48 protein-coding genes and 1 riboswitch (2 of these 49 running past the window's edge) are annotated in these 57,671 nt (G+C 35.7%); of the genes, 28 read left to right on the top strand and 20 right to left on the bottom strand.

Translation table 11 applies throughout. From position 1 onward, the window contains the following. Together HMPREF2660_RS07585 and HMPREF2660_RS07580 are read right to left on the bottom strand one after the other, a co-directional pair. On the bottom strand, nucleotides 1–355 hold the 5' portion of the coding sequence (locus tag HMPREF2660_RS07585) for a DUF3037 domain-containing protein (RefSeq protein ID WP_013597131.1). 29 nt of this gene lie to the left of the window's left edge; 355 of the gene's 384 nt are visible here — the first part of the coding sequence; it begins with the start codon at nucleotides 353–355; its stop codon lies beyond the left edge, outside the window. Beyond that, nucleotides 333–1,127 carry a HipA family kinase gene (locus HMPREF2660_RS07580; RefSeq protein ID WP_013597130.1) on the bottom strand — a complete coding sequence of 265 codons (795 nt, stop codon included), beginning with the start codon at nucleotides 1,125–1,127 and terminating at the stop codon, nucleotides 333–335. The genes HMPREF2660_RS07585 and HMPREF2660_RS07580 overlap by 23 nt, the downstream gene beginning before the upstream one ends. An 87-nt stretch (nucleotides 1,128–1,214) precedes the next feature. Between HMPREF2660_RS07580 and HMPREF2660_RS07575 the strand changes: the two genes are divergently transcribed. Then, nucleotides 1,215–1,892, top strand: a complete 678-nt coding sequence (locus HMPREF2660_RS07575) for a SanA/YdcF family protein (protein ID WP_070486451.1) — start codon at nucleotides 1,215–1,217, stop codon at nucleotides 1,890–1,892. 80 nt (nucleotides 1,893–1,972) lie between these two features. Here HMPREF2660_RS07575 and HMPREF2660_RS07570 read toward each other — a convergent pair whose 3' ends face one another. The 3 genes from HMPREF2660_RS07570 to dnaA are packed head-to-tail and all read right to left on the bottom strand — an operon-like array spanning nucleotide 1,973 to nucleotide 4,580. Continuing rightward, nucleotides 1,973–2,680, bottom strand: a complete 708-nt coding sequence (locus tag HMPREF2660_RS07570) for an SAM-dependent methyltransferase (RefSeq protein WP_013597128.1) — start codon at nucleotides 2,678–2,680, stop codon at nucleotides 1,973–1,975. Between the two features lie 6 nt (nucleotides 2,681–2,686). Beyond that, complete coding sequence (locus HMPREF2660_RS07565) at nucleotides 2,687–3,133, bottom strand: low molecular weight protein-tyrosine-phosphatase (RefSeq protein WP_013597127.1); 447 nt, start codon at nucleotides 3,131–3,133, stop codon at nucleotides 2,687–2,689. A 19-nt stretch (nucleotides 3,134–3,152) separates the two neighbouring features. Further along, nucleotides 3,153–4,580, bottom strand: coding sequence for a chromosomal replication initiator protein DnaA (gene dnaA / locus HMPREF2660_RS07560; protein ID WP_013597126.1), 1,428 nt, complete (start codon nucleotides 4,578–4,580; stop codon nucleotides 3,153–3,155). A 493-nt stretch (nucleotides 4,581–5,073) separates the two neighbouring features. Here dnaA and HMPREF2660_RS07555 point away from each other — a divergent pair, with 493 nt between their 5' ends. Together HMPREF2660_RS07555 and HMPREF2660_RS07550 are read left to right on the top strand one after the other, a co-directional pair. After that, entirely contained in the window at nucleotides 5,074–5,604 is a 531-nt protein-coding gene (locus HMPREF2660_RS07555; protein WP_013599166.1) for an adenine phosphoribosyltransferase, read from the top strand. Nucleotides 5,605–5,989: 385 nt separating this feature from the next. Beyond that, complete coding sequence (locus tag HMPREF2660_RS07550) at nucleotides 5,990–7,084, top strand: redoxin domain-containing protein (RefSeq protein ID WP_013599165.1); 1,095 nt, start codon at nucleotides 5,990–5,992, stop codon at nucleotides 7,082–7,084. Nucleotides 7,085–7,164: 80 nt separating this feature from the next. On the opposite strand, the gene HMPREF2660_RS07545 is transcribed toward HMPREF2660_RS07550, so the two are convergent. Beyond that, complete coding sequence (locus HMPREF2660_RS07545; protein WP_070486447.1) at nucleotides 7,165–9,780, bottom strand: T9SS-dependent M36 family metallopeptidase; 2,616 nt, start codon at nucleotides 9,778–9,780, stop codon at nucleotides 7,165–7,167. A gap of 563 nt (nucleotides 9,781–10,343) precedes the next feature. On the opposite strand from HMPREF2660_RS07545, the gene HMPREF2660_RS07540 reads away from it, so the two are divergent. Further along, nucleotides 10,344–10,682, top strand: a complete 339-nt coding sequence (locus tag HMPREF2660_RS07540; RefSeq protein ID WP_070486446.1) for an FKBP-type peptidyl-prolyl cis-trans isomerase — start codon at nucleotides 10,344–10,346, stop codon at nucleotides 10,680–10,682. A 50-nt stretch (nucleotides 10,683–10,732) separates the two neighbouring features. Here the strand turns inward: HMPREF2660_RS07540 and glsA are convergent, their stop codons facing one another. The 3 genes from glsA to HMPREF2660_RS07525 form a co-directional block, all read right to left on the bottom strand. Then, complete coding sequence (glsA, locus tag HMPREF2660_RS07535) at nucleotides 10,733–11,728, bottom strand: glutaminase A (RefSeq protein WP_013599163.1); 996 nt, start codon at nucleotides 11,726–11,728, stop codon at nucleotides 10,733–10,735. Nucleotides 11,729–11,878: 150 nt separating this feature from the next. Continuing rightward, entirely contained in the window at nucleotides 11,879–12,853 is a 975-nt protein-coding gene (locus HMPREF2660_RS07530; RefSeq protein ID WP_070486444.1) for a deoxyhypusine synthase family protein, read from the bottom strand. Nucleotides 12,854–12,877: 24 nt separating this feature from the next. Next, nucleotides 12,878–14,272 (bottom strand): type III PLP-dependent enzyme domain-containing protein, encoded by a 1,395-nt coding sequence (locus HMPREF2660_RS07525; protein ID WP_013599161.1) that lies wholly within the window; start codon nucleotides 14,270–14,272, stop codon nucleotides 12,878–12,880. Nucleotides 14,273–14,658: 386 nt separating this feature from the next. On the opposite strand from HMPREF2660_RS07525, the gene HMPREF2660_RS07520 reads away from it, so the two are divergent. Genes HMPREF2660_RS07520 through HMPREF2660_RS07490 form a run of 7 tightly spaced genes read left to right on the top strand, consistent with a single transcriptional unit; the run spans nucleotide 14,659 to nucleotide 21,430 of the window. Beyond that, nucleotides 14,659–15,432 (top strand): ParA family protein, encoded by a 774-nt coding sequence (locus HMPREF2660_RS07520; protein ID WP_070486442.1) that lies wholly within the window; start codon nucleotides 14,659–14,661, stop codon nucleotides 15,430–15,432. 2 nt (nucleotides 15,433–15,434) lie between these two features. Next, nucleotides 15,435–16,331 (top strand): ParB/RepB/Spo0J family partition protein, encoded by an 897-nt coding sequence (locus tag HMPREF2660_RS07515; RefSeq protein WP_070486440.1) that lies wholly within the window; start codon nucleotides 15,435–15,437, stop codon nucleotides 16,329–16,331. After that, on the top strand, nucleotides 16,321–16,902 hold the full coding sequence (locus HMPREF2660_RS07510) for a DUF5683 domain-containing protein (RefSeq protein WP_070486438.1): 582 nt from the start codon (nucleotides 16,321–16,323) through the stop codon (nucleotides 16,900–16,902). The genes HMPREF2660_RS07515 and HMPREF2660_RS07510 overlap by 11 nt, the downstream gene beginning before the upstream one ends. A gap of 12 nt (nucleotides 16,903–16,914) precedes the next feature. Continuing rightward, nucleotides 16,915–17,616 carry a 4-hydroxy-tetrahydrodipicolinate reductase gene (gene dapB, locus HMPREF2660_RS07505; protein ID WP_070486436.1) on the top strand — a complete coding sequence of 234 codons (702 nt, stop codon included), beginning with the start codon at nucleotides 16,915–16,917 and terminating at the stop codon, nucleotides 17,614–17,616. Nucleotides 17,617–17,642: 26 nt separating this feature from the next. Beyond that, complete coding sequence (gene lepB / locus HMPREF2660_RS07500; protein ID WP_070486600.1) at nucleotides 17,643–19,208, top strand: signal peptidase I; 1,566 nt, start codon at nucleotides 17,643–17,645, stop codon at nucleotides 19,206–19,208. Beyond that, nucleotides 19,208–19,813: a WbqC family protein gene (locus tag HMPREF2660_RS07495; protein WP_070486434.1), complete on the top strand. Its 606-nt coding sequence runs from the start codon at nucleotides 19,208–19,210 to the stop codon at nucleotides 19,811–19,813. The genes lepB and HMPREF2660_RS07495 overlap by 1 nt, the downstream gene beginning before the upstream one ends. Before the next feature lie 6 nt (nucleotides 19,814–19,819). Continuing rightward, entirely contained in the window at nucleotides 19,820–21,430 is a 1,611-nt protein-coding gene (locus tag HMPREF2660_RS07490) for a S8 family serine peptidase (protein WP_070486432.1), read from the top strand. Between the two features lie 291 nt (nucleotides 21,431–21,721). Here the strand turns inward: HMPREF2660_RS07490 and HMPREF2660_RS07485 are convergent, their stop codons facing one another. The 3 genes from HMPREF2660_RS07485 to HMPREF2660_RS07475 all read right to left on the bottom strand — a co-directional run bounded on the left by HMPREF2660_RS07485 (nucleotide 21,722) and on the right by HMPREF2660_RS07475 (nucleotide 27,483). Beyond that, nucleotides 21,722–23,299 carry a GMC family oxidoreductase N-terminal domain-containing protein gene (locus HMPREF2660_RS07485; protein ID WP_013599153.1) on the bottom strand — a complete coding sequence of 526 codons (1,578 nt, stop codon included), beginning with the start codon at nucleotides 23,297–23,299 and terminating at the stop codon, nucleotides 21,722–21,724. Nucleotides 23,300–23,549: 250 nt separating this feature from the next. Continuing rightward, entirely contained in the window at nucleotides 23,550–25,037 is a 1,488-nt protein-coding gene (locus HMPREF2660_RS07480; RefSeq protein ID WP_070486431.1) for an alanine/glycine:cation symporter family protein, read from the bottom strand. 127 nt (nucleotides 25,038–25,164) lie between these two features. Then, the gene (locus HMPREF2660_RS07475) at nucleotides 25,165–27,483 is read right to left on the bottom strand and encodes an ATP-dependent helicase (RefSeq protein WP_070486428.1); all 2,319 of its coding nucleotides are present in this window, start codon (nucleotides 27,481–27,483) and stop codon (nucleotides 25,165–25,167) included. A 123-nt stretch (nucleotides 27,484–27,606) separates the two neighbouring features. On the opposite strand from HMPREF2660_RS07475, the gene HMPREF2660_RS07470 reads away from it, so the two are divergent. Genes HMPREF2660_RS07470 through HMPREF2660_RS07455 form a run of 4 tightly spaced genes read left to right on the top strand, consistent with a single transcriptional unit; the run spans nucleotide 27,607 to nucleotide 31,468 of the window. After that, nucleotides 27,607–28,056 carry a Fur family transcriptional regulator gene (locus tag HMPREF2660_RS07470; RefSeq protein WP_115042176.1) on the top strand — a complete coding sequence of 150 codons (450 nt, stop codon included), beginning with the start codon at nucleotides 27,607–27,609 and terminating at the stop codon, nucleotides 28,054–28,056. Between the two features lie 3 nt (nucleotides 28,057–28,059). After that, nucleotides 28,060–29,724: an OstA-like protein gene (locus HMPREF2660_RS07465; RefSeq protein WP_070486426.1), complete on the top strand. Its 1,665-nt coding sequence runs from the start codon at nucleotides 28,060–28,062 to the stop codon at nucleotides 29,722–29,724. Between the two features lie 8 nt (nucleotides 29,725–29,732). Further along, nucleotides 29,733–30,278: a hypothetical protein gene (locus tag HMPREF2660_RS07460; protein WP_141743566.1), complete on the top strand. Its 546-nt coding sequence runs from the start codon at nucleotides 29,733–29,735 to the stop codon at nucleotides 30,276–30,278. Continuing rightward, nucleotides 30,278–31,468 (top strand): aspartate aminotransferase family protein, encoded by a 1,191-nt coding sequence (locus HMPREF2660_RS07455; RefSeq protein WP_013599147.1) that lies wholly within the window; start codon nucleotides 30,278–30,280, stop codon nucleotides 31,466–31,468. The genes HMPREF2660_RS07460 and HMPREF2660_RS07455 overlap by 1 nt, the downstream gene beginning before the upstream one ends. A 138-nt stretch (nucleotides 31,469–31,606) precedes the next feature. Here HMPREF2660_RS07455 and HMPREF2660_RS07450 read toward each other — a convergent pair whose 3' ends face one another. Next, nucleotides 31,607–32,950 carry an NAD(P)/FAD-dependent oxidoreductase gene (locus HMPREF2660_RS07450; protein WP_013599146.1) on the bottom strand — a complete coding sequence of 448 codons (1,344 nt, stop codon included), beginning with the start codon at nucleotides 32,948–32,950 and terminating at the stop codon, nucleotides 31,607–31,609. A gap of 155 nt (nucleotides 32,951–33,105) precedes the next feature. Here HMPREF2660_RS07450 and HMPREF2660_RS07445 point away from each other — a divergent pair, with 155 nt between their 5' ends. The 3 genes from HMPREF2660_RS07445 to HMPREF2660_RS07435 all read left to right on the top strand — a co-directional run bounded on the left by HMPREF2660_RS07445 (nucleotide 33,106) and on the right by HMPREF2660_RS07435 (nucleotide 36,485). Continuing rightward, on the top strand, nucleotides 33,106–34,179 hold the full coding sequence (locus HMPREF2660_RS07445) for an NADH:flavin oxidoreductase/NADH oxidase (protein WP_070486422.1): 1,074 nt from the start codon (nucleotides 33,106–33,108) through the stop codon (nucleotides 34,177–34,179). 201 nt (nucleotides 34,180–34,380) lie between these two features. Further along, a complete protein-coding gene (locus HMPREF2660_RS07440) occupies nucleotides 34,381–35,532 on the top strand; it encodes an MFS transporter (protein WP_013599144.1) in 1,152 nt (383 codons plus the stop codon). Continuing rightward, entirely contained in the window at nucleotides 35,529–36,485 is a 957-nt protein-coding gene (locus HMPREF2660_RS07435; RefSeq protein WP_013599143.1) for an aldo/keto reductase, read from the top strand. Before HMPREF2660_RS07440 ends, HMPREF2660_RS07435 begins: the two co-directional genes overlap by 4 nt. 140 nt (nucleotides 36,486–36,625) lie before the next feature. Here HMPREF2660_RS07435 and HMPREF2660_RS07430 read toward each other — a convergent pair whose 3' ends face one another. The 4 genes from HMPREF2660_RS07430 to HMPREF2660_RS07415 are packed head-to-tail and all read right to left on the bottom strand — an operon-like array spanning nucleotide 36,626 to nucleotide 43,336. Next, the gene (locus tag HMPREF2660_RS07430; protein WP_013599142.1) at nucleotides 36,626–38,935 is read right to left on the bottom strand and encodes a T9SS type A sorting domain-containing protein; all 2,310 of its coding nucleotides are present in this window, start codon (nucleotides 38,933–38,935) and stop codon (nucleotides 36,626–36,628) included. 32 nt (nucleotides 38,936–38,967) lie between these two features. Further along, complete coding sequence (locus HMPREF2660_RS07425) at nucleotides 38,968–40,173, bottom strand: cell surface protein (protein ID WP_070486421.1); 1,206 nt, start codon at nucleotides 40,171–40,173, stop codon at nucleotides 38,968–38,970. Between the two features lie 5 nt (nucleotides 40,174–40,178). After that, a complete protein-coding gene (locus tag HMPREF2660_RS07420; RefSeq protein WP_013599140.1) occupies nucleotides 40,179–41,312 on the bottom strand; it encodes a YncE family protein in 1,134 nt (377 codons plus the stop codon). Then, on the bottom strand, nucleotides 41,309–43,336 hold the full coding sequence (locus tag HMPREF2660_RS07415) for a TonB-dependent receptor (RefSeq protein ID WP_070486419.1): 2,028 nt from the start codon (nucleotides 43,334–43,336) through the stop codon (nucleotides 41,309–41,311). The genes HMPREF2660_RS07420 and HMPREF2660_RS07415 overlap by 4 nt, the downstream gene beginning before the upstream one ends. A 104-nt stretch (nucleotides 43,337–43,440) precedes the next feature. Continuing rightward, nucleotides 43,441–43,632: riboswitch (cobalamin riboswitch) on the bottom strand. Between the two features lie 265 nt (nucleotides 43,633–43,897). Here HMPREF2660_RS07415 and lipB point away from each other — a divergent pair. Further along, nucleotides 43,898–44,611 carry a lipoyl(octanoyl) transferase LipB gene (gene lipB / locus HMPREF2660_RS07410; protein ID WP_013599138.1) on the top strand — a complete coding sequence of 238 codons (714 nt, stop codon included), beginning with the start codon at nucleotides 43,898–43,900 and terminating at the stop codon, nucleotides 44,609–44,611. Nucleotides 44,612–44,721: 110 nt separating this feature from the next. Continuing rightward, a complete protein-coding gene (locus HMPREF2660_RS07405) occupies nucleotides 44,722–46,143 on the top strand; it encodes an MFS transporter (protein ID WP_070486418.1) in 1,422 nt (473 codons plus the stop codon). A 235-nt stretch (nucleotides 46,144–46,378) separates the two neighbouring features. On the opposite strand, the gene kbl is transcribed toward HMPREF2660_RS07405, so the two are convergent. Further along, a complete protein-coding gene (gene kbl / locus HMPREF2660_RS07400) occupies nucleotides 46,379–47,578 on the bottom strand; it encodes a glycine C-acetyltransferase (RefSeq protein WP_070486416.1) in 1,200 nt (399 codons plus the stop codon). A 75-nt stretch (nucleotides 47,579–47,653) separates the two neighbouring features. On the opposite strand from kbl, the gene HMPREF2660_RS07395 reads away from it, so the two are divergent. Next, entirely contained in the window at nucleotides 47,654–48,493 is an 840-nt protein-coding gene (locus tag HMPREF2660_RS07395; RefSeq protein WP_255356436.1) for a GNAT family N-acetyltransferase, read from the top strand. Here the strand turns inward: HMPREF2660_RS07395 and HMPREF2660_RS07390 are convergent. Next, nucleotides 48,488–50,149, bottom strand: coding sequence for a B12-binding domain-containing radical SAM protein (locus HMPREF2660_RS07390; RefSeq protein ID WP_070486414.1), 1,662 nt, complete (start codon nucleotides 50,147–50,149; stop codon nucleotides 48,488–48,490). The two genes, HMPREF2660_RS07395 and HMPREF2660_RS07390, sit on opposite strands and share 6 nt — an antisense overlap. Before the next feature lie 59 nt (nucleotides 50,150–50,208). Next, a complete protein-coding gene (locus HMPREF2660_RS07385; protein WP_255356435.1) occupies nucleotides 50,209–50,913 on the bottom strand; it encodes a peptidylprolyl isomerase in 705 nt (234 codons plus the stop codon). 290 nt (nucleotides 50,914–51,203) lie between these two features. Here HMPREF2660_RS07385 and brnQ point away from each other — a divergent pair, with 290 nt between their 5' ends. The 7 genes from brnQ to HMPREF2660_RS07350 all read left to right on the top strand — a co-directional run. Further along, nucleotides 51,204–52,511: a branched-chain amino acid transport system II carrier protein gene (gene brnQ, locus HMPREF2660_RS07380; RefSeq protein WP_013599132.1), complete on the top strand. Its 1,308-nt coding sequence runs from the start codon at nucleotides 51,204–51,206 to the stop codon at nucleotides 52,509–52,511. 57 nt (nucleotides 52,512–52,568) lie between these two features. Continuing rightward, nucleotides 52,569–53,471 carry a DnaJ C-terminal domain-containing protein gene (locus HMPREF2660_RS07375; protein ID WP_013599131.1) on the top strand — a complete coding sequence of 301 codons (903 nt, stop codon included), beginning with the start codon at nucleotides 52,569–52,571 and terminating at the stop codon, nucleotides 53,469–53,471. Between the two features lie 4 nt (nucleotides 53,472–53,475). Then, nucleotides 53,476–53,763: a chaperone modulator CbpM gene (locus HMPREF2660_RS07370; RefSeq protein ID WP_013599130.1), complete on the top strand. Its 288-nt coding sequence runs from the start codon at nucleotides 53,476–53,478 to the stop codon at nucleotides 53,761–53,763. Nucleotides 53,764–53,883: 120 nt separating this feature from the next. Continuing rightward, nucleotides 53,884–55,008, top strand: coding sequence for a radical SAM family heme chaperone HemW (hemW, locus tag HMPREF2660_RS07365; RefSeq protein WP_070486410.1), 1,125 nt, complete (start codon nucleotides 53,884–53,886; stop codon nucleotides 55,006–55,008). Nucleotides 55,009–55,029: 21 nt separating this feature from the next. Beyond that, nucleotides 55,030–55,839 (top strand): glutamate racemase, encoded by an 810-nt coding sequence (murI, locus tag HMPREF2660_RS07360; protein ID WP_013599128.1) that lies wholly within the window; start codon nucleotides 55,030–55,032, stop codon nucleotides 55,837–55,839. Nucleotides 55,840–55,920: 81 nt separating this feature from the next. Then, entirely contained in the window at nucleotides 55,921–57,159 is a 1,239-nt protein-coding gene (gene rocD / locus HMPREF2660_RS07355; protein WP_013599127.1) for an ornithine--oxo-acid transaminase, read from the top strand. 80 nt (nucleotides 57,160–57,239) lie between these two features. After that, nucleotides 57,240–57,671 carry the beginning of a hypothetical protein gene (locus HMPREF2660_RS07350; RefSeq protein WP_070486408.1) on the top strand. It continues 525 nt past the right edge of the window, so only the first 432 of its 957 coding nucleotides appear in the window; the start codon lies at nucleotides 57,240–57,242; its stop codon lies beyond the right edge, outside the window.

Below are 57,671 nucleotides of genomic sequence, written 5' to 3'. Positions count from 1 at the left end.
TGAGTTGTTGGGCGAGATCTTTGGTTAATCCAACATGTGGGCGAGAGGTTTGCAAAGATGAGCTCCTAACGGCCGTTAGCCAACGAAAACGTTCGGGTTTTTCCATTTGGGCAATTGCACTTTCTTTGCATTCACCATGTCCGACTTTTCTGATTGCTTCTAGGTTTTTTTCTACTTCATCCAAGTCTAATTCATGTGAAAATGCATTGATTCTATCACGATTTAGCTGTATTCTAACTTCTAGAAAATCTGCTTTTTTACAGAAAACAATAACCCCAACATTTACAAATTCTTCTCTTTCTACCTTGGGAACTATTCGTAGGATTGCATACTCATATAAGTGATTGTCTGACATCGATAGCATGTTTTACAAAATTAGACGTATGGGCTAAACGGATCTTCAAGAAGTCTTTATAAACGGTTTTCATTTCTTCTTTGCTTTTTTCATCATCGCTTGTTTCTAACCATTCATAAGGCAATAAATCTACAATTTTGTCGATTACTTCTGGAGATAATTTACTCGAAAATTCATGGTCAATTCTTTCTAAATCAGATGCTTGTTTTAATAATACATGGTCCTTTATTTGTTCGAATTTGCTTAGTGCATGCTCTTCCCATCCGTACCATGAATGGTGAAAATAAAAAGAGGCACCATGGTCGATTAACCATAATTCTTTGTTCCACATCAATAAATTGGTGTTGCGGAAAGTGCGGTCAACATTCGTGATATAAGCGTCTAACCAAACAATTCTACTAGCCAAGTCTTCTTTTATTAGATTTACACTTGGATCATAGGTAATCGATCCTGATAAATAATGCAATCCTAAGTTTAGGCCTTGACTGAATTTTAGTAAATCTTGAATTTCTTCGTCAGCTTCTGTGCGGCCGAAGGCTTCGTCGAGTTCGGCAAAAACCAGCTCTGGAACTGGAAGCCCTAAATACCGAGCAATTTCGCCTCCCAACAATTCCGAAATCAACATTCGCGGTCCATGTCCTGCTCCTTTGAACTTCAACACATATTTGAACCCATCATCTGCATCGGCCAACGCAGGTAACGAGCCACCTTCTCGTAAAGGGGTAATATAGCGTTCTACATTTACCGTTCGTAATTCTATTGGTGTTTTCATTTCTTTTAGTTATTTTATGATAACTTTAATAAAGTAACTCTTATATAGGAATCATTTTTGAATAGCCAAAATTACCAAATTAAGAGAATGATTACTAAAATTACCCATAACATTCAAGAAATCTTATCCAATACATATCTCAAAACTGTTTTTATCTTATCAGTTGTGGGGATGTTTTTTCTGGTTGGGATAAATTATTTAATCGTGTTGTTTGCCAAGCCCTATGTCTCTTCTCAGGTCAATGAGTTGGGTGACGATGCCCGAGTGGCTGTTGTTTTAGGAACACGATTCAATAAAAATGGTGAACCGTCTGATTTATTAAAAGATCGTCTGGATGCAGGTATTCAATTGTTTAAGTCAAATAAAGTAGATTATCTTCTTTTGTCGGGTGAATCGTTAAGAAATAAGCTTTCTGAGGTCGATGTAATGGAAAAATATTGTGTAGAGAGAGGAGTGCCGGTAGAGAAAATTCTTGTCGATGGTGCAGCTTTGGATACCTATTCTACCGTTTATCGTACTAAATATATTTACGGCATCAAAAATCCGATATTTGTCACTCAAGAATATCATTTGAGTCGTACACTTTTTATTGGTCGAATGCTCAATATTTCTTGTACAGGTTACCCTGCAGATTTTCATACTTATACCGATTTACACAAAGATCGCGCACGAGAATTGGTTTCTAATGTTAAGGCAATTATGGATGTTTCTTTCAATAGGGTACCACCTTACGTTATCAAAGAAAGAAAACCTTTAGTGTTGTAGATCAAATTCTAGAGAGATAAATATTTTAGAGTTTGCATTTTATCTTCCTGTAGGATAAGTGAGATACAGAACTCAATTTATTATGCTTGTAGGATGAAAATAGCTGGACGTTTATGAAAATGTTCTTGATGATTTTTCCAATTTTTTACCAATCGAGTCGAAATATACTCTGAAGTTAAGGTAAGATCGCAAGCTACACAAAAAAGTGTATTACCATTTAAGAATTTTATCACATCGCTAATTAATTGTTGATTTCTATAAGGGGTTTCCATAAAAATCTGTGCCGTTCCGTGCAAGGCACTTTCTTTCTCTAAATGCTGTAATTTTTTCTTTCTTTCGTTCTTGTCTATTGGTAAATAGCCATGAAATGCAAACGATTGTCCATTCATACCAGATGCCATCAAAGCCAGTAGAATAGAGGATGGACCAACCAAGGGGACGACTGGGAAATTAACCTTATGTGCTTGTTTCACCAATAACGATCCAGGGTCGGCTACGGCGGGTAAACCAGCTTCGGAAATAATCCCAATGCTTTCTTTTCGATTAAGTAATCGATATATCGCCAATAAATCTTCGCCTTCGGTATGTTTATCGAGAATATGTATTTCTAGAGATGACTGTGATTTATTGGGGCAAATTTTTTTTATGAATTTTCGAGCAGATTTTTCATTTTCAACCACAAATAAATTTAACGCCTCTACAACTTCTGTGTTGTGCATCGGTAGTGATGCTTCGGGTGAAGCCTCGCCCAAAAGGTTAGGAATTAAATATAATTTGGGTTGATTCATGATTTCTTATCGGTTGATTATTTTTACTAATTCATCGGTTGCACGATCCAATAAATCATAAACTTCATCGAAATCTCTTTCAGTTCCGTAGTAAGGATCCGGAACATCTGTTTGTTCTTGAAAAGCTTCGGAAAGTATAAGTCTAATTTTGTCTTTTTCTTCTTGGGTTGTAGCTAGTTTTTGCAAATCAGCAAAATTATCTCTGTCCATTGCAAAAATCATATCAAAATCAGAAAACATAATGGGTACAAACTGTTGTGCTTGATGTTGAGATATGTCTATTCCATGTTTTTTAGCAACGGCAATGCTTCGTTGGTCAGGTTTTTTTCCTTCGTGCCATCGTGCCGTTCCAGAGGATTCTACTGTGTAGTTGTTGCCAAGTTTGTGTTGTAAAATACCTTCTGCCAAAGGCGAGCGACATATATTCCCAAGACAAACCATCATAATTTTCATAGTCAATTATTTTTTTGGTCTATACTGTTAACTTCTTATTGATTTCTTCGATGTATCCTTTGAAAATTTTATCGGTTTCTGATAAATTGGTTACCGTTTTGCAAGCATGTAAAACGGTAGCATGATCTCGATTACCGATTTTGTCACCAATGCTTTTTAGAGAAGCTTTGGTATGTATTTTTGCAAAATACATTGCCAAATGTCTAGCTTGTACCACATCTCTTTTGCGTGATCTTGATTGGATATCTTCGATCGGTATTTTGAAATAGTCGCAAACTGTTTTTTGGATATAATCGATCGAAATTTCCTTTTTGCTGTATTGGATGATGTTGGATAATGTGTCTTTCACCAAATCTAATGTAATCTCTTTTCGGTTGAAAGTCGATTGAGCAATGATCGAATTTAAGGTGCCTTCTAATTCTCGAACATTGGTTTCTACATTTTCTGCAATGTAATCTAATACAGTTTCTGGAATTTCTATTCCATCTTTTTCTACTTTTTGCTGGATGATATTTCTACGCGTTGATGCGTCTGGCATTTGCAGTTCTGCATTCAATCCCCACTTGAAACGCGAGATTAATCGAGGTTCCATTTCGGTTAGTGTAGCTGGTGATTTATCAGAGGTAAGGATAATTTGTTTACCTTTTTGTTGTAAATCATTGAAAATATGAAAGAAGGCTTCTTGAGTTTTTGCTTTTCCGGCCAAGAATTGGATGTCATCTATAATAAGCACATCAATCATTTGGTAGAAATGCACGAAGTCGTTCTGGCTTTTGTTGGCAACCGCGTTAATGAATTGCATGGTAAACTTTTCGGTCGAAACATATAGCACAGATTTGTCTGGATAAAGTTCTTTGATTTCTTGTCCGATTGCATGAACCAAGTGCGTTTTCCCTAAACCAACACCACCATAAATAAAGAACGGGTTGAAAGAAGTCCCGCCCGGACGCTTTGCAATGGCTTTACCTGCAGTTCTTGCTAAACGATTCGATTCACCTTCTATGAAATTATCAAAATTGTACCGATAATTTAGTTGAGAATCGATTTTTATTTTTTGCAAACCTGGTATCACAAAAGGGTTTAACACGTCGTTGCTCTCGATTTTTAGTGGAGCATCGATAAGGTTGGGTTTTACCTTTTCTTTGTTGATTGAAGGAATTTTTACCGTGTCTGGATTTTGTGGTTTATTACGCATATTGGTAACAATGCTGTAGACCAACTTTCCGTCAGGACCTAGAACTTTTAGCAAAGCACTTTTCAGCAAAGTGATATAGTTGTCTTCTAGCCATTCGTAGAAGAATTTACTTGGTACTTGAATAGTTAGGATATTTTCTACAAGCTTAACTGCTTTTGTAGGCAAAAACCATGTATCGAAAGCCTCTTTGTCGATATTGTCTTGAATATAAGAGAGACACTTTTCCCATACAATAATTGCATTATTATCCATTCTATTCGTTATAAAATTTTAGTTAAACAGTCTTAGTATTAGTATCTATTGATAATGAAGGGGTTGGTTTTTCATCATCTTTCGGAGCAAATATGTGGACAATTTTTTGATAAAAAAAATAGAGTCCAACTTGATAAAACAAAAAATATTTGGTATATAAAAAACAACAAAAACACCTTCTTATAGCCTCTAACTTCCTGTTGATAAGGCTTAACAAAAATAAGCAAAATATTTTACATTTACTTGACTGTTATTCTATATTGAATAATGCTTATAATTGATTGATAGACAAGTTTTAGAATGATTATTAAGCCTTTGTAAGGTTTTTGTAAAAATAATGTAAAGTAATGATTTGTAATTTGTAATGCGATTTAAGTGAAGTAAAGCTTTATGAAATGTTAAAATTTTTAACTTGTCATTATTACATAAATGAAAGTATTATTTATTCAAAAAAAATAATTTCATACCTTGCGCAAGAAAATAAACGATTATCATGAACTTGCTAAAAGAAAAAATAGATCAAACCATTGAAAACATACCCGACTTTCCGAGTGAAGGTATTCAGTACAAGGATATTTCTCCTTTGTTTTTAGATCCTGTTTTGTCGCGTGAAATTATTCAAGGGTTTACCGAAAAAGCCAAAGGAAAAGTAGATTTGGTTTGTGGTATAGAAAGCCGTGGTTTTTTATATGGTGTGCAAATTGCGCATGAGTTGAATATTCCTTTTGTAATGATACGTAAAGCAGGCAAATTACCTCCGCCTATTGTGGCACAAACCTATGAGCTAGAATACGGGTCAGCAACTATAGAACTAAAAGAGAATGTTATTCAACCCGGGATGCGAGTGATGATCCATGATGATGTTTTGGCAACAGGCGGGACCGCAGAAGCTGCAGCATGGTTGGTAGAAAAATGTGGAGGCGTAGTTACTCAATTTTCTTTTATCGCAGCATTGAATTATTTAGAAGGAGAGAAAAAACTAAAATCGTTTACAGAAGATATTGTTTGTCTTACATCGTATTGATTTTTTGTAATACAAATAATAACAGGTAGGGATATAAAAAAGTCTGAAATAATTCAGGCTTTTTTAGTTTTTCTTAGGTTATAGTAACCACAACAATGAACCAAAATCGTATACGCAAATATCTCTGAAAAAAATAACACAGAATTAGATTAAGTTTTTCTGATTAGATTGCATAAGTGATTACTAAGAATAGTCCTGACTTATTTATAAAAAGTCTTTGTTTAGAATACCTATCCACTACAATTGATAGCGCAATGAATTGATTTAATATAATGTACTATATGAGGTATATATCTTCTAAATAAAAAATTGTTAAAAACTGTATCATTCTAAAATTTACTGTATTTTAGGGAAGTGAATTTTGTTGTATATACATTCTATTGTTATGAAAAAATATATCCTAGGTATTTGCGTTTTAGTAAGTTGTGGTTTACAGGCTCAGAAAAAAGTAGGTGAATTGTTTCCTATTCAGTTAATAGAAAAATACAATCCACAATCCGATGCCACAATTGTGGTTCTCGCCCCATCATTGGCTTCGGATAATAGTTATGCTCCTATGTTGACCACTTCTCTTAAATATTACTTTACCGATGGTCTGGCTTTTCAGCAACAAGAAAACAAACCTAAAATAGAGGTTATTTATGTTGTAAATGCCCTTGCTCCCAACACTTCTCAACCTAGAAACTCTTGGGAAGCACCCTTTGTACAAGATAATAGAATGTACGACCCGACAGGGATGGTTTATCGAGCTTTGGGGGTGGATGTATTTCAGATGAAAACTTCCCATTTCGGTCAGCAATTAAGTTTATCATCACAGGAAGAAACACCAAGCTCTATAGTATACTTACTCGATAAAAACTATAAAATTTTGGCTATAGACAAAGATTACCGAGCACAAGGAGAGCACTTAAAACCCTTAGAAGATAAAATAAAAATACATTTAGGATTATTAAAAAATACTCGACCATCCAAACAAACACCGTTAAAAATAGGCGAGAAAGCACCTGATTTTCTGTTGGAGGATGTAGAAGATACTTCAGGTAGAGCTAGAAATCTTTCTTCCATCACCGATAAATTTAAGGTGATAACTTTTTATCCAGCTGCTTTTAGTGGAGAGGTAGTATCAGATTTTGCCAAAGTCAATCATACGGCTGGGATGAGTTGTGCAACTCAAATCCAACTCATCGATCATCATCCAGCGATGAAAGAAGTAGAGATGTATGCAATTTCGAGTTCGACGCCGGCTTTGCTTAAGTTGTGGAAAAAAGCACTGAAAACCGATCGGATTATTTATCTCAATGATGAAGATTATTCGATAGCGCGCTTATACAATGCCTACAACCCTCTAGGATACAGTAATAGAGCTACTTATATTTTATCCAAGGACAATACGGTTTTGTATGCCAATGATAATTTTACTTTTGAAGATGAAGAGAGATTTCCATCGATTTTAGAAGAATTGATTAAAAAGCATTCATAAGATGTTGATGGGAAAAATCCATATAAAAAATGCGATGTTTATTTTTGAACATCGCATTTTTTATAGAGTATCGAAATAGATTAGTTTTTAATCAATTTCTTGGTTGTGACTTCCTTATTCGTTGTGATTTTTAGGATATAAAGACCTTTCGAAAGTGAAGAAGTATCGAATTCTGCCCGATTAGCTTTTACTTTCAATTCGGCATTCATAACCGACTTTCCGGTTACGTCAGACACTTCAATTTTGATCGAATTTCCTAAGTTTTCATCTGCAAAATAAACCATGTCTTTGGCTGGATTCGGAAACATATAAAGACTAGATAGTTTATAGTTTGTCGTGTTCATCTTTTTGCAATCCAACACCTCTGCAGGTGGCATCTCGAACGAAGAAACTCCATCAACTCGAGAGTCGGAACTACCTTGACTTGCTCCATATCCTAAACCACGGCGAGCGAAGGCTTGCCAAATTTCACATTGGTTTTCTCCATTGTAGTTAGCAATGTCAGCAGCCAAAATTGCGTCACGACCATCTACAAAACCTGGGTTACACGGTTGGTTTTTCATTCCATCCATTACCAATTGTAGAGAAATATTATTTCCTTTATCACCGTTGTAAATGTCTGGCGAGAAACCATACTTGTCTATCAATTTCCATGTCATATCCCAAAGCATAGTTGCCCAAACGTAACCAGTTCTATGTGGTGATTCGTTTGAGGAGTCTCCATAAGTTTTTAGATTATCGTACGTTGCAGGGTTTACGCTCATGTCTGTGCTATAAGCTGTAGGTCGGATTCCTCTTCCTGTTGTAGGCTGATCAGTTACATATGTCCCAATTCCACGGGCATCCGTACCTTTGTCTTCTGGTTGCATCGTGAGGATATATCCAAAGAAATCACTCCATCCTTCACCCATTTGTTCCTTGTTGCGTAAACAAGCACTCGTGGTAAGTGGGCCAGTTAAACGAGTAGAGATTCCGTGTCCGTACTCGTGTGCGATAACGCCATTATCCAAGGAACCATCATAATAAGGGGTGTCGCTAGCGTTTAGGCTTCCTGTTACTGTTATGTTTGAGTTTAATTTTGATTTGATTTTATCACCTAGCTCTTTTGTTATCATCACCGAAGGAATCGTTATAGAGCTATCTGTTCCGCCCATTGCGATAGGGGCACCATTATCATTGTTTACGACGATAACACCTTTTGCACCTGCGTCTTGTGCATTTTTCACCTTCGTTACAAAATTACAATTTCCACGAGTAATGATGGCAATGTTGTTGTTGATTTCAGCTGCATTGGTTGGTGTGCTACAGCCTTCGTTCGTTCCGTCGGTGGTTTTTACTAAGATAAAATTAGCATTGATCTGATCATCTATTTTATTGCCAAACTGAGCTTCTTTTGCAGTGTAATCACCAGCAATATCAGAAGGTGAGAAAATGCTTACCAAATTTTCTGTATAATTTGTTGGTGGATTCCAAAGATACATAGCCATGCGAGCAATATACCCGTCGGGTAAGGTTGCGAAGGTTGCGTTATTCAGAACTCCTTCATTAAAACGTGTCTGTGCAAGAGCAATTACCTCATCATTTCCGGTTCCTCCATTACCAAAATTAGATTTCTGGAAATTTCCACTTTTTTCATCAAAACCATAATTGTACATAATGTCGTGCATCATGTTGTTCGTGTAGAAAAGATTTACTGTAGCGGCTTCTTTAGATTTGAAAGGATGTTTCCCGAACTGATAATCGTAGCTGAAATCATAATCTCCATTTTTACTGTAAACTTTTCCATCCAAGGTTACAGAGGCACCTGAATAGGTGTTGTATCCAGTAGAATTGTGGTCGTATGCAGCACGAACATTGTTGCCGTAGGTAGCATCTTCTTCTTTATTGCCGTATTTATGCCAACCTTCCGGTGAAGCAGTAACATTGGCAACGGTAGAAAAGTTTACGGTTTGTGCATTCCCATGTGAAGGTGACTCGTAGGGTAAAGGAAAAACTTTATATTGTGGGTTGTTTTCTGACGTAGAAAAAGCTTCTTTTAACCAGTCGAATGACGGACGTTTTTCGGCAATTCTTGTTGTGTTTTGATGAAAGTCTGGATGAAAATCACACGACAAAGTAGAGTTGTGTAAATCTAATATTTCTCCAGAATGCGCATCGAGCAAAGCTATGTACACATCATTTTCGTTAACCGTTTTTACAGCAACCATAAACTCTTTTACTAAATGATATTGGTTTTTCTGATCTAAGAAATAATACAATTTTACTTCATGTTGATCAACTGGAAAAACGCCAGTTTCTGTACTCTTTTTTGTATTCTCTTTTACGGAAACTCCGAAATGAGAAGCTAACTTGTCTAATAATACAACATCGGTTAGAGAGCTTTTTTGTGCAGGAAAAGGTTTGTTCAGCTGGGTATCTACCATACCTGCAAAATGTATCACTTGGTTGTTTTGTACCAAGAAATTTCCGTACGCATTGTAAATTGGGATTCCGTTATGTTCATATTGTATATATACACGTTCGGTAGAATTTTTTTCATTCGGAATAGTTTCTACAACTTGATATTGAATAGAGCTACTTGCTTGGGATAATTGATTTTGATGCAAATATTGATCAATTAAGTTTCGATGATCTTGTGCTAAAGAGATTTGGCTCATCAATACGATTGTAGACAGTAGTAGAAATTTTTTCTTCATTTTAAATATGTGTTAATTTTTTAGCGCTAAAAATAAACTTTTTAACCTTGAGAAAAAAACTTTTTCTGTCGATTTTTTCATTAAGTTGATAATTTTATTTGGCTTTATTTAGGGAAAATGTGAATTATTTAGAATTGTATTTAGAATTTTTTATCCAAACGTATGGAAGTCGTATATAAAAAAAGAAAGATTTTTCTGCAATATATTCTCATATCAAGTGGATGTAATGGTAAATAAATATTATTTTTTACGAAATTGTTTTTTAATACTAATTTCAAGTATAGAATTTACTCCGCTTGATGATAATAAAGTTTATTAACCAAATTAACTACTATACAGCAGTAGAAGTAGTACTTTCTTTATAATTAATTATAAAAAATGTAATTAGTTTATTATCAAACTGATGATTATATTTAATTAAATTAAAAAAAAATAAGTGTATTTCTGTAATAATATAGAACTATGGGAATAGTAGAAGTTTTGAAAAAGCGAAAAGAAGAGTTAGCGATAAAGAATACAGCAGAAGGAAATGCTTTTGAGCACAATTTTCAGAAGATCTTAGTGTGAAAAAAGAAGAAAATGGATTGCTGGTAAAAGTTGATAAAATGGGTACAGGTGTAATCCCAAATGCAACGAGCAAAGTGTTGTGTCATTACCACGGAACTACAATTCATGGTGAGGTTTTCGATAGTTCGGTCAATAGAAATAAACCTGCTTCTTTCTCGCTCGATAAAGTAATCAAAGGTTGGAGACAAGCCCTGACACAGATGCTAGTCGGGAGTAAATGGACGCTTGTTTTGCCCCCAGAGTTGGCGTACGGAAATCAAGAACTCAATCAATATATTGGCCCGCAATCTACCTTGGTTTTTCAGGTAGAATTAATTGCGATACTCGATGAATAATATTTTGAGTGAAATGAAATCTAAAAATTCCGAAGGTTTTCCACAATCGCTTAAAAAATTCCTAACGAATATTCCTGAACAAAATCCTTTAGAATTAAATAACCTACCAGCGAATTGCCGTGCTCATCTAGAGAAGGGTTGTATACTGCAATTCCTATTTTGTTGGGAACCGTAGCAATAATTCCGCCACCAACCCCCGATTTACTTGGCAAAGCAATCGTGCGAGCATATTCGCCGCTAAACTCGTACATACCAGCCGTGAGCATTTGTGCTTGTATCAATTGCATGAGTTCTTTGTTGTAGTGTGTTTTATCTCCGTCGTATCTCGTTCCTTGATTGGCAATGAAATAAGCTATTTTTGATAAATCTTCCACATCAATTTCTATCGAACATTGACGGAAATAATTGTTCAGTACTTCTTCTTCTTTTTCGATCATACCATAATTTTTCATTAAATAAAACATACCACGATTTCGGTATCCAGTAGCTTTTTCAGATTCGTAAATAGTCGGATTAATATCTATTTTCGGATTATTGGTAATGTATCGAATTCTAGCCAATATTTTCTGATAAGGTTCGTCTGCGTCTCCTGCTATCAGAGAGGTTGTGTAGATGGCCCCTGCATTCATCATCGGATTGAGTGGACGACCGTTGTGGTCTAAATTGGCAAAATAGTTGAAAGGATGATGGGTCCCATAATAGCCCATTTGTGTAAAAACCTTTTCTTCGCCATTTTCTTCTACTGCCAACATCAAAGCAATTAATTTAGAAATACTTTGGATTGTAAATTTCTGTTTATTATCACCAACACTCCATGTTTCACCGTTTTCGTTTGTGATAGAAAATGCAACAGCTTTTGGGTTGGCTTTGCCTAATTCTGGAATATAATCTGCTACTTTGCCTTGCGTAAAAGCGAGTTTATGTTTATTGACTAAATGCAGCATTACTTTTTTATCGATTATTTTGTTCTGTCCGCAAACAATCGTCGATGGTGTAGACAGAATATAAAAGATAGCAATACTGAGAAAAGATATCGTTTTATACATTTCGAAATAGAATTATAGTTTTGGATGGAAACAAATCCAATTAAGAAACCAAAGATAAGGATTCGAGTTTGGATCTCTACTAGGACCAATAAAAAAAGCACGAAGAAAGACTTCGTGCTGTTGATATGAATGGTTTTTATTATAAAAAAATTATTTTCCTAAAATCCAAGCAAAAACCAATGGAGCAACGATAGTCGCATCCGACTCAATGATGAATTTTGGCGTATCTACATCTAGTTTCCCCCATGTAATTTTTTCATTTGGCACGGCTCCGGAATATGAGCCGTATGAGGTAGTAGAATCAGAGATTTGGCAGAAATAAGACCAGAAAGGCACATCTGTCCATTCTAGATCTTGGTACATCATCGGGACAACACATATCGGAAAATCTCCAGAAATACCCCCTCCAATTTGGAAGAATCCTACACCTTTCCCGTCAGAGTTTGCCCGATACCATTCGGTTAAGTACACCATGTATTCGATACCAGATTTCACTGTAGAAGCTTTCAGATTTCCTTTGATAACATTCGAAGCAAAAATATTTCCGGTGGTAGAATCTTCCCAACCAGGACATACAATTGGTAAGTTTTTCTCTGCTGCAGCAACAATCCAAGAGTCCTTAGGGTCGATTTCATAATACTGCTCTAAAACTCCAGAATTTACTACTTGGTATAGGAATTCGTGTGGTAAATAACGCTCTCCTTTTTCTTCCGCTGCATGCCAAACATCTTCCAAGTGTTTTTGTAAACGACGGAACGCTTCTTCTTCTGGGATACAGGTGTCAGTTACACGATTGAAGTGTGAGTCTAATAATTCACGCTCTTGCTCTGGTGTAAGATCACGATAATTCGGGATTCTTTTGTAGTGTGAGTGTGCAACCAAATTCATAACATCTTCTTCTAAGTTGGCACCTGTACAAGAGATAATATGTACTTTATCTTGACGAATCATTTCGGCCAAAGAAATACCTAGTTCTGCAGTAGACATCGCTCCACCTAATGAAATTAGCATTTTGCCACCTTCTAATAAATGTTGTTCATACCCTTTTGCAGCATCCATCAGGGCAGCTGCATTAAAGTGTCTATAGTTATGTTCTATAAACTGACTGATTGGTCCTTTTGTCATTTTTAGTTTTTTTTAATAAAAATTTTATTCTTCGATTAATCGGTAACCTAATTTTTTTAGTACGCTTTGGTAGTCTTGTTCTTGATAGAAAACCTCTACCTGATAGTTTTCATCGATCAAAATATATTTTGGCTGAGGGATCAGGCAATGATGCACTCCATCAAAACCCGAAATGTTGTCTTGATACGCACCCGTGTTGAAGAAGCCAATGTACAGAGGTTTTGCCGAGTCGTATTTTGGTAAATAAATCGCGTTTACGTGTTGTTCTGAGTTGTAATAATCGTCCGAATCACAAGTTAATCCTCCTAACAAAACGCGTTCATACGTATCATACCAGCGGTTGAGTGGTAGCATCACAAAACGTTTAGAGATTGCCCAAGCGTCTGGTAGGGTAGTCATGAAAGAAGAATCAATCATGTCCCAATATTCTTTGTCGTTTTGTTTCTTTTGGTACAATACTTTATAAATCATTCCGCCACTTTCTCCAACTGTGAAGCTGCCAAATTCGGTAAATATATTTGGGACAGGGATTCCTTCTTCGTCACAGAATTTCTTGATCTGACCCAAAATTTCTTCGGCCATATAAGCATAGTCATATTCGAAGGTTAGAGAGTTTTTAATAGGAAAACCTCCTCCGATATTTAGGCTATCAAGTTCTGGGCAAACTTTTTTCAGGTTTACATAGACACGTAAACATTTCACCAACTCGTTCCAATAATAAGAGTTGTCTTTGATACCGGTGTTGATAAAGAAATGAAGCATTTTTACTTTGATGCGTTCATTGGGTTTCACCATATTGTTGTAAAAAGGCACAATATCTTTATAGCCAATCCCTAGTCGAGATGTATAAAACTCAAACTTAGGTTCTTCTTCAGAGGCAATTCGGATCCCAATTTCAAAATCTCCTTCTATGGCATCCGAAAAAAGTTCAACTTCCTCGTAGTTGTCGATAACTGTTATGGTTTTTCGGTGTCCATTATTGATTAGTCGAGCAATGTTTTCTACATATTCTTCTCGCTTGAATCCGTTACAAATCACGTACTGATCGTGGTTCATCAGCCCTTCATTCAGGAGGCTTTCTACGATATTGATGTCGTATGCAGACGAAGTTTCGATATGGATATCATTTTTTAGTGCTTCTTTTATAATATGACGAAAGTGCGAACTTTTGGTGCAATAACAATAGTTATAGGTTCCTTGATAGTTTAATTTTTTGCGCGCATCATTGAACCATGATTTAGCTCGCTGGATGTTTTGCGAAATTTTGGGCAAATAAGTAAACTTTAGTGGAGTGCCATGTTCCTCTATCAATTTCATTAAATCAATACCATTGAAATGTAGATTTTCTCCTACCAAATCAAATTCTTCCTGCGGAAAATCAAAAGATTGTGTAATGAGATCGATGTATTTTGTTTTCATTTTTTTTGTTGTTAAAAGTTATAAAGATGTAATTACGAATAGTTTTTGATTTTTAGATGCTTATTCTTTAAACCCTCAATGCATAAAATACACCATTGTACATATAACCAGATTGTTTTATCAATTTAAAAAATGTGTTTTTAGGTTACTAATCTTTTATTATAAAAATGTTTGTTTTCCATTAAACAATGCTATGCAAATATACACGAATTATCCAAGTCTTATGTAGATTCTAGATGTGTTTAAGTTTTTCTTAATAAATTATTTTTATTAATTTGTAATCTCTGAAAAATCAAATCTTTGGCAGGATGTTTATAAATTTATCAATTCGATAAGAAGTCAGTCGTTGATTTGTTGTATTTTTGAAGTCGTTTTCAGAATAAATTATGGGGAAAATAATTGCTATTGCTAACCAAAAAGGAGGAGTAGGGAAAACCACAACAGCCGTAAATTTAGCTGCTTCTCTTGGGGTATTAGAAAAGAAAGTATTGTTAATAGATGCCGATCCACAGGCCAACGCAACTTCTGCTTTGGGTATAGATCCTGAAACTGTAGAGCGAGGTACTTATGAGGTGTTAGAGAATCAAGTTTTGGCCTCGGAAGTTATTCTACAAACCGAAACACCCAATTTAGACCTTATTCCGGCTCATGTAGATTTGGTGGCAGCAGAAATAGAAATCGTCGACTACGAAGAGCGTGAATATATGTTGCGCAGTGCATTGCAAGAAATCAAAAATCGATACGATTATATTATTATCGATTGTGCACCATCATTGGGCCTAATCACGCTCAATGCACTTACGGCTGCCGACTCGGTAATTGTACCAATCCAATGCGAATATTTTGCGTTAGAAGGTTTAGGGAAGCTACTCAATACCATAAAAGGAGTTCAACAGTATCACAACAAAGAATTGGATATCGAAGGATTATTGCTCACGATGTATGATTCTCGTCTGCGTTTATCAAACCAAGTGGTAGATGAGGTCAACAATCATTTTCCACAAATGGTTTTCAAGACGATAATTCAACGAAATGTGCGTTTATCAGAAGCACCAAGTTTTGGTGAGACAATTATTCAGTACGATGCAGATAGTAAAGGTGCAGAAAATTATTTAAATTTAGCCCGTGAGTTTTTAATCAATAATAACGACACAGAGTAATCATGGCAAAACCAAATAAAAACAACCGTTTAGGTCGCGGTCTTTCGGCCTTGTTGAAGGATGAACCGAATGTGAATTCGGCATCGGATGAAGGAGCTAAAAATTTGGTGGGGAATATTTTAGAAATCGATCTCGATAAAATCGTTGCAAACCCTTGGCAACCAAGAACCAAATTCGATAAACAGTCGATGGAAGACTTGGTTACATCAATCGAATCGTTGGGGGTTATTCAGCCCATTACGGTACGTAAAACTACACAAGGAACGTATGAATTGATTTCGGGCGAAAGACGTTTTAGAGCCTCGCAATTGGCTGGTAAAGATACCATCCCAGCATATGTACGCTTGGCCAATGACCAAGAAATGCTCGAGATGGCTTTGGTAGAAAATATCCAACGCCAAGATTTAGATGCTATAGAAATCGCCTTATCGTATAGACAGTTGATAGAAGACGTCCAACTGACACAAGAAGAATTGAGTAAGCGAGTAGGGAAAGATCGAAGTTCTATCACCAATTATTTACGTTTACTAAAATTAGATCCGATAATCCAAACCGGAATTCGAGATGGAATGATCTCTATGGGGCACGGACGTGCATTGATTGCTGTTGAGAATCTCGATCAACAATTCGCCATATACGAGCGGATTATTAAAGATAACTTGTCGGTACGTGAAACCGAAAACCTCATCAAATCTTTGAAAGAGGACAAACAAAAAGTCAATAAAACCGTTGCAGAATTACCAGCGCAATATCAAGTAGCTTTGGATTCGATTGGAGAATCTCTCAAAACCAAAGTAGAAATTAAAAGAGCAAAAAATGGAAAAGGGAAGATAATCCTAAACTTCACTTCAGATGAAGATTTCGAACGTTTACGTAAGTTTTTAGAAGATGCAAAATAAAGTACTCTTACTTCTTTTTTTGTGTGGGAGTTATATGGTCAATGCACAGGTAGAGATAAGCGATAGCTTGCAAATGAACAACGTGCAAACCGATAGTGTCCCTATTCGGCAAGATACTCTTGGTGCAAAAAGCCCGATGAGAGCTTCATTGTATTCAGCTGTAGTACCTGGTTTGGGACAGATTTATAACGAAAAATGGTGGAAAGCACCAATCGTTTGGGGGCTTTTAGGAGCAGGCGTTGGTTTCACCTTATATTATAATAAACAATACAAGGATTTCAGAGGCTATTACACTGCCAAACTCGATGGTCGTATACACGACATACCAACAGGATATGACCGTTTGACAGCCGAACAATTGGGCGTGATCCAAGATGAGAAAAAAAGATATCGAGATTATGCGATTGCAATTACTACGCTTGTATACATCCTCAATGTGGTAGACGCATCGGTAGATGCTCATCTTTTTGGTATAAAAAGTGATCCAGATTTGGCGATTAAGCCAACCATAATTTACGATCAAAATAGGATGCAAGCTCAATATGGATTTGCATTAAATTTTAAATTTTAATTCAATATAATCATGAAAGTTGCCCTAGTCGGATACGGAAAAATGGGAAAAGCAATCGAAGAGATTTTGGTAGAACGCGGCCATGAAGTGGTAGCAAGAATCAATCACCTTCCAACCAAAGAAGATATAAACAATGCCGAGATAGCTATCGAATTTACACAACCCAATGCAGCTGTAAATAATATAAAAGCTTTAATTGAGTTGGGGTTGCCAACTGTTTCTGGAACAACAGGTTGGAGTGATAGCAAGAATGAGATTGATAGTTTTGTGAAAGGAAAAAATGGCGCATTGGTAACCGCTTCTAATTTTAGCTTAGGAGTTAATCTTTTTTTTGAGCTCAGTAAACGCTTCGCAGAGTTGATGCGTCCTTATAAAAACGACTATCAGATAGAAATAGAAGAAGTTCATCATACCCAAAAATTAGATGCCCCAAGCGGTACAGCGATTACCTTGGCAGAACATCTTTTGGCTTATTCTGATTATGAAAATTGGTCTATGACCGAAAAATCTCCTACTACCATTCCTGTCCGTGCGTTGAGAGTAGATGAAGTCCCAGGAACACACAGTGTTACCTACACTTCGGCAATCGATAGCCTGCAATTAACTCATACAGCGCACAGCAGAAAAGGTTTTGCTTTAGGAGCGGTCATTGCAGCCGAATGGTTGAGTGGAAAAAAAGGCGTTTTTGGAATGAAAGACGTTTTAGGAATATAAACAATAAAACCTACATAGAACAAATTATGACTATATTTATTTACTGGTTGGTCGGATTTATTATCTTTAATCTCCTATTCGGGGCTGCAACCTTCAATCTTTATAAATTAGCGGGTAAAAAATCATGGGAAGCCTTTGTACCTTTTCTTAATATTTGGCGTGGACTAGACATTATTCAACGACCAAAGTGGTGGATTATCTTATTTTACATCCCAATTGTAGGACCAATCTTTTGGTTGATTTTACTTGTCGATTTAGCCGATAGTTTTGGTAAAATCGAAATCAAAGATAAAGTGATCATGGTTCTTACGCTAGGATTATATACTTTTTATCTGAATTACGTTGAAAAACCGAAGTACATAGGACCAGAAAAAAGAAAATCTACAATCGTGTCTGCTCTTATTTTCGCTATTGTTTTGGCAACACTAATCCATAACTGGTTTGTGCAACCAATGATTGTGCCAACTGGATCGATGGAAAATACCATCAAAATAGGGGATGCATTGTTTGTAGAAAAAGTAAGTTACGGAGCTCGAGTTCCTCTAACACCTTTCGGTATACCTTATTCTGAGTTTATCAATCGAGATATGTTCATCGATAAGGCACGCTTGCCCTATATGCGTTTGCCAGGTTGGAGAGATCTGAAGTCTAATGATATTGTCGTTTTCAATTATCCTACCGATTCGGTTTATTCTGCAATCGACCGAAAAGATGCGTATGTAAAACGTTTGGTCGGAATGCCAGGAGATACGCTAAAAATATCGAATGGAGTTTTGTATGTGAATGGAAAAAAATTCATACCCAAAAGAGATGCTCTAGTACAACATCGTTATCAAGTAATCACAAAAGCACCGTTTAGCGATAAATTACTTTATGATGATTATGGTTTATTGCCACACGATTATCGTTTGCAAAACATCAGCAATCAGTTTGTGTATGTATTCGAAGGCTTATCAGATCCGATTGTTTCCTCGTTCCGAAAAAACACAAATGTTTTATCAGTAGAACAAATCTCTAGACATCTAAACGACAAAGCAGAATACATCAGAAAAGATGGAACGATCGACAGTACGTACACTATTTTCCCAGTTAATAAACCATGGAACGAAGATCAGTACGGACCATTATACATTCCGAAAAAAGGCGACGTAGTAGAAATTAATAAAGAAACTTTGCCGCAATACATCAATCTAATTCGCAAGTACGAACAAAATAAATTAGTTGTAGATTCTACCAACGGAAAATTCGAGGTGATGATAAACGATGAAAAAACGAATAAATATACGATTCAGCAAGATTATTTCTTTATGATGGGAGATAACCGAAACCAATCTTTGGATGGGCGCTTCTTTGGATACGTACCAGAAGATCATATCATAGGTCGTCCTATCCTTATATGGATGAATGCCAACGGAATGTTTGAGCCAGCTCCTAGAAAATTCTTATGGGAACGTGCATTTACGTCGATAAACAATGACAATCCTGATAAAAAATCCTACGGAATTTATGTTTTATTTGTCCTAATTTTATGGTTAGGATATGATTTTTATAAAGATAGAAAAAGACGAAAAGAAAATAAAAAATTTGATTAATGAAACTATTTCCGGCATTTTACTTCGGGCCCATCGATTATTTTGCCCGAATGGTACAAACCGAAAATTATCTCATCGAGAAGCACGAGAATTTCCAAAAACAAACCTATCGTAATCGATGTTTAGTTCTTGGAGCAAATGGTGTGTTGCGATTAGCCATCCCAATCTTGCACAATGGTCAAAGACAAATGAAAGATATTCAACCATCGTACGATTACGATTGGCAAAAAGAACACTTCAAGTCGTTGGTAGCAGCCTATAAAAGTTCGCCTTATTTCGAATTCTACGAAGACGATTTGGCACCAATTTACGAGAAGCAAGAAAAGTATTTGTTGGATCTGAATCTGAAAACAATCGATTTTATTCAATCGAAACTAAAATTAGAAGTGACCTATTCGTTGACAGACCAATACGAAACCGTAGAAGAAGAAAACGATTATAGAAATCTATTCAAAGCCAAAGAAGAGCGAATAACTTTGCCAGAATATTATCAGGTTTTTGATGGTAAATTCGAATTTCAGTCAAATTTAAGTATCTTAGATCTTCTCTTTAATGAAGGACCTGCTGCTTCTACCTATTTAAAAAATATAAAAAATTTAAGTTAAGTAAATATGAAAAAATTAATTCTTGCCGTTGGGATTTTATTTTCTGCCCATTTTGTACAAGCCCAAACAGAAGTACCAAAAGAAACATGGTACCATGCAGATTATCATGCAACAGGCGTTTATGGTGTAAATACCCAAAAAGCATTGGATTTCTTAAAATCAAAAAATCGTAAACCACAAACCTTAGTTGTCGGAGTTCTAGACTCTGGAGTAGAGCACTTCCACGAAGACCTAAAAGATAATATGTGGGTGAATCCTAAAGAAATTGCAGGTAACGGAAAAGATGACGACAAAAATGGATACATCGATGATATCCATGGGTGGTCTTTTTTGGGTAATGAATTTGGGGTAAATTATAATGATGATACTCTAGAAGTTACCCGATTATATAAAAAATATCAAGCACTTTTTGATACGCCAAATGCCGAAGTAAACCTGGCTAATCAGAAAAAATTTTCACAAGAATTTCAAGCCTACGAAAGTATCAAAAAAGAATACAATGCAAAATTAGGAAAAGACAAGTATAATTTAGCCATCGCTCAAGCTAAATACACAAACTTAGAACCTGGATTCACGAAATTGATCAACACTTTTGGCGATACGAAACTTTCCGAAACGATCATGAAAAATTACAAAACCGATGATATGCAAGTTCTGCAAACGCTTTGGGTTTTTAATGAAATGACTGTTAAGGATTGGGAAGGAAAAACCATGAAAGAAGTGGCAGATCGTTATTTGGGTGTAGCAAAAGCCCAAGTAGAGCGTTATCAATCTTCGGTAAATGCACATTACAACATCAATCTAGATCCACGTGCAGAACTTAAAGTTGATAATTACGAAGATAATACTCAACGTATTTATGGAAATAATGATTCGAACGGACCAGAATCTTCTCATGGTACACACGTAGCTGGTATAATCGCTGCAGTTCGTGGTAACGGAAAAGGAACAGAAGGTACTGCGGGTGGAAATCATGTGAAAATAATGTCTGTACGCATGGTACCAAATGGTGATGAACGCGACAAAGATGTAGCCAATGCTATTCGTTATGCAGTAGATAATGGTGCGAAAATCTTGAATATGTCTTTCGGGAAATCGTATTCACCTGATAAAAAGTTGGTTTGGGATGCCTTCAAATACGCTTCTGATAAAAATGTCTTAATCGTAAAAGCAGCCGGAAATAGCAACGAAGATATCGATACACATATCCATTATCCTACTAATTTCAATGAGCAAGGAGCGGTGAGTAAATCTGTTCTTACTGTAGGAGCAAGTACGCGAGTAAGTGAAAATCTGAAAGCTCGTTTCTCTAATTATGGAATTAAATCGGTGGACGTTTTTGGACCAGGTGCAGAAATTTATGCTCCTTATCCAGGTGTTACAGAATATCGATTCTTGAACGGTACGTCTATGGCGTCACCTGCAGTAGCAGGAGTTGCTGCCTTGGTTTGGTCGCACTACCCTAAACTAACTGCACAAGATATTCGTACAATTTTGATGGAAACTGTCAATAAAAACGATCAATTGAAAGATATTTCTGTGTCAGGTGGAGTAGTTGACTCTTACAATGCTGTTCAGCGTGCCGAAGAAATTTATAAACAACGCAGATTGAAATAAACTTTCTTAATTTCTATCTTTCACGAAAATTTTAGCTAAACTCTCAGCACCAACATTGTGTTGAGAGTTTTTTTGTTAAATACTTTAGACCTAGAATAAAAGATTTCTAATGAACATAAAGCAACATCACGAAATAGTGCATTTCTTGAGCAATAGTTTGTTCGGCAACCAGTTTCGTATTTGCTGAAAATCTAAAATTATTATCTACTATAGGTATCGTAAAAGACCGAATGCTTACTAGTTTTTGCAATGCAGAAAAAGAAGTAAAGCGATTTATTCTTTAAAAATGTTTTATACCGTTTCAAACTCTTTTGATTGTAATAAATGTTCTATACAATATTCGACAAGAGCAGTAATCGTTAAAAAAGGATTTACACCGATGCTCCCCGGAATCAGAGAACCATCTAAAACGAAGAGATTCTTATGTAAATTAAGTTTTCCGTATGGGTTGGTTGCCTTTTCGAGAACAATACCACCCAATGGATGATAACAAATATCGTGACCAAAACCATTATGAAACAAAAAGTGAGCACGTGTACCGCCATTGGTACGATTCATTTTCTTGATGAAATGCCGAGCGTTTTCCTTCATTTTCTTTGTGTGTGAAAGATCCCATTTCAAGTCTAATTTATCTTCGGTAGGATGATAAGTTACTTCGCCATATTTGTCTAGTTTATTAATAATTAGATATAAGCTTGTAGCTACGTTCATCCCCATTGGTAAGGGTGCAATTTCGGCAAAGAATGGATATTTAGGGTCGTCCCAGTTGTCTATTCCGCCCACAGGAATAGTGGAGTGCAGATAGCCATTGCCACCAGAAAATGCTTTTACCCAATTTCTGCCGGTCATGAAATTTCCATTATTGCCCCACATTTTACCAATATGTTCATCTAACGGAAGTTGATTTTTGGCCTGAGAGCGTAGTAACAATTCTAAACTCCCCATGGTGCCTGCTGCTAAGATTAATTTCTGACAACGCATTTCTTTCACCTGTACAATTTCACCAGAAGTGTTGATTTGGTCTACCGAAAGTGTATACGAATGATCAGAATTCAAAGCAATACTCTTTACTTGATGTAAATCCAAAATCTCTAGATTTCCGGTAGCATCTGCTTTTTTTAGATAAGTTTTATCTAATGAATATTTACCATGATTGTTCCCGTAAATCACTTCTCCTGCCAAAGCAGAACGAGGCACTTTGTTTTCATACTCTGCCTCCATATACTTAAAATTGTACACATTTGGTACACGTATAGTTTTGTAACCAGCTTTCTGAGCTTCTTTTTCACCTACTTTATTAAATTTATAATATGAGCAGGATTGCAAGAATTCTTCATCTGCCACATTGACCTTTAGTTCTTGTTGTGCTAATGGAAAATACTTGTTGTAAAAAAGATCAACGTCAAGAGTTGGAAATATTTCTTTGAAATAGTTTTTTTTCGGTAATACAGCCATTCCGCCATTTACTAGAGATCCACCGCCTACACCACGTCCTACCCAAATTTTGATGTTTTTATAGTCCAATCGATCGAGTGTACCTGTGAATGGTTTCAGTGGAAATATATTGAAAAATGGTGCAATGGTTTTTTTCCGTAGCCATGCAGCACTTTTACCAGGATGTGTCATAGGTGAGAATTTTTCACCCGATTTTTCCCAGTTGAGTCCCATTTCTAATAGGCAGACTTTTTTCCCAGCTTCGCAAAGTCGCAAGGCAGCAACGGCACCTCCATAGCCAGATCCTATTATAATAATTGGTTTTTCTATCGGTTCTTTTTTTGGTTTTGTTTTACTAAATAATGACATAGGCTTATATAAAAATAATCCACCCAAACCTAATGAAGTTTTTCTGATGAAACTTTTTCTATTCATTTGTTGATTTTCGGTTATTCGTTTAGTATCGTCATATTGACTAAATTACTCGTTTTTTTTTGGAATAATGCCAAAATCATACCTAAAGTAGAGGAGGGATTATCTGTTTTATCGGTAGAAATTTATAAACATTGATTACAAGAAAACGTATAAATTCTCATTTCTTCAAGATTGTTTTAGGTGAAAAATACAAAAAAAAAACAGGTTGTTTTTTCCTGTTTTTCTTGTATAATGTTTTATGAGGATAGTTTTAGTCTTGTTTTTTATTTAGGTCGTTTATTCTTTTCTCCCAAAATAAAGCATTATTAATTCCGATCGCTTTCGGGTCGAAATCAGGCTTTTTGATACCCTTTTTTCTTTTCTTGTAATAATCATTCCATACTTTTATACCGACATTACTCAGTAATAAAATTGCAATCACGTTTACCCAAGCCATCGTGCCGACACCGATATCGCCAATAGCCCATGCTGTTTCGGCAGTTTTTACGGTTCCGTAATATGTGGCTAAAAGAAATCCTACGCGTAGAATCCAAATATAAATTTTCTTATTTTTCTTTTTTTGGAAAATATACGTAATGTTGGTTTCTGCATAATAATAATAGGCCATGATTGTTGTAAATGCAAAAAAGAAAAGAGCTGCGGCAACAAAGGTATTGCCAAAACTAGGAAAGTGTGATGAAACTGCGGCTTGTGTAAAGCCTGTATAATCAATGCCAGGAAGATTTTCTGTGATGTATTGGTTGGTTGTTTCGGGGTTATTCACGTTGTATTTTCCAGTAAATAGAATCATAAAAGCCGTCATGGTGCAGACAAATAAGGTGTCTACATAAACCGAGAAAGCTTGTACCAAGCCTTGTTCGGCCGGATGTCTAACTTCTGCTGCTGCTGCAACATGAGGAGCAGTTCCTTGGCCAGCTTCGTTCGAGTAAATTCCTCTTTTCACTCCCCAAGCAATTGCATAACCGAATACACCTCCGTATAATGGTTCGCTATTGAAAGCCGATCGTACAATAAGGGAGAGAGTCTCTGGTATTCTTTCATAATGATAAGCTACAATTATTATAGACATGATAATATAAGCTCCGGCCATAAAAGGGACTATCAACTCTGATGTTTTACCCAATCGTTTTACTCCCCCGATAATGATTATACCTAATAAAATAATTATAATTAAGCCAATGATATTGAATGGAATGCCTGCTATGTGGTAAATATCTACTTTAATTATATTGTTTATGGAAGAGTAAATACTATTGGATTGTATACCGGGCAACAGTAAGCCACAACTGATAATGGTTATGATAGCAAAAAGTACTGCATACCATTTTATACCCAAACCTTTTTCTATATAGTAGGCAGGACCTCCACGGTATTGGCCGTCTACTTCTTGCTTATAAACTTGCCCTAAAGTAGCTTCTACAAAAGCAGATGTACTTCCTATAAAAGCAATAATCCACATCCAAAATATGGCTCCAGGTCCGCCCATTGCTATGGCTGTAGCAACGCCAATAATATTCCCTGTGCCGACTCTTCCAGAGATGGCCAACGAAAAGGCTTGAAAGGGTGTAATACCTTCTTTGGAGTTTTGGCTACTAAAGAGTAGCCGTAACATATTCTTGATCTGTGTAATTTGTATGAATCTTAAGCGGATTGTGAAGTACAAACCTGCAAGTCCGCACAATGCAATAAGTGCTTGCGACCATACGAGATTGCTTATGGAATTAATGAGTTCGTCCATTCGAAAGTGTGTTAATTTTTTGTTATGCTAAAATGATAAAAAAAAACTAATATTTCTCATGTTATTGAAAAAACCTCTCGAAAAGAACGTTTTATTTCAAAACTGAATTGACTACAAAACAATGTAATCAATTCAGTATTTTAAGTTTAGCAAAGTTTAACAATAATTTTTTCTCTCCAGCATGATCAAATATAATAATAGCTTTTGCATCTTGCGGATCTCCTTGTATTTCTTTTACCAAACCTCGCCCAAATCGATCGTGCATCACTACATTGCCCACTTGTAAATTTAGGGCATTCGTACCCGAAGTTGGTGTTTTCACACTATCAATTGGTTTTAGGTTTGCAGGTTTTGTTATTGTATTTTTTTCTGTTGTAGGGCGAAGGCGGGCTTTGGTAGGGGATTTCTCTTTGCTTGGTAAATCACCAAAAAGAGAAGCATCTAGTCCACTGCGATTCATTGGTAAACCTACATTCAGATTTATCCATTGTAGGTGATTGTCATCTATCTCTTCTAAAAATCGTGAGGGTTCACTATCGATAATTTTTCCCCACCGAAATCGTGAAACTGAATAGGTGAGATAGGCATTTTTTTCTGCGCGTGTAAGTGCTACATAAAATAAGCGTCTTTCTTCTTCTAAATCTTGTCGGGTATTGAGATTCATCATCGATGGAAAGAGGTTTTCTTCTAGACCAGCTATGAAAACATGTGGGAATTCTAGCCCTTTAGCCAAGTGAACCGTCATCAAACTTACCTTTTCTGTGTCATCGTTATCTGTATCGGCGTCTGTCGCCAAAGCAATATTTTCTAAAAATCCGGCCAGAGAAGGGTCGCCATCTTCTAATTGTTTTTGTTCGTCTACATACCCCTGAATCGAGTTTAGTAATTCTTGCACGTTTTCTAAGCGAGAAATACCTTCGGGTGTGTCGTCTTCTTTTAGTGTACTCAAGAATTTTGTGCTTTTGGCCAATTCCATGGTAACTTCATAGACATCATGAGTTTGCAACATCAATTGGAAGCGCTTAATCATCACAGCAAAATCGTTCAGTTTATTAGCTGTTGCTGTATTGATACTTATATTTGGTGCGTAAAATTGGATGTTTTCTAATAATTGGAAAATATGAATATTGTATTGGTTAGCTGCTAACAAAAGTTTGTTAATCGTTGTTTGACCAATTCCTCTTGCTGGATAATTGATTACACGCAAAAGAGCTTCTTCATCATTCTGATTGATTAGCAAGCGCATATAGCTCACCATATCTTTTATCTCTTTACGTTGATAGAAAGATATTCCACCAAAAACACGATAGGGAATACCTTTTTTCCTCAAAGCCTCTTCTAATGCACGCGATTGGGCATTGGTTCTATATAGAATAGCAAAATCACTTAAAGGAAGTTGCTCCGACATTTGTGTTTCGAAGATTCGTGATGCAATATAACGAGCCTCATCCGCATCAGACAAAGCACGATATACAGTTATTTTATCACCTTCTTCATTGTCTGTCCAAACATTTTTCTTTAGTTGATCCTGGTTGTGTGCAATCAACTGATTGGCTGCTCCAACAATGATCTTTGTGGAGCGATAATTTTGTTCTAATGGGAATACTTTTGCGTCTGGATAATCTTTCTGAAATGATAAAATATTTCTAATATTTGCCCCGCGAAAAGCATAAATACTCTGTGCATCATCTCCAACTACACAAACATTTTCGTAGCGTGAGGCCAATGCTTTCACGATAAGGTATTGAGAGTGGTTGGTGTCTTGATACTCATCCACCATTATGTATCTAAAACGATCTTGGTATTTGGCTAACACCTCAGGGAAGCGAGTCAAAATCTCATTTGTACGTAGCAACAAGTCGTCAAAATCCATAGCACCAGATTTATAACAGCGATCGACATAGGCCTTGTAAATATCACCCATACGAGGTTTCATCGCTTCGGTATCGGCTTCTATTAGTTGTGGATTATTGAAATATGCGCGAACCGTAATCAAGTTGTTTTTGAATTGCGATATTCTATTCAATACTTGTTTAGGTTTATAAATATCTTTATCGAGTTGCAATTCGTTAATAACTTTGCTCATTACGCTTACTGCATCTTGCTGATCGTAAATCGTAAAGTTAGAAGGGTAACCCAATAGCGGAGCTTCTGTCCGAAGGATTCTGGCAAATACCGAGTGGAATGTTCCCATCCATAGATTTTTGGCTTCGGAGGCACCCACCACAGAAGAGATTCTTTCTTTCATTTCACGAGCCGCTTTATTGGTAAAAGTGAGCGACAATATATTAAACGGATCAACTCCTTTATTCATCAAATGAGCAATACGATAGGTGAGTACGCGAGTTTTTCCGGATCCCGCACCAGCGATAATCATTACTGGGCCTTCTGTAGCTTCTACAGCCAAACGTTGTGGCTCGTTGAGTTGTTCTAGATAATTTTCCATCTTTGCAAAGATAAGCAATGTTGCTAGGTTTGTGAAAACTGTCGTATGCTTTTCGTTATTTTTCTAAAAAAGCGAACTAGCTTTATTAGAGAAATTTTATTTAACTTTACGCAAATTTAATCGATTGTGGAAGATTCAGTAAAATTAAAAAACTACGAAATTGTAAAACAGGTATTTACCAAGTTTTTAGAAGAAAATGGACATCGTAAAACTCCCGAGCGTTATGCAATTTTAGAGGAAATTTACTTTACCGATGATCATTTTGATATTGATATGTTATATATCATGATGAAAAATAAAAAATACCGCGTAAGTAGAGCAACTTTATACAATACAATCGAGCTTTTGATGGAAGCCAAATTAGTACGCAAACATCAGTTTGGTGACCAGCAAGCCCATTACGAGAAATCATATTTTGATAAAAATCACGACCATATTATTCTTACCGATACGGGCGAAGTTTTAGAGTTTTGTGATCCACGAATACAAACTATAAAAAAGACTATCGAAGAAATTTTCGACATTACAATTGAAAACCACTCCTTGTATTTTTACGGTAAAAAGAACAATTAATCCATGCGGATCTATTCACTATTTTTATGGTTTTTCCTTTTTTTGTCGGTCGGAAATGCTCTGGCACAAATCCCAAAAAATAAAGAAGGAAAAACTAAGCTAAAATTGATTGCTGCAGACAAACTAGAGCGAGATCCAGATCGTTTCAAAGGTAATCAAATACTCACCGGTAATGTGCAATTTGATCATAAAGGTACAATACTAACAGCTGATAGTGCGGTTTTTTATCAGAAAGAAAACTTTTTTGTAGCTTGGTCTCGCGTTCGAGTAGTAGAACAAGAAAAAACTATTTCAGCCGATTATATGGAGTACGATGGCAATACAACAATTGCCAAAGCCAAAGGAAATGCACGTTTTACAGATCCACAAAATACCATTACGGCCAACGAAATGGATTATAATCGCACGACAGAAATAGCCTATGCAAGAGGAGATGTGGTGATGATAAATCCCAATCAACGCGTAGAAACAAGTGCAATAGAGTATAATCGAAAAACTAGTATTGCTTTTTCTAATACTCTCACAAAAGTTACCGGAAACGATGGGTCGGTAATCGAGTCGAGTCATATTGTGTACAACACCAATACCAAGGCATCTGATTTTGGTTCAGATGTATACATAACCAATAAAGATTATTTGATTTTCTCTAAAAACATGTCGAATAATCAAACCACGGGCATAACGACTTTTAGAGATCAAAGTAAAATTACTAACAGAAAAAATCCTACCCAATATATTATTACGCGAAATGGTACCTTTAATAAAACTTCAGGTGAAGCATTTTTATATGATCGTTCTCAGGTTTTTAGCGAAGGAAAAATGTTGATTGGTGATACCATTTTTTACAATGAAAAATCTGGTTTTGGTTGGGCAAAAGGTGATATTTTGATGGATGATCCTCAGGAAAAAAGATTCATCAAAGGAGATTATGCCGAGGTCTACAAAGCACTCGACTCTGCTTTTGTTACCAAAAACGCTTATGCAGTGAAGGCGTTTGAAAAGGATTCTTTTTATGTACATGCCGATACGTTAGTTGCCGTAAGAAGAAAAGATTCGACGAGTTTGGTTAGAGCTTATCATCAAGCTAGGTTCTATAAGTCGAATATCAATGGAAAGGCAGATTCTTTGGTATATAATCAACAAAACGGATTGCTCGAATTGCTAAAAGATCCTATTGTTTGGAGTGGTGAAAATCAAATAACCGGTGATGTTATCTATGGTTACACCAATCCGAAAACCGAAAAAATAGATTCCTTGCATGTTGTAGGGGCAGCCTTTGCTATAGCAAAGGTAGATTCGCTAAAAGACAATGAATTCAACCAAGTAAAAGGAAGAAAAATATTGGCTTATTATCTCGACAACCAATTAGATTATGTAAGTGTAGAAGGCAATGCAATGGGACTTTCTTATATGGATGAAGAAGACCCGAAAACCAAAATAAAAGATCGAATAGGTATCAATCATTCTACCTGTGGGATGATAGAAGCCGATTTGGTAGGACGTGAATTGCATATAGTAGCTTGCAGAATTCAATCCAATGGAAAATTATATCCAGAAAAAGAATTTCCAGAGGAATTGCGTTATTTACAAGGATTCAATTGGCGTGGAGGTGAACGTATGTTGCATTGGCGAGATATTTTCTTATCCAAACCTACAACCACTAAATAAAAAAACACATGATGAAAAAAGGACTTTTATTTTGCTCTTTTCTTGCACTTGTAAGTTGCTATACGTATCAACTGATCGATCCTACACAAGAAGTTTTGGTAGAAGACACATCAAAAGTTACAGAAAATAGTGCTTCTGCAAATCGACAAAAAGCAATTGAAAATCGGAATAAAAAGGCACTAAAGATGAATCCTTATAGAGACGATAATAGCCAGGGGCAATCCATCGTTCAAATGGAAGCACGCAAAGAAGAACCCATTAATAACCAAAAACCGAAAGGAATTGCAGGAGACATAAAATTGTATCTAAAACCTTCTGGAACGTATCGTTTGTATGCAAATCAAACCGAATATACAGTCGTTGTCCAGAAATGGGACGGTGATAGTTTGACGGTCTATCCGAGAGGAAAAGAAAACCAAACCTTCAAACTTCATAAAAAAGATATTGATCAGAATCGTATGTACTCAAGAAATTTCAGTAAAAGAAAATCTGATATGCTTACCATCGCTGGCTATGCAGCAGGTTTAGCAACAGTTATTTTATTATTAAAATAATGAAAAATCTAAAAGAAAATTTTTATAAATACCAAGCACAAACAACTCGTTTTGCATCTGGTTTCGAAGTTGATTATGCCAAAGGTGCTTACATCTACGGTAAAGACGGTAAGGCATATTTAGACTTTGTTGCGGGCGTTTCGGTCAATACCCTAGGGCATTCTAATCGGAAAATTAATGACGCTATCAAACAACAAGTCGATCGGTATATGCATGTAGCGGTATATGGAGAGTATGCACAAGAGCAACCTGTAGAATTATGCAAACGTTTGGTAGATAATACCCCCGAAGGCTTAGAGCAAGTATATTTGGTAAACTCAGGTACCGAAGCGGTAGAAGCTTCACTGAAATTGGCAAAACGTTTTACTGGACGTCAGCAAATAGTATCCTTCCGTAATGCATACCACGGTAATACACATGGTTCGTTGAGTGTTTCTGGAGACGAACGTAAAAAAGCTGCATTCAGACCTTTATTACCCGAAGTGTATTTTATAGAGTTTAATCGGGAGGAAGATTTGCAGTACATCACAACAAAAACTGCCGGTGTGATTGTCGAAACAATACGTGGCGCTTCTGGATTTCGTTTACCTGAAAATGATTATTTGATAAAATTGAAAAATAGATGCGATGAAGTAGGTGCTTTGTTGATCTTTGATGAAATTCAACCTGGATTTGGGAGAACAGGTAAACTCTTCGCCTTCGAACATTATGGTGTGACGCCACATATTGTTGCAATGGGGAAAGGTATGGCAAATGGCTTACCGATTGGTGCATTTATGAGTTCTCACAAGATTATGAGTACGTTAAAGGAAAATCCTCAGTTAGGACACATAACGACTTTTGGCGGAAATCCGGTAATTGCTGCTGCCGCAAATGCTCTACTCGATGAGTTACTCACGACTTCTATAATGCAAGATATTGATCAAAAAGAAAATTTGTTTAGAGAAATGCTTCAGCACCCAAAAATCAAAACGATACATGGACGTGGACTTATGTTGGCACCCGAACTTAGTTCACCCGAATATGCACTGCGGGTAGCAGAAGAGTGTATGAATAGAGGTTTAATATTGTTTTGGCTCATGTACAGCATAGAAAATCTACGAATTACTCCACCACTCAATATAACCAATGACGAAATAGAAAAAGGTTGTAGAATTCTGCTCTCGGTTTTGGATGAGCTAGACGATTAATTATTATTCAAATTTCGTCTTCATTCCTATACTTTAAAGATAAAAAGCGTTCTGAAATTATATCAGAACGCTTTTTGTTAATATTTTTTTACGCTCAAAAACAAACTCGAAACAGTGCATAAATAAAAAAAGTATTGTCTAATTTTCTACTCTTTCTACTTTACCCGTTTCATTGTTTAAAATGAATTTTCGGTACTTTTTAATGTTCATTTTGTAATCTTTCTTCGTCGGACGATAAATTATGCGTAATGTAGTGTCGTTCGTGAAATAAGCCGTAGCCCAGTTCCAGAAAATTAAGAATTTATTGCGCACACTCAAAATCAACATCAAGTGTAAAAACATCCAAACAAACCATGCAATCCTACCTTGGAAAGAAAGTTTTGGCAAATCTACTACGGCTTTGTTTTTCCCTACCGTAGCCATCGAACCCGGATCTTTATATTCAAAAAGTTCCATTTGATCGGGCGTAACACCTTTTGCGAATCGATCGAAATTTCTAGCCAAATTAAGAGCTTGATTTATTGCTACATTAGCTAATTGAGGATGTCCATTTGGGTATTTTGGTGTTTCCATGTAAGCAATATCTCCAATGGCAAATATGTTTTTTTCACCCAAAACACGATTCAAACGGTCGACCGGAATTCTATTTCCGCGTTGCATTTTCTCTTGTTCAATGATTCCGCTAGGTGCATTTCCTGTTACTCCCGCAGCCCATATTAGATTTCGGGTTTTTATTTTTCGTCCATCGGTAAGCTCAATTACATGACCGTCATAATCGGTAACGCGTGCATTAGTCCAAACATTTACACCCATGCTCTCTAAGAACTCTTGCGATTTTTGTTGTGATTCTTTCGACATCGGACCTAAAAGCGTTGGACTACCTTCTAACAAATAAACTTGTAACTTAGAAAAATCCATATCTGGATAATCTTTTGGTAGGATATGGGTTTTGAGTTCGATGATAGAACCCGATAATTCAACTCCCGTTGGTCCACCACCCACAACCACAATGTTTAAGATTTCTTCTAATTCATCTGGTGTAGATGAATATGCACTTTCGAAGTTGGTTAATAATCTGTTTTGAATGGTAATGGCTTCATAAGTAGATTTCATTGGGAAAGCGTTCTCTGCAATTTTTTCATTACCAAAGAAATTTGTTGTACAACCTGTTGCCACTACCAAATAATCGTACGAGAAATTACCAATTGTAGTTTCAACTTCATTTTTTTCACGGTTGATATTGAGTACTTTGGTTAAACGTACCGAAACATTTTTACTTTTCTGAAATATTTTTCGAAGTGGAAACGATATGCTCGAGGGTTCTATTCTTGCCGTTGCTACTTGATAGAACAAGGGTTGGAATTGATGAAAGTTGTACCGATCTATAAGTGTTACCGAATACTTTGGATGATTGTTGAGTTTCCTTGCTAAACGTAGACCAGCAAATCCAGCACCAATAATCACTATTTTTTTCTTTTCCATTTTACCCTTAAATTTTATTACAAAATTACTAATAATTTCCTTCTATAAAAACTATTTCAAAATCATAATTAATTTTATAAAATTTATGGATATATTGAAATTTTGCATGAAGTTTGTTGGTTTTTAATGGTAAATACAATATTTAATTAATTAATATGTCTAAATTATTTACGTCTATTAAAATAAACGCTCAACTCACCCTCAAAAACCGTATAGTAGTTTCACCTATGTGTCAATATTCGGCTGTTGATGGTTTTGCAACTCCTTGGCATTTAGTGCATTTGGGGAGTAGAGCAGTAGGTGGAGCAGCTGCAATTATCCAAGAAGCGACGGCAATTACACCCGAAGGTAGAATTTCTTATGCCGACTTAGGCTTGTGGTCGGATGCACAAGTAGAAAATTTAAAAGGAATTACTTCTTTTATCAAAAAACACGATGCTATTGCTGGTATTCAGTTAGCACATGCAGGTAGAAAAGCAAGTTCAGAATTACCATGGAAAGATGTAAAACAACTAACACCAAACGATAAAAATGGTTGGCAAACAGTAGCGCCTTCAGGAGTTCCTTTTTATAAAAATGACTACCCTCCGGTCGAATTATCTACCCCTCAAATAAAAGAGTTGGTGCAATATTTTACAGATGCAGCTAGACGTGCTGTAGAAGCTGGGTACGAAATTATAGAAATTCATGCAGCACATGGGTATTTGATTCATCAATTCTTGTCACCATTAGTTAATTTCCGCTCCGATGAATATGGCGGTAGTTTCGAAAATAGGATTCGATTTTTGTTAGAGATTTTAGAAGCTGTTAAAAAAGAATTGAGTACACAATCTCTATGGGTTCGTATATCGGCAACCGATTGGGCAGAAGGAGGTTGGGACTTGCATCAATCGATAGAGTTGGCGAAAATTTTACCAGAATATGGAGTCGAGGTTATTGATGTCTCTAGTGGAGGTGCAGTTCACGAACAAAAAATAAAAGTTGAGAAAAATTATCAAGTTCCTTTTGCAGAAGCAATAAAAAAATCGACTTCAATTCTAACGGCATGTGTCGGTTTGATAGATGAAGCAGAACAAGCAGAAGACATATTACAAGAAAATAAAGCAGATATTGTGATGATGGGTAGAGAGCTTTTGCGTAATCCGTATTTCCCGATACAAGCTGCCGATATTTTGGGTGCAACGGTCGATTGGCCTAAACAATATCTACGTGCGAAAAATCAGAAATAAAGAAAAAAGAATCATCTAAGAAAAATTATTTTTTTCAGGTAACTAATCTATTTTATGTTCTTTGGTTGGATATTTTGTTAGATTCTTACTACTAAAATAGATTCTTTTGTTGGTTTGAATATTAACTTATTGGATACTAGTATACTGTACTACATTCAATTAATATATAATGATTTAACTTTTGGTTAAGAAAATAAATCTATGTATAAAAGCATATTGGCCCTAGCAATTGGAGCACTCGGTATTGGGATGACCGAATTTACCATGATGGGGGTACTCGAAGATTTGGCAAAAGATTTACAAATTAGCATTCCCGAAGCAGGTCATTTTATTTCTATTTATGCTTTGGGAGTATTTGTAGGCGCACCAATTCTAGTAATGTTGACAAGTAAAAAATCTCCTAAAGATATTTTAGTGTTTTTTATGATTCTTTTTACTCTATTCAACATTGCCTTTGCTCTAGCGCCCAATTACTCAACACTGTTAATAGCTCGTTTTCTCACCGGCTTACCCCATGGAGCCTATTTCGGTGTAGGAACAGTTGTAGCAACATTTCTTGCTCCTAAAGGGAAAGAAGCAACTTATATCTCTTATATGTTTGCAGGTCTGACGTTGGCCAATTTATTTGGCGTGCCGATTGGCACATTCATAGGGCAGAATTTATCATGGAGAGTATCATTTCTACTAATTGCATCAATTGGCTTATTATCCATTCTTGCTATTGTAGCTTGGGTTCCCAAAATACAACCTAATACAGAAGTATCATTAAACAAACAATTGCAATTTTTTAGAACTTGGAAAGCTTGGATTTTGATAGCGATGATTTCTATTGGTACAGCAGGTTTATTTGCATGGATAAGTTATATTTCTCCGCTGGTGACCAATGTAGGGAATTTATCAATTACTCAAGTTCCGATAATTATGGTTTTGGTAGGATTGGGAATGTTTGTAGGTAATTTAATTGGTGGTCGTTTGGCCGATAAATACTCTCCAAATAAAGCTACTATTATGAGCTTTGTTGCAATGTGTATAATTCTCATTATTAATTTTTTCTTTGTTAAAATTCCTTTTTTAAACTATTTTCTAGCTTTTTTCACCGGTTTAATAGCCTTTACGATAGGCTCACCAATACAAATGATGCTTATCGATAATGCTAGAGAATCAGAGACTTTGGCCGCTTCAGCTGGTCAAGCAAGTTTTAATTTAGGAAATGCTTTAGGTGCTTATTTAGGAGGTTTACCCATCATTTGGGGATATGGTTTTTCATCTCCTCTGATTGTTGGTGCAATAATGGCTATTACAGGAGCATTAATTGCTACCTTATTTCTAATTTTAAATAAAAAATTATCATGATAAAAAAACATCTAGGAAATACCGATTTACAAACTGCACCAATTATCTTCGGTGGAAATGTCTTTGGTTGGACACTCGACAAAGAAGAATCTTTTACAATATTAGATGAATTTGTCGATCGTGGTTTTAATATGATTGATACTGCAAATAACTATTCGTACTGGGTCGAAGGAAATGTCGGTACAGAATCCGAACATATTATTGGCGAATGGCTAAAAACTCGTGCTAATCGCGATCAAGTGATTATTGCAACCAAAGTAGGTGGACGAAATTTCATCCAAAAACATCCCAATACCCAAAAAGAACATATTTTAAAAGAAGTAGAAGAATCCCTAAAACGGCTCAACACCGATTATATAGATTTGTATCAAACACATTACGATGACGAGTCTACACCAGTCGAGGAGACACTTTCTGCTTATGATAAATTGATAAAAGAAGGTAAGGTTCGCTACATTGGCGCATCGAACATAACTGCAATCCGACTCAAAGAAAGTTTAGATAAAGCAGAAAAATATAACCTCCCAAAGTATGCAACTTTGCAACCAGAATATAATTTATTCGATCGTCAGAAATTCGAAGAATTTTTAGAACCAATGTGTGATAAATTGCAGTTGGGAGTAATACCGTATTACTCTTTGGCAAGTGGTTTCTTGAGTGGTAAATACCGATCAATAGACGATTTAGGCAAAAGTGTTCGTGGTAAAGATATCGAGAAATATCTCACTCCAAGAGGATTTTCTATTCTAGAAGGATTGGATGTTTTGGCTCAAAAGTACCAAGTTTCGCTTTCGGCTGTTGCGTTGCATTGGCTGATGAATCAGAAAACAATTATTGCCCCGATTGCTTCGGCAACTAAAAGTACGCACATTAGTAGTTTTGTAGAAGCTGCAGAATTGCAAATGAGTACAGAAGACCTTAAATGGTTAACCGATATAAGTAGACCGAATTAGCAATGTTTGGTAGAATGAATTATAAATTTCATAGGAGACAATTCTTTTCAATTCTACAATTTATACTAAAAAAAACAGCACTTTCGATCTGAAAGTGCTGTTGATAAAACTATTAAATGGATATAAATCTGATTAAGGATTTATTTTTTTATTACTTTTTTAGTTTCATTTCCGAAATGGAAAATATACGTTCCTTTCGGTAAGGTATTCATCCGCACAGTATTTTTACCAAGCTGTAATTTTTGTGCCATTACTTCTTGTCCAAGAATCGAATAAATTTTCAGTTCGGCAACTTCTTTGGCATCTATAAATATTGCTTCCGATGTTGGGTTTGGATACAGGATAAATTGTGATTTTTCTACTGAGTTTAGACCTAGTTTATTGATCGTAAAATCGATAAAATGCTCTGTTACCAATCCGTTCGATTCGAAATCTAAGCGAATTTTTATTTCTCCTGTAGCTTCTATTGGGGTTTTCTGTGTATTGCTTTTTTCTTTGTCTGCATTAAGCGATACGCTAAGAATTCCTTCATCAGAAAGCTCAATCGTTGCAAGATCATCATCTTGTAGGATGTCCATATTGATGACAATTGCCGCATCTAGGTTGTCCTCGTCACTAACCAATTCATTAAGATTAATAATTAAATTGTCTTCTACAGTGTAATTATTTTCCAAGCCTTCTACTTTAGGTGCTTCAGTATCTGGGAAAACGGTTACAGCAGGGAACCAGTAGTAATCATTCATTTGGATTGTTTTCACTAATTCACCATTCGAACTATATCGATGAACCCAATTTTTTTGGTAATGAGCACCATAGCCGCTTTCGGTAGTGGTAATGATGATTTCATCTGTTTTGGGGTGCACACGTACTCCAGCTCCGTAAGGTATTTGTTTATAAGTTTCATCTTGCCCAGGAATTATAATAAAATCAGGATCAAAAGTATGTGTTGATGCATCAAATTTCACTAAATTAGGACTAACCGACCAGCCCTTACCAGGGAAGAAGTATAGATTGTTTTCTTTTGCACTTGCTGTGAAGCTTCCTGCATTCCAAGCTCCCCAAGAATTCGGGATAGAAATATTTTCTGGTAAATCGATTGTAGAAGTTTCTAAACTAAATTGGTCGATAGCTACTAAACTATTGTCCAATGCTCCCCAAACTTTACCATCTTGGGCCTGAACAACCGAATGGAAGTTACCTTCTATCGTTTGCACTAAAGTATGAGTAATAGGATCGATTACCAAAATTCCCGTATTTTGTTTTACAGCAAAGACATATTTTTTGGTACGGATAAGATTTCCTACTTGCCCAGAATATGTGCTTCCACCTCCTGTTCCTTCGATAATTTCGCCAACTTTCATGTTTTCGATGTCGAATAAGAAAACACCATTAGAGCTTGCGATATAAGCTGTTTTGGGATTAACACCTAAAAACGAACGACCATCACCACCGCCAATATCATCAAAACTTGCAATTTTTTCCATTGTTTTGGCATCTGCTACAACCAATCTACCGCCTGGTGTATAATTGGTATCCCCAGCATCAGCAGCTTGTTTAGAGACAAAGTAAAATTTGTCACCATAGATTGTCCCGAATTGTGTTGTTGCACCAAAAGCTTCGTTATTATTTCTATCGCTATATACTCGGTAATGTACTTGATCATTTTCATCGATAAAATTCACCGATCCATTGGTGTGTCCAAACCATTCTTCATTAACAATGAAGTAGCCTTTGGTAAAATCTATTGGTTCTTCTGCGTTTGGTTCTGCAGCAGTAAATTTATCTGCCATAGGAAAACTTTGGAATTCAACAGAGAATGACCATCCATCCCATGAACCATCTTCTAATTTTCTGCTACTTGCTCCAAGTCCAGAGAATGCAAAGTCTTCATCAGCTGAATCTTTTACCCAATATGACCAGAATCCTTTTGAAAACCAGCCAGAATACCAGCGATCGTTTGGATCGAAAGCAGTCCAATCATCGAAATCATAATCATTGGTCAACACTTTTCCGTCGATTGGATAGTAAGGATATGTGGTGTTGTTGTTTTTTACTAAAGCGCGTGTTCCTGCATTATCCCAATCGTATCCAAAACCTCCGATTGCTGTTCCGTATTGCGTGCCTTCGTAGGCGAGAACATAGAAACGTGGATCTACTTTAGCGATTTCTAAAATCATGTCTATCCCAAATTTTTCACCATCAAAACGGTAACCCCAAACCATCGCTTCAGGATTTTTGTTATCGTTCCATTGTACAACCATGGCGGCTTTTTTACTTCCTTCGCCTATCCAGTATTGGATATCATCAAAGGTAAAAGAAGGATCGCCCGCTTTTTGTAATACTTCAGGCTTCTTCAGGTCATTGCGCAAGATGCCTTGCACTTTTACTTGTGCTTGTAATCCTACCGAAATAGTAAGAAACAAGACTACTAAGAGATAGAGTTTTCTCATGAGAATTATTTAATTAATTATGAATTATTTTTTTAATTGAGATGTAAATCATAAGCGCCTATAATTTCGGTAGAAACTTCACCCAGCCAACCTGCTTCTTGATTGATGCCTGTGTAAACTTTGATGAAATCTATCCCAGGTAAATGCACATAATTTCCGTTTTTGTCCACCGCCCAAGAGATGTCGATATTAGAAGCTTCGTCGTTATTAGGTGCATTATCTGCGTAACCATATGCATAAGAGCGGCCAACCCAATAATTTCCTACACCGCTCTGATCGTAGAAGTTATCTGGTAATCGAGTGCCCGAAAAAGTAATTGATTTGGCTGGAATCCATAAGGGATAATAGGCTTGTGTGTTGAAAATATTTTGAGTTTTATATCCAGTATTTCCTTGATTATCTTCCCATCTTATATATCGAATATCCATATCCCAACCATTTGGTCCCGGAGTTGGTGTGTGATTGGCTTCGGGTTTATAATAGGTTATCGAATAATTTTTTATGGTAGATGGATTATGGTATTCGCTGCCAGCAATTTCATACCATTCGTCCTCATCTGGTTTACCGTTTTTGTTTTTATCATAAGCAACCATGATAATACCTGGTTCACAAGAGCCTGCACGAGCTTCCTCTGCAGCATCGCCCCAAAATGCATTTCCTAGGATTTTGAAATCTCGCACGTTGGGTTTATTCATTATTGTATGATCAAACCCAAAAACCACATAACCTCCAAAACCGCCCAAAGTAAGTAGAGAGGTTTGTGAGCCAACAATTGCTTTAGAGGCTTTTTCGATCATTTTTTCTTTCGTATCTCCTGTTTCATAAGCAGGATATACATTGGTAAATTGTCCTACGGCAGGTGCATAGTCATATACTTTTGCAATGTATTTGCTATACGGTTTGCTTTCTTGTTGTACGATAATATTGGTGGAAAGGACTTTAGAGGTTTGTGGAGTTTTTATTTCTAAATCTACTTTATACTTTCCTACTTTATCGCTGATAAACGCTAACTGTTTGGTGTTTGCAAGAACAGAATCGTTCATGCGCCATGTGAAAATGGTGTTTTCGGTAGCTTTTCCGATTGGTTCTATGTCGATAATCGTCAAACGATTACCGGTATAAGAATCTTTGAGTTGTAATATTTCTAGATTTTCTATATTCGAATCATCCGATGAGCAACTTTGTAGTTGTAGCAGGATAATTGGTAAAAATGTATATAAAAGGTATTTCTTATTCATAGTTGTTATTTATATAAAAAGACAAAGTGTGCAGGGATATTTCCGGCAGCAACTTTCCATTTGAATTTTCCGTTTTTATCAAAAGCATAAACATATCCTGTCGATACATAATCACCTGCGTCGGTGAGGTAAATATCTTTTGTTGTCGGATTTACAGCAATCCCATAAGGTGTTTTTATTTTATCGATTATTGGATCTTTGATTAAGTATTGATTGACAATTTCTTCTGTTTTGGTATTGATTACTCCATATGATCTGGTCCATTTGTAGGTATTGTAATTAAATTCATTGGCGTAGTAATACAGAAAATCATCTACAATGGTAAAATTGGTAACCGGGATATTGAAGTTTTTTTTGATCTGATGGGTTTTAGAATCCAACACAAATAAATTCGATGGAATATTATAATAATCTCCGCGCGAAGAAACATACAAATCATTTTCTTGATCTTTTTTGATATGATGCAGATTAATTGCTACATCGATTTTTTTCTCCTCTTTAAAACTCGCCAAATCAACAACCGAAACAGTTTTGTCGTAATTTGGCACACGGTATCCACCCGAATTGGCTACAAACAATTTATTACCAACCACGACCAATTCGTCTGGTTGGTAGCCAACTGTTACTTCTCGTGTAATGGCCAACGATGCTGTGTCAATTTCTACAACTTTACCGATGGGTGCATTTTCACTAATTTCCACTGGTCCGGCATACGAACTTGCATAAGCTTTTCCTTTGTCGAAAGTGATGTAACGTACATTGTTTACAGGAATAGAACCGATATGTTTTGCCGTTTTTGCATCCATCACTTCTATGTAGTTTGATACATTGATAACGGCATACAATCGATTACCGTAAATTTTTATGTCATTTCCTACATCGCCCAATTCTTTTACGATTGTCGGGTTGGCAGTTGCGTAAATATTACGTTGGTATTGTCCTTTTTCATAATCCAAAAAATCAATTGAGGCTCGATTGGTTCCCATGTTTCCCTCGTTTAGCAGATAAAACCCTTTAATATTAGTGTTTTCGGGTTGAATTCCTGTTGTCTCTATTTCTACCTGATCAATAGAATCGTCTTGCGAACAAGAAGAAAAGCCGAGGATAATAACAGAAAAAAGTATACTTATTTTTCTCATAACTCTAGTTGTATTGTAAATCGAACATTGGTGCCTGGCATTGGGTAATATATAACCACTTCGTATTGTTGATTGAGTAAATTTTGTACCTCGACCATTAACCGTAGTTGATAATTGTTTATTTTAAAATCTTTCTGGACTGATATATCATGTGTAAACCAGGGGTTTACTTCATTAATCTTGATATTGTTGCGTAGCGAGTTATATCGTTTTCCGACATAGATAAAACTATAATTCAAACGCCAATTTTGGTAAGCGGAACTAACTACTGCAGAGCCAGAATGTTTGGGTGTGTATGGAATCTGATCCTTGTACAAGGCACTTGGGTACGAATTGCCATTGAGGTCGGTCTCATATGTATAATCTTGCGCTTTCTGAAAAGTGTATGTAAGTAAAGTAGAAACATCTACAGCACGGAACCTGAAGTCGGTTTTTACATTAGCGTCTAAACCTTTAATTCTCACCTCTCCTAAATTAACCATCATCCAACGGAAATTGTTGTTGCCAGGCATTGCTACTATTTTATCTTTCACCTCATTGTAATAAACGTCTAGTTTGGTCGATAGGTTTTTCATCCAACCAGAACTTGTTGATAAGTTGTAAGCCAATCCTAGATTGTATTGCGTAGTATATTCGGGTTTGAGAAGTGTATAGCCGATTTCGGTATAATACAAATCGTTGAAGGTTGGCATCCTGAATATTTTTTTATAAAAAGCTCTCAAATGAAAGTCTTTATCTAGAAATGGTTGATAACTAAGAAATAAAGCAGGTGTCCAAATGTTTTTATCCGGTGCGGCAGCATTTTTTTTCACGCTCTCTTGAACAAAAGTCCCCAATAAACTTGCTTGTGCTTTGAGGTGCTTGTTTTGATAGGCTGTTGCCAAAGCAAATAAATTAGAATATCGGGTAGGATAGGAGAAGTCACGCAAATTGGCCGATAAAGTGTTGTACTGAAAATCGTAGGCAAAACTTATATCCCATTGTGGGTTTATTCGGTATAAATTACTCGTTGATGCATATATTTCTCGTTGCACATAGGTGTTGTCTAGCATCAATCGTGTAGTATCTCGCGTTACATAATGGGTGTAATCGTAAGCGAACTTTCCACGAAAATGAGTCTCAAATCCTGTCCATTTCTTTTGGAAGTTCCCTTGTATATAATGGTTTCGATCGGTAAGGGTTGGACCTGTAAGAATTTCATCATGTCCTTTGACCACCGCTCCTGGGATTTCTCGATCAGAAAGATAATTATAGGATTTTAGATCCCACAAACCATTTTCTACTTTCCCGAAAACAGTTGCCTCTAGTCGTTTTGCTTCGATGCTTGCATCACGGCGTTTCCATTTTTCAGACCATAAAAGATTTCCTTGTTGATCGGTTCTACGATAACGAAAAGAATAAATTCCGTTCGATTTAATCAATTCGCTACTCAAAGCAGCTGATAGTGTAGGAGATATTTTATGTTCTATCCGAATTGATGGGTTTATCAATTGAATGCTTCCTAATTTATACCCTACTTTTAGGTTGGTTTTTTTATTAGCAATAAATGTTGGTTTTTTGGTGTTGAGGTAAATAGAGCCTGCAGATCCAAAATCTTTTGCCGATTGAAAGATTTGACTTTTTTGGCCATTGTATAAAGAAATCATTTCCATATCATCCAATGAAAATCGACCTAAATCTACGGTACCGTTTTGTGCATTCCCTAGTTGTATCCCATCGTAAAAAACACCAACATGTTGTGACCCCATGCTACGAATATTGACGGTTTTTAGCCCACCGATTCCACCATAATCTTTGATTTGTACCCCAGAAAAATAACGTAGTGCATCGGCAACATTATGACTATTAAGTTGTTGTAATTCTTCTCCTTTGAGAATTTGTGCTGGCGAAACTTCTTTGTATGGGTACGCTTGTATGTTGACATGTTTTAGCTGTACAACTGTATCGTTTTCTTGTGCAAAAAGCCAAGAAAAGAAGGGTAGGAAAGCCACTAAATATAGTATTTTTCTATAGAAATTTCTCATCTAGCTCCATAATGCGCTCACGAGAATAATATGAAGTAGTCGGGATAATATATACTATCCTAATCAAAATGTTCTTCACGCTTTAGTCCCCGAAAGCTATTAACTATTGTACTATTGTATTTGGTAGGTCTTCTGACTTACTCCATTTCTTAGTAATTCTTCCCATAGTATACTACAGTGAATATTGGCTCTAAGAAAAGTTTTTGTGGAGCTTACAGCAGCGGGTCTGTTCAGGATTTACACCTGATTCCCTGTTACCGAATATTTCTATTCGCACCAAATTTTTCTCAAATGTACAAAATTATTTTGTATACTTTTTTAGCGCAAAATACTAGATTTTTCACCGTTAACGTTATTTGTTAGTGCTATTGATTTGTAGCTGTCGAACAATATATAAGGTGAAAATCTTCTTATATTTATGCAATATGCAGTTGTTAGATAGTATAAAATCGAAATAGATTTCATTCTACCAAAATTACATCAGTAAGAAGTCTTTATTTTATTGTAGTTTTGCGTGTTGTAGATTATTTTTATTTGCAGACTCTACAATACAATTTGAGCATGAAAAAAACGGTATATTTTCAAGATTTAGGAAAAGATAGGGATTATCAAGAAGTTTGGGATCTTCAAGAAGCCTTATTAGCCGAAAGTGTTGGTGTCAAGCAATACAATCGAGCACAAGAAAAGGAAGGGAAAACAGAATTCAAAACCCCAAAAAATCACTTGTTATTTGTCGAACATCCGCATGTTTACACGTTAGGAAAAAGTGGACATATAGAAAATATGTTGGCCAATCAAGATCAATTACAACATATACATGCGACATTTGTAAGGACCAATCGAGGCGGTGATATTACCTATCATGGCCCAGAGCAATTGGTTGGCTATCCAATATTCGATTTGGATCAATTCAAACCAGATATACATTTGTATATGCGTAATTTAGAGCAAGTTATCATACAAACATTGGCGCATTATGGTTTACACGGAGAACGATCGAAAGGTGAGACAGGCGTTTGGTTGGATGTAGGAAAACCTTATGCAAGAAAAATTTGTGCAATGGGTGTGAAAGCTTCTCGATGGGTTACGATGCACGGTTTTGCTCTGAATGTGAACACCGATTTGCGTTATTTCGAATACATTATCCCGTGCGGAATAAAAGACAAAGCAGTGGCATCACTAGAACAAGAACTCAACCGAATACTGGATATGGAAGAGGTAAAAGAAGTTGTTCGAAATCAGTTCATTGAGGTGTTTGATATTGAATTAAAATAAAAGAAAAGAAGATTGTATTTTACAAATTGTCATTTTCTAGTTACATTTAGAAAGCTAAGCACAGAATATTTCATTTAGGGTTTGGTTTTTATCCTTATAATAAAAAGCACATGAGTAATCAAAAAACAATTTGGAGTCAATTCATACCATTGGTTTCTGTATTTTTCTTTTGGGGTTTTATTGCAGCAAGTAATGATATATTAATACCCGTTTTTAAAGAAGCATTTCAACTCACACAGGGGCAAAGTCAATTAGTATCTCTAGCTTTTTATATTGCCTATACAGTGGGTTCGCTAATCTATTTAGGGATTTCGGCACTCATGGGTAAAGATCTAATTAATCGATTAGGATACAAAAATAGTTTAGCCATCGGTTTATTCATCTCTGCTCTAGGAACCTTGCTTTTTATTCCAGCAGCCAATTTGCATTCTTATTCGCTAATGCTAAGTGGTTTATTCATTGTAGGATTAGGCTTTTCTTTGCAGCAAACTGTTGCCAATCCTTTAGCGATTGCTTTAGGTGACCCTCAAAGAGGATCTCAACGTTTAACCTTAGCAGGCGGAGTTAATAATTTTGGTACAACGATAGGACCTCTGATTGTTTCTTTTGCTATTTTTGGTTCGATAAACGAAAATTCTACCCACCATGTTGCGTTAGAAACAGTGAAAAATCCTTATCTGATTATTGGAGTTTTGTTTCTGGTTGTCGCAATTTTTCTTAAATTTTCTAAACTACCAGATAAGCCGCAAATTATTGAAGAAGATGATACAAAAAAATCCCATCAAGATCGAAAATCTGCTCTTTCTTATCCACAGCTTTGGTTAGGCATGATTGCAATTTTTCTTTATGTTGGGGTAGAAGTATCAACAGTTAGTAATTTACCAGAATATATACACAAAGATTTAGGTTTTAAAATACACGAAGTTGCACCATACGTTTCTCTTTATTGGGCCAGCATGATGATTGGGCGATGGTCAGGGGCTGTAGAAGCTTTCAGCCTGAAGAAATCGGTCGAAAAATATATAAAACTTATTGCTCCTTACTTAGCGTTTGCTGTATTCTTATTGGTGAACTATATTGGTAACCACGACCTACAACCCTTCTATATCTATGCTTTGATTATTCTTGTGCTAATTATTGCCGACTTACTTACCAAGGGAAATCCAGTTCGTATGCTGTTTATTTTCTCATGTTTTGGTGCATTAGCGATCATTACCGGGATGCTATCTACCGGCATGGTAAGTGTCTATGCATTTTCTAGTGTAGGGCTATTTTGTAGTACGCTTTGGCCGTGTATTTTCACGATTGCGATTGCGGGCTTAGGAAAAAACACCAGTCAAGGAAGTAGTTTATTAATCATGATGATTATGGGAGGTGGAATCATTAGTTACTTGCAAGGTTTATTGGCCGATGCGATAAGTATTCATTTCTCGTATATCGTTGGTGTAGTATGTTTTGGATATTTGATAGCTTATTCTATTCTAGGACAAAAAATATTAGCAAAACAAAATATTGTATTTGAAAACAAATAAGCAGTTTTTGAGCAGGATATATATTTATTTTTTATTGGTTGATTTAATATTTAAAATAGAAAATTACCGGTAAATTAATTAACAATAATTTTAGTATATACTTTCTATTATAATTTTTAGGTAAAAACTATAGTACTGATTTTTCAGAAAAATACGTTTAAAAAAAATCCACTTCAAGTGAAGTGGATTTTTTTTTGATTATAACTTACTATAATAGCTCATCAACGATAAAAAATTATTTTATCACACCTAATTCTTTTCCTACTTTAATGAAAGCAGCAATCGTATGATCTAGTTGATCTTTGGTATGAGCTGCCGATAGCTGAACACGAATTCTCGCTTTGTCTCTAGGTACAACTGGGTAAAAGAACCCGATAACATACACACCTTCTTCTAAAAGTTTGTCGGCCATAATTTGAGAAAGTTTTGCATCGTACAACATAACAGGAACAATTGCAGCATCACCCTCAGGGATATCGAAACCAGCTTCTACCATTTCTTTGCGGAAATATTCTGCATTCCACATTAGTTTATCGCGCAGAGTATTGTCTTTTTCTAGCATAGATAGAACTTCTAGTGCTGCACCTACAATACCTGGCGCAAGAGAATTTGAGAAAAGATACGGACGAGAACGTTGGCGCAAGAGCTCGATAATTTCTTTTTTTCCAGAAGTAAAACCACCCATTGCACCGCCTAAAGCTTTTCCAAGTGTAGAAGTAATAATGTCTACACGATCCATAACCTCGCAGTATTCATGTGTACCGCGACCAGTTTTTCCCAAGAAACCAGTAGCATGCGAATCATCTACCATAACCAACGCATTGTATTTCTCTGCCAAATCACACACTCCTTTTAGGTTGGCAACTATACCGTCCATAGAGAAAACACCATCTGTTACAATGATTTTGAAACGGTGATTTTTTGCTGAAGCTTCTTTTAGTTTTTCTTCTAAGTCACCCATATCATTGTTTTTATAACGATAGCGGGCAGCTTTGCTAAGGCGTACACCATCGATAATAGACGCATGGTTGAGTTCGTCAGAAAATATGGCGTCTTCATCCGTAAACAAAGGTTCGAAAACTCCTCCATTGGCATCAAAAGCTGCTGCATACAATATTGTATCTTCGGTCCCTAAATAATTTGCTATCTTTTGTTCTAGTTCTTTGTGTATATCTTGAGTTCCGCATATAAAACGAACAGAAGACATTCCGTAACCACGTTTATCCAGAATATCTTGAGCCGCTTTTATTACTTGCGGGTTGTCTGAAAGTCCTAGATAATTATTAGCACAAAAATTTAATAACTTTTTGCCATTCTCTAAAGTGATTTCTGCACTTTGCGAAGAGGCAATGATTCGTTCTTTTTTGAAAAGACCTTGCTCTTCTAATTCGTCTAATTGAGTTTGAAGATAATTCTGAAATTCTTTGCTATACATTTGTCTGTTTGTTTATACACAAATATAGAAAATAGTCCTAATAATTTACGTATTTTTGTAAAATAGCTGTTGATCATGATAGAATTGATATATCTTTTATACATAGCCCTACGTTTTGGTTTTTTAGCCAAACGATATAGAAAAAACATATTTTTGTGGGTTGTTTTATCAGGAATTTTTTATGTGATTTCGCTGATATTTATCGCCTTCAATATTCATTTATTCTCGATGTTTGATTTGATGCCAAAACTTACAGAGATGAATGAGAGTTACCAAATGTGGATTCCAGTTTTAGCAGGATTATTTGTTGCTTTTGGAGTTTATCGTATTGTGGAAAAAAACTTCAGAAAAGATAAGCAATTGGCCGAGGAAATAGAGCAAGCCAAACTACAGAAAAAAGAAGCGGTAAAGCGAAGAGATATACATTATTTTTTTCATACCGTAAATCCTACCAATGTACATCATATCCTACCATTAGCCAAAAGAGTTTGGTCGACAACCTATAAAATGATACTCTCTCAAGAGCAAATAGATTATATGCTTGCGATGATGTATGATGAAAATAAAATTTTATCGGAAGTGGATCAAGGTGATTGCTGGGAGATTCTTAAGGTAGACAACATTTCGGTAGGGTATTTGCATTATAAATTAGAAGATGATGGACGTGTTTTTTTGTCCAAAATCTACTTAGACTCAGCAAGTCAGCAACAAGGTTTAGGGAAAATAATGTTGGCACAAGTAGTAGAATTTGCCGAATCTAAAGCGGCTAGAGCAATATACCTGACTGTGAATAAGCACAACGAAAAAGCAATCTCTTTCTATGAAAGAAATGGTTTTGTGAGAGTGCAAGAAGCTGTTTTCGAAATCGGGAATGGTTATGTGATGGATGATTATATTTATCAGAAAAATCTATAATACTAGTTGTAAGCTAGTACCTACAGGTGGATGAACAATATTGTGCGAATTGGTAATGTATTCGATTATCCATAGGTTCTGTGCTTTGACGATTCTTCTTTCGGTTTTCCAAATTATCCAATCAAAATCAATACTGAAATTAACAAATCTACTTTTAGGGTGAGTAGCAATAGCTGAATAATCCATCGCTAATTCTTCCTCAATTTCAAATAAATCTTTCGGATTAGATTTGTGCTGTGTGTAATAATCAATCGCAATTAATTGCAGTAGAATAGAGGAGTTATAATATTTTTTGGTGAACGTATAAAGCGTTTCATAGACCTGGTTCAGGGTGTGTTTATAAGATAATCTTTCGGTAAAATAATTCCCTAATTTCATCAAATAATCGAATATAGAATCTGTTTCACTTATATAAGTCAAAGTTTCGATAGCACGTGGTTTATTCCAATAAATTTCCAGTGCATGTTCTAGTGCCGTAATATTGGCTAAATCCTTTTGGCTAAGAAAATTACTCTCGATGATTTGATAGGGTGGAGCAGGGTCGAATTTATACCCATAATTTTCATATTTCTGGCGAACAGGCGTACCCTTCAGAAACTTGAGAAAACCAAGCTGTAATTCGGGAGGATAAAGCTTGAAGGTAGACTCGAAACTGTATTTCAGATCTTGCAAATACTCCAAAGGTAAACCAACAATCAGGTCCAGATGCATTTCTATTTTATCCTTTAATTGTAGGATTACATTCGACGTTTTATCAAAATTCTGTTTGCGAGAAACTTCTCGATTACTGGCTTGATTTACGGTTTGGATGCCAATTTCAAATCGGAATAAATTCTTCGGTACATATTCATTGACAAATTTTATGATGTCTGGATGCACAATATCAGCAGTAATCTCGAACTGGAAAACGTTCCCCTCTCGGTAATTTTCTAAAATAAACTGAAATAATGAAATCGTAAAATCTCGTTTGATATTAAAGGTTCGATCGAGAAATTTGATGGTTTTTCCATGTTTCATCAAATACAAAAGATTCTCGTGTATGGTCTCTGTTGGTAAATATCTCATTTTGTTATCCAAACTTGCCAAACAAAACTCACACTTATACGGGCAACCTCTCGATGTTTCTATATAGCAAACTTTTTGCGCCAATTCTTTAGGATCATCATAAATATAAGGATTTCTCCCTTCTAAACGATTGATATCGAATGTGATGTTTTGTTTATTGAAAAATACTTCCTTGTTTTTTTTGTAGACCAAATTTGGCACCTTTTCTACTTCAGGATAGTGTTCGAGAAATTCTTCAAACGGAATTTCGCCTTCGCCTACGATGATAAAATCTACACAATCGAGTGCAATAATCTCATCATATTCGTAACTAACTTCTGGACCACCCAAAAGAATTTTCGTATCAGGTGAAAGACCTTTTATTAGTTTAGCAACTTCCAAGGTCTGCGTAATATTCCAAATATAACAACTAAAGCACACCACATCATAGCGCGAACATTCTTCTGCAACCGATTGAAAATTAGACTTTATGGTAAATTCTTTCCAGTCTATATTACCGCGTTCGTGGGTTAGGTCATAGAGTATCCGAATGGCTAGGTTAAGATGTATATACTTAGCATTCAGTGTTGTGAGAAGTACTTTTGGATGCATATTCGACAGTAAATAGTAGGCAAAAATACGTATTTATTTACCGATAAACGATTTCATTTTCATCCGATAACTGCGGCACCTACAGAAAAACGAGTCTTGGGTTTTCTTTTCGGTAACATTTTCTTTACTTTTATAGTAAAAGTTACGGGTTTGGTAGAATGCGTTTTTTCGGTCGAGAGCGTACTTATTTTCATCAAAACATCTAAACCTTTTATTACTTCTCCGAAAACTGTGTAATCATTGTCTAGCCTTGGTTGACCACCATTTACAAGATATTCTGTTCGCTGTGCTTGTGAATAACGAATCCCTTTTAATATTTCTAATTTATCCAACTCAGCAGCGTTTACTTTTTGCCCAACCACAAAATAGAGCTGACTAAAAAAAGAGCCTTTTTCGGGGTTGTCATCTCGCCCAGCACCCAAAGCACCTATTTTATGATAAGCTCTATGATGAAATTCAGGGGCTAGACGTTTGGGTTTTTCGGTGGGATAATCAGCCTCTCTTGCCAAAATTGCGTCATCGAGTTCACCACCTTGGACTACAAAATCTTTCACAATCCTATTAAAAATAGCTTTTCTATAGGTCCCTTTTTCTATTTCATGAAGAATTAAATCGCGATGATTCGGTGTGAAATCATATAAGATAACATCGAAATTACCATAATTCGTTTTAAATTTTAATTGATACGATTGTGCAAAAAGAGTAGAAGTGAAAAATGTGAAAATGTAAATAAAAAACCAATAAAATCGAAATTGAATAGGCATATTTTGGAGTAAATAAAAAAACAAAGATACTATTTTTACATCATGATTTTTCATTGTTTTTATGAAAATAGAAAAGCTTTAGAATGTTTCATTACAGGTAGAGTGGTAGAGAAAAAAGAAACAATCCAATAGTTTGAAAAGCAAATACAATGATTTTTTATTGATATAGGACATAAATAATAAAAAAATATTCACAAAAATAGTTTAGCACAATTATTCTACTATTTTTGTAATTATACCGATAGTTTATCAACTATAGCTATTTGGTAAGATAAAATATTACAAAAAGAATGAAAAATATAAATATACGCACAATAATTACCCTAGGTTTCGCTTTATTCGCTATGTTTTTTGGAGCAGGAAATTTAATTCTTCCTCCGTTTATTGGTTTAGAAACCGGCGATCAATGGCTGTACGGAATCATTGGTTTTGGTATAACAGGGATTATCGGACCATTTTTGGGTCTTCTTGCTGTTATTTTTTCGGGTGAATCTTTTTTTGATTTGGGCAAGAAAATTCATCCACTTTTTTCGGTCGTGATGGGGACGATAATTATGCTATGTATTGGCCCTATAATTGCGATTCCTAGAACTTCCTCTTTGACCTATGAGATTGGTATTCAGCCTTTTTTTCCGTACATTAACTCATATGTTGGAAGTTTTGTTTTCTTTGCAGTTGTAATTGCTTTATCCTTCTCTAAATCGAAAATTGTGGATATTATCGGAAATTTCTTAACTCCGGTACTGCTATTAATTTTGTTTTATTTACTCTATGTGGGAATTATCAATCCAGTTTCTACTGATTACGAGTCGCTTGTTTCTAAATCAGCAGCCTTTGGTTTTGGTTTTGTAGAAGGCTACCAGACATTAGATGTATTGGCTTCTGTAATTTTTGCAGGAATCATTATTGGTGCCACACAAACAAAAGGTTATCACACTATAAAAGAACGAACGCGCGTATCTATATTTGCAGGATTGTTGGCTATATTTTTTCTGCTTATCATCTATGGTGGTTTGGTTTATCTAGGTGCATCTTCTGGGGTTACGAATCACTCTATTTTTCGTACAGAATTATTAATTAGCATCGCCCATACACTTTTAGGAAGCTCGAGCACGATTCTTTTATCAATTTGTATTGCATTGGCATGCCTCACGACAGCCATTGCACTTACAGGTGCTGTAGCATCTTTTTTCGAGCAGATAACAAGGGGCTTTCTGCCGTATAAAATCGGTGTTTTGCTCTGCAGTTTTGTGGCTTATATGTTTTCGATTATGTCGGTTGATGAAATCATTGAGTTTGCCGTTCCAATTCTTGTTTTTGTTTATCCTATAGTGCTAACCTTAGTTTTGTTTGTAGTACTTTTTAGCCGAACAATCAAGGGAAAGCTGCCTTATATCGGTGCAGTTATTGGTACAGCTATGGTAGCGGCTTTAGGGTTTTTACAACATTTTAATTTATTAAATGAGCCACTGATAGCTCTCCGAGAATCTTTACCGTTGTATGCGTACGAATTAGAATGGCTATTGCCTGCAATTGGTTTTTTTGTAGTATTTTGTTTGGTAGAATACATGCTAAAATCTAGAAATATCTCCAGATGACGAAGATTTTCGGGCATAGATTTTGTATGATTCTACTCGATATTTAAGCAAAAATTTATGGCCTATATAGATTACTATAAAATATTGGGTTTGGACAAATCTGCATCTGCCGATCAAATTAAAAAAGCATACCGAAAATTGGCAAGAAAATACCATCCAGACCTCAACCCAAATAACCAAGATGCTGCAACAAAATTCAAAGAGCTTAACGAAGCGAATGAAGTTTTAAGCGATCCTGAAAAAAGAAAAAAATACGATAAATACGGAGAAAATTGGCAATACGCAGATCAGATAGAAGAGCAACAGCGTCAGCAATCCAAGCATCAATCCTACCAACAATACAGTTCTTCGGGTGAAGGATTTAGCGGTTTTGATGATTATGAAGGATTTTCTGATTTCTTTGGATCGATGTTTGGGCGAGAAGGTAGGCAAAATAGAAACCAAGGTTTCAAAGGACAAGATTTGCATGCTAATCTAAAATTAAATCTCACCGATACTTTACAAACCGAAAAACATACGCTTACCGTGAATGGTAAAAATATCCGATTGAATATTCCGGCTGGTGTAGAAGACGGACAAACTATAAAAATTAAAGGTTATGGAGGAAAAGGACATAATCAAGGACCCAATGGTGATTTGTATATTACGTTCGAGATTATAAATAACACCGACTTTAGAATAAAAGGAGCAGATCTAGAAAAAGAAGTAACAATCCCATTATACGATGCTGTTTTGGGCGGAGAAACTATTATAGAAACATTGAATGGAAAAGTGAAAATCCCGATAGCAGAAGGGACTAAAAACAATCAGCAAGTGAAATTGAAAGGTAAAGGTTTACCGAAGTATAAGAAAGAAAATCAATTTGGTGATTTGTATATAAAATATTCTATTGATATCCCAACGAATTTATCAGCCAAAGAAAAAGAATTATTCACCGAACTGAAAAGCCTAAAATCATAAACCTATGAAAAGTTATCAAATCACTATCGTACAATTTTGTCAATATCATCAAATAGATCCAGAGTTTATAACTCAATTACAAGATTTTGGTCTAATAGAAATTGAAGAGCCAAATCATCCCCTAACAGAAGATGAAATCGATTTACTAGAAAGGTATAAGAAGTTTCATTATGATTTAGGAATTAATTTAGAAGGTCTAGATGTAGTAAAAAATTTACTAGAACAAATAGAACAGTTGCAAAAAGAAGTTCGGACATTAAGACAATTAGAATCATATTTTAACCATAAATAAAAAAATCGTATAGGATAACGCTAAAGAGGCTGTTGAGTAGTATCGTTTAGGCTCTCATCTTTATTTGTGCAACAGAGATTATGGTAAATAATTTAACTTTGTCTACAAAGAATAAAAATTTTGGCAGGATTATACTTTCATATCCCTTTTTGTAAACAACGTTGTACGTATTGTGACTTTCATTTTACTACGAATTTGTCTAAAGTAAATGAAATGATCGATGCAATTATACAAGAAGTAGAATTGCGTAAAAAAACAATACAATCACCAATAGAAACTATTTATTTCGGAGGAGGAACACCAAGTATTTTGGACAATGCTTTATTAAGCAAACTATTTACAAACCTAGAAAAAAAAATCGATCTTTCTTCTCTCCAAGAAGTAACATTAGAAGCAAATCCGGATGATTTAACCAGAGAGAAATTAAGATACCTACGCTCAACACCAATCAACCGATTGAGTATCGGCGTACAATCTTTTTTTGATAATGATTTAACCTTTATGCATCGTGCTCACAAAGCAGACGAAGCCGAAAACAGCATAAAAATGGCTCAAGATTTTGGTTTTGATAATTTAACAATAGATTTGATCTACGGCACACCAACCACCACTGATCAACAATGGACCAAAAATCTGAACAAAGCTGTCGACCTACAAATACCCCATATTTCTTCTTATGCATTAACGGTAGAAGAAAAAACGATACTAAACCATGCAATAAAAAGTGGCAAGGCATCTGATATTGACGAGGAGCAACAGTATCGACAATTTTGTATTCTACAAGAATTTCTAACACAAAGAAACTATATACAATACGAAATATCGAATTTCGGAAAAGAAGGTTTTTTTGCAAAACACAACACAAGTTATTGGCAATACAAACCCTATTATGGATTTGGACCATCTGCCCATTCTTATAATGGCCGCTGTAGACAGTGGAATATTGCTAATAACCAACTATATATAAAAACTATAGCCCAAGGAAAACTACCTTGCGAAACAGAAAATTTATCAGAAATTGATCGATATAACGAGAAACTAATGATCGGTTTACGTACCATGTGGGGCATAGAAATCAGAGAAATAAAAAATCTATTCGCTAGAGATATATTTCACTCTTTCCAGAAAGAGACCTCCCTTTTATTGGCAGAAGGATTGTTGAAAGAGGAAGAAGGGTTTCTACGGATCCCAGACGAAAATAAATTTTATACCGATGGCATCACTTCTCGATTATTTTACGTCTAAAAATTCCTTAATTTTGCAGCTATGATCTATGATAATCGACCAATAGGAGTTTTCGATTCTGGAGTAGGAGGACTTAATTTTGCCAAGGAAATAAAAAGACTTTTACCCAAAGAAAGTATTGTATATTTTGGTGATACCAAACACTTGCCTTATGGTGAAAAATCAGCAGAAGCTATAAAAAAATATTCAAAAGAAATCACGCAATTTTTAATAAGTCAAAACTGCAAAGCAATTTTAGTAGCTTGCAATACAGCTACAGCCAATGCAATAGAAATAATAAAAGAAGTTGCAGGTGAAGAAATTTTGGTTGTTGATGTTATCAACCCTGTGGCCGAAAAAGTCGCTTATGAATTACGCACCAAAATTGGTGTAATCGCAACCAAAGCTACGGTGAATTCCTGTGCTTATAAAAAAACTATTCGAAAATTCAATAAACACATTAAAGTTGTCGAAGTAGCAACTCCTTTACTTGTACCAATTATCGAAGAAGGATTATACAACACCAACGTATCTCGAGCTGTTTTAGAAGTTTATTTATCAAATAAAAAGCTAGAAGGTATAGATTCTATAATATTAGGTTGTACTCATTATCCTTTGATACAGAAAGAAATAGAACAAATATTTGAAGGTAAAGTTCAAGTGATTAATTCGCCGCTTATAGTTGTTAATTGCTTAATCTATCAGCTTCACCAGAGACAACAATTAGCCAATAATAACAATCCTTATTACTTGTTTTATTTGTCAGATTACACAGATAATTTTCACAAAATCTCCAAGCGCTTTTTCGGGAACAAAATACAGTTACAAGAAAAAGATTTGACTAATTTTTGATAAGAACAATAAAATAATTACAATTCTCTTTTTTCTGAAGCTTGATAGTTGTATTTTTGAGAAACTTTTTCAAAAAACATTATGGAAACTTATACTTCAGAACAATTAATAGCCTTAGAAAACAAATACGGAGCACACAATTATCATCCTCTACCAGTTGTTTTAGAACGAGGAGAGGGTGTGTATGTTTGGGATGTAGAAGGTAAAAAATATTATGATTTTCTTTCTGCATATTCAGCAGTAAATCAAGGACACTGCCACCCAAGAATAGTTGCAAAGGGTGCCGAACAACTGTCGAAGTTAACGCTTACTTCTCGTGCTTTTTACAATGCAGAATTAGGTAAGTACGAAGAGTTTTTATCAAAATTATTTGACTTTGATAAAGTTTTACCGATGAACTCTGGTGCAGAAGCAGTAGAAACGGCACTAAAAATAGCACGTAAATGGGGATACGAGAAAAAAGGAATAGAAAATGACAAGGCAGTTATTGTTGTATGCGAAGGAAATTTTCATGGTAGAACGACTACAATAATATCATTTTCTAACGACGAAGAAGCACGTAAAAACTTTAACCCCTATACCTCTGGTTTTGTAAGCATACCTTATGGTGATGCAGATGCTTTGGCCAAAGTATTACACGATAATGCGGACAATATTTGCGGTTTTTTAGTAGAACCAATTCAAGGTGAAGCAGGAGTAAACGTGCCGCCAGACGGATATTTATCAGCATGTAAACAATTATGTAAGGATAATAATGTGCTATTCATTGCAGATGAAATCCAAACAGGAATCGCACGTACAGGGAAAATGTTAGCTATTGATTATGAAAATGTTAAGGCGGATATTTTGATTTTAGGTAAAGCCCTATCGGGAGGAGCCTATCCTGTTTCTGCGGTTTTGGCTGATGACGATGTTATGAATGTCATTCAACCCGGACAACATGGCTCAACCTACGGAGGAAATCCATTAGCTTGTGCTATTGCAAGAGAAGCTTTGCAAGTGGTATTAGATGAGAAATTACAAGAAAATGCTTTCGAATTAGGAGAATTTTTCCGCGCAGAAATTACTAAATTAGTGGACAATTTTTCTATATTGAAATCTGTTCGCGGGAAAGGATTGTTAAACGCATTGCTGATCAATGATACGCCAGAGAGTGAAACAGCCTGGAACTTTTGTCTAAAATTAGCAGAAAAAGGATTACTAGCTAAGCCAACACACGGAAACATAATTAGATTTGCACCACCGTTGGTTATTACCAAAGAACAAATAATCGATTGTATTCGAATTATAGAAGAAACGACTATAGAAATGTCGAATTAATACGGTAAATTAGTAGAGAATTAAAAAAAAAGTAATAATTTTTTTGATTTACTTTTCCTCAAAACACTAAACCTTTACTTATGAAAAAATTTTTAATTACTTTATCCTTAGTAGTAATCAGTTTGCCAGCAATCGCTCAAGAAAATACTTCTGGTAACGAAAAAAATGTTGAGAAATCAATCCTAAATAACTCAATAGAATTTATGGGTGATTGGCGTTTTATAGACCAAGGAGACCGATATCTCATAAAAGGAGAAGCAATAACAAATCACTCCTCTCATCGAACTAAAAATTTGAAGCTTAATATTTTTTTAGTTCCGAAAGCAGAATATACTACTTTTGATTTTTCTACAAATAAATCTATCAAGAACATTTCACTAGGAAGAATAGCAGGAAATGGGTCGAGTGTTAGAAATATTAAAATAGATTTCAAGGCTAATTTTGCAGAAAAATTACCAGATGGTCAGTATGTACCAGTGCTGATTATAGATAATTTGGTAATGAGTCGAAAG

Source organism: Weeksella sp. HMSC059D05 (assembly GCF_001809725.1).
Lineage (GTDB): Bacteria > Bacteroidota > Bacteroidia > Flavobacteriales > Weeksellaceae > Weeksella > Weeksella virosa.
Note: the sequence above shows the minus strand (reverse complement) of the source record. Positions and strands in the feature narration are given on the sequence as shown.

Coding starts and splice junctions, on each gene's coding strand:
- HMPREF2660_RS07580 (WP_013597130.1), bottom strand. CDS start 1,127: ATGAAAACACCAATAGAATTACGAACGGTAAATGTAGAACGCTATATT.
- HMPREF2660_RS07575 (WP_070486451.1), top strand. CDS start 1,215: ATGATTACTAAAATTACCCATAACATTCAAGAAATCTTATCCAATACA.
- HMPREF2660_RS07570 (WP_013597128.1), bottom strand. CDS start 2,680: ATGAATCAACCCAAATTATATTTAATTCCTAACCTTTTGGGCGAGGCT.
- HMPREF2660_RS07565 (WP_013597127.1), bottom strand. CDS start 3,133: ATGAAAATTATGATGGTTTGTCTTGGGAATATATGTCGCTCGCCTTTG.
- dnaA (WP_013597126.1), bottom strand. CDS start 4,580: ATGGATAATAATGCAATTATTGTATGGGAAAAGTGTCTCTCTTATATT.
- HMPREF2660_RS07555 (WP_013599166.1), top strand. CDS start 5,074: ATGAACTTGCTAAAAGAAAAAATAGATCAAACCATTGAAAACATACCC.
- HMPREF2660_RS07550 (WP_013599165.1), top strand. CDS start 5,990: ATGAAAAAATATATCCTAGGTATTTGCGTTTTAGTAAGTTGTGGTTTA.
- HMPREF2660_RS07545 (WP_070486447.1), bottom strand. CDS start 9,780: ATGAAGAAAAAATTTCTACTACTGTCTACAATCGTATTGATGAGCCAA.
- glsA (WP_013599163.1), bottom strand. CDS start 11,728: ATGTATAAAACGATATCTTTTCTCAGTATTGCTATCTTTTATATTCTG.
- HMPREF2660_RS07530 (WP_070486444.1), bottom strand. CDS start 12,853: ATGACAAAAGGACCAATCAGTCAGTTTATAGAACATAACTATAGACAC.
- HMPREF2660_RS07525 (WP_013599161.1), bottom strand. CDS start 14,272: ATGAAAACAAAATACATCGATCTCATTACACAATCTTTTGATTTTCCG.
- HMPREF2660_RS07520 (WP_070486442.1), top strand. CDS start 14,659: ATGGGGAAAATAATTGCTATTGCTAACCAAAAAGGAGGAGTAGGGAAA.
- HMPREF2660_RS07515 (WP_070486440.1), top strand. CDS start 15,435: ATGGCAAAACCAAATAAAAACAACCGTTTAGGTCGCGGTCTTTCGGCC.
- HMPREF2660_RS07510 (WP_070486438.1), top strand. CDS start 16,321: ATGCAAAATAAAGTACTCTTACTTCTTTTTTTGTGTGGGAGTTATATG.
- dapB (WP_070486436.1), top strand. CDS start 16,915: ATGAAAGTTGCCCTAGTCGGATACGGAAAAATGGGAAAAGCAATCGAA.
- lepB (WP_070486600.1), top strand. CDS start 17,643: ATGACTATATTTATTTACTGGTTGGTCGGATTTATTATCTTTAATCTC.
- HMPREF2660_RS07495 (WP_070486434.1), top strand. CDS start 19,208: ATGAAACTATTTCCGGCATTTTACTTCGGGCCCATCGATTATTTTGCC.
- HMPREF2660_RS07490 (WP_070486432.1), top strand. CDS start 19,820: ATGAAAAAATTAATTCTTGCCGTTGGGATTTTATTTTCTGCCCATTTT.
- HMPREF2660_RS07485 (WP_013599153.1), bottom strand. CDS start 23,299: ATGAATAGAAAAAGTTTCATCAGAAAAACTTCATTAGGTTTGGGTGGA.
- HMPREF2660_RS07480 (WP_070486431.1), bottom strand. CDS start 25,037: ATGGACGAACTCATTAATTCCATAAGCAATCTCGTATGGTCGCAAGCA.
- HMPREF2660_RS07475 (WP_070486428.1), bottom strand. CDS start 27,483: ATGGAAAATTATCTAGAACAACTCAACGAGCCACAACGTTTGGCTGTA.
- HMPREF2660_RS07465 (WP_070486426.1), top strand. CDS start 28,060: ATGCGGATCTATTCACTATTTTTATGGTTTTTCCTTTTTTTGTCGGTC.
- HMPREF2660_RS07460 (WP_141743566.1), top strand. CDS start 29,733: ATGATGAAAAAAGGACTTTTATTTTGCTCTTTTCTTGCACTTGTAAGT.
- HMPREF2660_RS07455 (WP_013599147.1), top strand. CDS start 30,278: ATGAAAAATCTAAAAGAAAATTTTTATAAATACCAAGCACAAACAACT.
- HMPREF2660_RS07450 (WP_013599146.1), bottom strand. CDS start 32,950: ATGGAAAAGAAAAAAATAGTGATTATTGGTGCTGGATTTGCTGGTCTA.
- HMPREF2660_RS07445 (WP_070486422.1), top strand. CDS start 33,106: ATGTCTAAATTATTTACGTCTATTAAAATAAACGCTCAACTCACCCTC.
- HMPREF2660_RS07440 (WP_013599144.1), top strand. CDS start 34,381: ATGTATAAAAGCATATTGGCCCTAGCAATTGGAGCACTCGGTATTGGG.
- HMPREF2660_RS07435 (WP_013599143.1), top strand. CDS start 35,529: ATGATAAAAAAACATCTAGGAAATACCGATTTACAAACTGCACCAATT.
- HMPREF2660_RS07430 (WP_013599142.1), bottom strand. CDS start 38,935: ATGAGAAAACTCTATCTCTTAGTAGTCTTGTTTCTTACTATTTCGGTA.
- HMPREF2660_RS07425 (WP_070486421.1), bottom strand. CDS start 40,173: ATGAATAAGAAATACCTTTTATATACATTTTTACCAATTATCCTGCTA.
- HMPREF2660_RS07420 (WP_013599140.1), bottom strand. CDS start 41,312: ATGAGAAAAATAAGTATACTTTTTTCTGTTATTATCCTCGGCTTTTCT.
- HMPREF2660_RS07415 (WP_070486419.1), bottom strand. CDS start 43,336: ATGAGAAATTTCTATAGAAAAATACTATATTTAGTGGCTTTCCTACCC.
- lipB (WP_013599138.1), top strand. CDS start 43,898: ATGAAAAAAACGGTATATTTTCAAGATTTAGGAAAAGATAGGGATTAT.
- HMPREF2660_RS07405 (WP_070486418.1), top strand. CDS start 44,722: ATGAGTAATCAAAAAACAATTTGGAGTCAATTCATACCATTGGTTTCT.
- kbl (WP_070486416.1), bottom strand. CDS start 47,578: ATGTATAGCAAAGAATTTCAGAATTATCTTCAAACTCAATTAGACGAA.
- HMPREF2660_RS07395 (WP_255356436.1), top strand. CDS start 47,654: ATGATAGAATTGATATATCTTTTATACATAGCCCTACGTTTTGGTTTT.
- HMPREF2660_RS07390 (WP_070486414.1), bottom strand. CDS start 50,149: ATGCATCCAAAAGTACTTCTCACAACACTGAATGCTAAGTATATACAT.
- HMPREF2660_RS07385 (WP_255356435.1), bottom strand. CDS start 50,913: ATGCCTATTCAATTTCGATTTTATTGGTTTTTTATTTACATTTTCACA.
- brnQ (WP_013599132.1), top strand. CDS start 51,204: ATGAAAAATATAAATATACGCACAATAATTACCCTAGGTTTCGCTTTA.
- HMPREF2660_RS07375 (WP_013599131.1), top strand. CDS start 52,569: ATGGCCTATATAGATTACTATAAAATATTGGGTTTGGACAAATCTGCA.
- HMPREF2660_RS07370 (WP_013599130.1), top strand. CDS start 53,476: ATGAAAAGTTATCAAATCACTATCGTACAATTTTGTCAATATCATCAA.
- murI (WP_013599128.1), top strand. CDS start 55,030: ATGATCTATGATAATCGACCAATAGGAGTTTTCGATTCTGGAGTAGGA.
- rocD (WP_013599127.1), top strand. CDS start 55,921: ATGGAAACTTATACTTCAGAACAATTAATAGCCTTAGAAAACAAATAC.